General features: G+C 48.4%; 57 protein-coding genes and 4 tRNA genes (2 of these 61 running past the window's edge). 14 read left to right on the forward strand and 47 right to left on the reverse strand.

From position 1 onward, the window contains the following. On the reverse strand, positions 1–28 hold the start of the coding sequence (locus O9X78_RS03865; protein WP_269618298.1) for a trypsin-like serine protease. It extends 1,481 nt beyond the left edge of the window; only the first 28 of its 1,509 coding nucleotides appear in the window; the start codon lies at positions 26–28; its stop codon lies off the left edge, out of view. On the opposite strand from O9X78_RS03865, the gene alr reads away from it, so the two are divergent. Beyond that, positions 23–1,105, forward strand: coding sequence for an alanine racemase (gene alr, locus O9X78_RS03870; protein WP_269618299.1), 1,083 nt, complete (start codon positions 23–25; stop codon positions 1,103–1,105). The genes O9X78_RS03865 and alr overlap by 6 nt on opposite strands. 25 nt (positions 1,106–1,130) lie before the next feature. Here the strand turns inward: alr and O9X78_RS03875 are convergent, their stop codons facing one another. The 5 genes from O9X78_RS03875 to O9X78_RS03895 all read right to left on the reverse strand — a co-directional run bounded on the left by O9X78_RS03875 (position 1,131) and on the right by O9X78_RS03895 (position 5,883). Continuing rightward, positions 1,131–1,832 (reverse strand): alpha/beta hydrolase, encoded by a 702-nt coding sequence (locus tag O9X78_RS03875; RefSeq protein WP_269618300.1) that lies wholly within the window; start codon positions 1,830–1,832, stop codon positions 1,131–1,133. Between the two features lie 242 nt (positions 1,833–2,074). Beyond that, positions 2,075–3,424 carry an alanine/glycine:cation symporter family protein gene (locus O9X78_RS03880; RefSeq protein WP_269618301.1) on the reverse strand — a complete coding sequence of 450 codons (1,350 nt, stop codon included), beginning with the start codon at positions 3,422–3,424 and terminating at the stop codon, positions 2,075–2,077. A 169-nt stretch (positions 3,425–3,593) separates the two neighbouring features. Beyond that, positions 3,594–4,628 carry a D-cysteine desulfhydrase family protein gene (locus tag O9X78_RS03885; RefSeq protein ID WP_269618302.1) on the reverse strand — a complete coding sequence of 345 codons (1,035 nt, stop codon included), beginning with the start codon at positions 4,626–4,628 and terminating at the stop codon, positions 3,594–3,596. A 57-nt stretch (positions 4,629–4,685) separates the two neighbouring features. Next, positions 4,686–5,021, reverse strand: coding sequence for a preprotein translocase subunit YajC (yajC, locus tag O9X78_RS03890; protein ID WP_269618303.1), 336 nt, complete (start codon positions 5,019–5,021; stop codon positions 4,686–4,688). Positions 5,022–5,112: 91 nt separating this feature from the next. Next, complete coding sequence (locus tag O9X78_RS03895) at positions 5,113–5,883, reverse strand: exodeoxyribonuclease III (RefSeq protein WP_269618304.1); 771 nt, start codon at positions 5,881–5,883, stop codon at positions 5,113–5,115. A 294-nt stretch (positions 5,884–6,177) separates the two neighbouring features. Between O9X78_RS03895 and O9X78_RS03900 the strand changes: the two genes are divergently transcribed. From O9X78_RS03900 to O9X78_RS03910, 3 genes are all read left to right on the forward strand, one after another. Further along, positions 6,178–6,657, forward strand: a complete 480-nt coding sequence (locus O9X78_RS03900; protein WP_269618305.1) for a nuclear transport factor 2 family protein — start codon at positions 6,178–6,180, stop codon at positions 6,655–6,657. A gap of 16 nt (positions 6,658–6,673) precedes the next feature. Then, on the forward strand, positions 6,674–8,362 hold the full coding sequence (locus O9X78_RS03905; RefSeq protein ID WP_269618306.1) for a class I adenylate-forming enzyme family protein: 1,689 nt from the start codon (positions 6,674–6,676) through the stop codon (positions 8,360–8,362). A gap of 113 nt (positions 8,363–8,475) precedes the next feature. Beyond that, positions 8,476–8,892 carry a YkvA family protein gene (locus O9X78_RS03910; RefSeq protein WP_269618307.1) on the forward strand — a complete coding sequence of 139 codons (417 nt, stop codon included), beginning with the start codon at positions 8,476–8,478 and terminating at the stop codon, positions 8,890–8,892. Positions 8,893–8,915: 23 nt separating this feature from the next. Here the strand turns inward: O9X78_RS03910 and bcp are convergent, their stop codons facing one another. The 10 genes from bcp to O9X78_RS03960 form a co-directional block, all read right to left on the reverse strand. Then, positions 8,916–9,413, reverse strand: coding sequence for a thioredoxin-dependent thiol peroxidase (gene bcp / locus O9X78_RS03915; protein WP_269618308.1), 498 nt, complete (start codon positions 9,411–9,413; stop codon positions 8,916–8,918). Between the two features lie 28 nt (positions 9,414–9,441). Then, entirely contained in the window at positions 9,442–10,902 is a 1,461-nt protein-coding gene (locus O9X78_RS03920; protein ID WP_269618309.1) for a DNA recombination protein RmuC, read from the reverse strand. 183 nt (positions 10,903–11,085) lie between these two features. Further along, positions 11,086–12,018 (reverse strand): PhzF family phenazine biosynthesis protein, encoded by a 933-nt coding sequence (locus O9X78_RS03925; protein ID WP_269618310.1) that lies wholly within the window; start codon positions 12,016–12,018, stop codon positions 11,086–11,088. A 135-nt stretch (positions 12,019–12,153) separates the two neighbouring features. After that, complete coding sequence (locus O9X78_RS03930) at positions 12,154–12,729, reverse strand: NUDIX hydrolase (RefSeq protein WP_269618311.1); 576 nt, start codon at positions 12,727–12,729, stop codon at positions 12,154–12,156. A gap of 22 nt (positions 12,730–12,751) precedes the next feature. Continuing rightward, positions 12,752–13,228 carry a flavin reductase family protein gene (locus tag O9X78_RS03935; protein ID WP_269618312.1) on the reverse strand — a complete coding sequence of 159 codons (477 nt, stop codon included), beginning with the start codon at positions 13,226–13,228 and terminating at the stop codon, positions 12,752–12,754. Positions 13,229–13,388: 160 nt separating this feature from the next. Then, positions 13,389–13,841: a molybdopterin synthase catalytic subunit MoaE gene (gene moaE / locus O9X78_RS03940; protein ID WP_269618313.1), complete on the reverse strand. Its 453-nt coding sequence runs from the start codon at positions 13,839–13,841 to the stop codon at positions 13,389–13,391. A gap of 13 nt (positions 13,842–13,854) precedes the next feature. After that, positions 13,855–14,106: a molybdopterin converting factor subunit 1 gene (gene moaD / locus O9X78_RS03945; protein WP_269618314.1), complete on the reverse strand. Its 252-nt coding sequence runs from the start codon at positions 14,104–14,106 to the stop codon at positions 13,855–13,857. Next, complete coding sequence (gene moaC / locus O9X78_RS03950; RefSeq protein WP_269618315.1) at positions 14,103–14,600, reverse strand: cyclic pyranopterin monophosphate synthase MoaC; 498 nt, start codon at positions 14,598–14,600, stop codon at positions 14,103–14,105. Before moaC ends, moaD begins: the two co-directional genes overlap by 4 nt. Positions 14,601–14,629: 29 nt before the next feature. Continuing rightward, positions 14,630–15,280, reverse strand: a complete 651-nt coding sequence (locus tag O9X78_RS03955) for an MBL fold metallo-hydrolase (protein WP_269618316.1) — start codon at positions 15,278–15,280, stop codon at positions 14,630–14,632. Positions 15,281–15,491: 211 nt separating this feature from the next. Further along, positions 15,492–15,860: a hypothetical protein gene (locus O9X78_RS03960; protein WP_269618317.1), complete on the reverse strand. Its 369-nt coding sequence runs from the start codon at positions 15,858–15,860 to the stop codon at positions 15,492–15,494. A 580-nt stretch (positions 15,861–16,440) separates the two neighbouring features. Between O9X78_RS03960 and O9X78_RS03965 the strand changes: the two genes are divergently transcribed. Next, positions 16,441–16,530 (forward strand) — tRNA-Ser (locus O9X78_RS03965). Between the two features lie 307 nt (positions 16,531–16,837). Here O9X78_RS03965 and O9X78_RS03970 read toward each other — a convergent pair. Beyond that, a complete protein-coding gene (locus O9X78_RS03970) occupies positions 16,838–17,026 on the reverse strand; it encodes a CopG family transcriptional regulator (RefSeq protein ID WP_269618318.1) in 189 nt (62 codons plus the stop codon). 99 nt (positions 17,027–17,125) lie between these two features. Next, positions 17,126–18,748 carry a phosphoenolpyruvate carboxykinase (ATP) gene (pckA, locus tag O9X78_RS03975; protein WP_269618319.1) on the reverse strand — a complete coding sequence of 541 codons (1,623 nt, stop codon included), beginning with the start codon at positions 18,746–18,748 and terminating at the stop codon, positions 17,126–17,128. A gap of 357 nt (positions 18,749–19,105) precedes the next feature. Here pckA and O9X78_RS03980 point away from each other — a divergent pair, with 357 nt between their 5' ends. Both O9X78_RS03980 and O9X78_RS03985 read left to right on the forward strand, forming a co-directional pair. After that, positions 19,106–19,336: a hypothetical protein gene (locus O9X78_RS03980; RefSeq protein ID WP_269618320.1), complete on the forward strand. Its 231-nt coding sequence runs from the start codon at positions 19,106–19,108 to the stop codon at positions 19,334–19,336. Positions 19,337–19,358: 22 nt separating this feature from the next. Continuing rightward, a complete protein-coding gene (locus O9X78_RS03985; RefSeq protein WP_269618321.1) occupies positions 19,359–19,706 on the forward strand; it encodes a zinc ribbon domain-containing protein YjdM in 348 nt (115 codons plus the stop codon). A 134-nt stretch (positions 19,707–19,840) separates the two neighbouring features. Here the strand turns inward: O9X78_RS03985 and rdgC are convergent, their stop codons facing one another. Both rdgC and O9X78_RS03995 read right to left on the reverse strand, forming a co-directional pair. Next, complete coding sequence (rdgC, locus tag O9X78_RS03990) at positions 19,841–20,848, reverse strand: recombination-associated protein RdgC (protein WP_332108511.1); 1,008 nt, start codon at positions 20,846–20,848, stop codon at positions 19,841–19,843. A 51-nt stretch (positions 20,849–20,899) separates the two neighbouring features. After that, complete coding sequence (locus O9X78_RS03995; protein ID WP_269618322.1) at positions 20,900–22,525, reverse strand: hypothetical protein; 1,626 nt, start codon at positions 22,523–22,525, stop codon at positions 20,900–20,902. Positions 22,526–22,678: 153 nt separating this feature from the next. Between O9X78_RS03995 and O9X78_RS04000 the strand changes: the two genes are divergently transcribed. Together O9X78_RS04000 and O9X78_RS04005 are read left to right on the forward strand one after the other, a co-directional pair. Further along, positions 22,679–24,499, forward strand: a complete 1,821-nt coding sequence (locus O9X78_RS04000) for a cation:proton antiporter (RefSeq protein WP_269618323.1) — start codon at positions 22,679–22,681, stop codon at positions 24,497–24,499. A gap of 21 nt (positions 24,500–24,520) precedes the next feature. Then, the gene (locus tag O9X78_RS04005) at positions 24,521–25,432 is read left to right on the forward strand and encodes a haloalkane dehalogenase (protein WP_269618324.1); all 912 of its coding nucleotides are present in this window, start codon (positions 24,521–24,523) and stop codon (positions 25,430–25,432) included. Positions 25,433–25,493: 61 nt separating this feature from the next. Here the strand turns inward: O9X78_RS04005 and O9X78_RS04010 are convergent, their stop codons facing one another. From O9X78_RS04010 to O9X78_RS04040, 7 genes are all read right to left on the reverse strand, one after another. Beyond that, complete coding sequence (locus tag O9X78_RS04010) at positions 25,494–25,937, reverse strand: nuclear transport factor 2 family protein (protein ID WP_269618325.1); 444 nt, start codon at positions 25,935–25,937, stop codon at positions 25,494–25,496. Between the two features lie 83 nt (positions 25,938–26,020). Then, positions 26,021–26,890, reverse strand: coding sequence for an amidohydrolase family protein (locus O9X78_RS04015; protein ID WP_269618326.1), 870 nt, complete (start codon positions 26,888–26,890; stop codon positions 26,021–26,023). Positions 26,891–27,048: 158 nt separating this feature from the next. Further along, the gene (locus tag O9X78_RS04020; RefSeq protein WP_269618327.1) at positions 27,049–27,492 is read right to left on the reverse strand and encodes an HIT family protein; all 444 of its coding nucleotides are present in this window, start codon (positions 27,490–27,492) and stop codon (positions 27,049–27,051) included. 2 nt (positions 27,493–27,494) lie between these two features. Next, on the reverse strand, positions 27,495–28,595 hold the full coding sequence (locus tag O9X78_RS04025; protein ID WP_269618328.1) for an MBL fold metallo-hydrolase: 1,101 nt from the start codon (positions 28,593–28,595) through the stop codon (positions 27,495–27,497). Between the two features lie 110 nt (positions 28,596–28,705). Further along, positions 28,706–30,883, reverse strand: coding sequence for a xanthine dehydrogenase family protein molybdopterin-binding subunit (locus tag O9X78_RS04030; protein ID WP_269618329.1), 2,178 nt, complete (start codon positions 30,881–30,883; stop codon positions 28,706–28,708). Continuing rightward, positions 30,880–31,386 (reverse strand): (2Fe-2S)-binding protein, encoded by a 507-nt coding sequence (locus O9X78_RS04035; protein ID WP_269618330.1) that lies wholly within the window; start codon positions 31,384–31,386, stop codon positions 30,880–30,882. Before O9X78_RS04035 ends, O9X78_RS04030 begins: the two co-directional genes overlap by 4 nt. 237 nt (positions 31,387–31,623) lie before the next feature. Beyond that, positions 31,624–32,295, reverse strand: a complete 672-nt coding sequence (locus tag O9X78_RS04040) for an outer membrane beta-barrel protein (protein ID WP_269618331.1) — start codon at positions 32,293–32,295, stop codon at positions 31,624–31,626. Positions 32,296–32,741: 446 nt separating this feature from the next. On the opposite strand from O9X78_RS04040, the gene O9X78_RS04045 reads away from it, so the two are divergent. From O9X78_RS04045 to O9X78_RS04055, 3 genes are all read left to right on the forward strand, one after another. Further along, on the forward strand, positions 32,742–34,277 hold the full coding sequence (locus tag O9X78_RS04045) for a fatty acyl-CoA reductase (RefSeq protein WP_269618332.1): 1,536 nt from the start codon (positions 32,742–32,744) through the stop codon (positions 34,275–34,277). Positions 34,278–34,541: 264 nt separating this feature from the next. Further along, a complete protein-coding gene (locus O9X78_RS04050; protein ID WP_269618333.1) occupies positions 34,542–34,715 on the forward strand; it encodes a hypothetical protein in 174 nt (57 codons plus the stop codon). A gap of 374 nt (positions 34,716–35,089) precedes the next feature. Further along, positions 35,090–36,007 carry a TIR domain-containing protein gene (locus O9X78_RS04055; protein ID WP_269618334.1) on the forward strand — a complete coding sequence of 306 codons (918 nt, stop codon included), beginning with the start codon at positions 35,090–35,092 and terminating at the stop codon, positions 36,005–36,007. Positions 36,008–36,519: 512 nt separating this feature from the next. Here O9X78_RS04055 and O9X78_RS04060 read toward each other — a convergent pair. The 17 genes from O9X78_RS04060 to O9X78_RS04140 all read right to left on the reverse strand — a co-directional run bounded on the left by O9X78_RS04060 (position 36,520) and on the right by O9X78_RS04140 (position 52,705). Continuing rightward, a tRNA-Leu gene (locus O9X78_RS04060) sits at positions 36,520–36,606 on the reverse strand. A gap of 142 nt (positions 36,607–36,748) precedes the next feature. Continuing rightward, positions 36,749–39,097 (reverse strand): CFI-box-CTERM domain-containing protein, encoded by a 2,349-nt coding sequence (locus O9X78_RS04065; protein WP_269618335.1) that lies wholly within the window; start codon positions 39,095–39,097, stop codon positions 36,749–36,751. After that, positions 39,081–39,563 carry a hypothetical protein gene (locus O9X78_RS04070; protein WP_269618336.1) on the reverse strand — a complete coding sequence of 161 codons (483 nt, stop codon included), beginning with the start codon at positions 39,561–39,563 and terminating at the stop codon, positions 39,081–39,083. The genes O9X78_RS04065 and O9X78_RS04070 overlap by 17 nt, the downstream gene beginning before the upstream one ends. A 215-nt stretch (positions 39,564–39,778) precedes the next feature. Continuing rightward, positions 39,779–39,852 (reverse strand) — tRNA-Cys (locus O9X78_RS04075). A gap of 147 nt (positions 39,853–39,999) precedes the next feature. Next, a tRNA-Gly gene (locus O9X78_RS04080) sits at positions 40,000–40,075 on the reverse strand. A gap of 136 nt (positions 40,076–40,211) precedes the next feature. Then, on the reverse strand, positions 40,212–40,772 hold the full coding sequence (gene pgsA, locus O9X78_RS04085) for a CDP-diacylglycerol--glycerol-3-phosphate 3-phosphatidyltransferase (RefSeq protein ID WP_269618337.1): 561 nt from the start codon (positions 40,770–40,772) through the stop codon (positions 40,212–40,214). A gap of 41 nt (positions 40,773–40,813) precedes the next feature. After that, a complete protein-coding gene (uvrC, locus tag O9X78_RS04090; protein WP_269618338.1) occupies positions 40,814–42,688 on the reverse strand; it encodes an excinuclease ABC subunit UvrC in 1,875 nt (624 codons plus the stop codon). A 19-nt stretch (positions 42,689–42,707) separates the two neighbouring features. Next, positions 42,708–43,352, reverse strand: a complete 645-nt coding sequence (gene uvrY, locus O9X78_RS04095) for a UvrY/SirA/GacA family response regulator transcription factor (protein WP_269618339.1) — start codon at positions 43,350–43,352, stop codon at positions 42,708–42,710. Between the two features lie 66 nt (positions 43,353–43,418). Beyond that, positions 43,419–44,039: an alpha-ketoglutarate-dependent dioxygenase AlkB family protein gene (locus O9X78_RS04100; protein WP_269618340.1), complete on the reverse strand. Its 621-nt coding sequence runs from the start codon at positions 44,037–44,039 to the stop codon at positions 43,419–43,421. After that, positions 44,039–45,046, reverse strand: coding sequence for a UDP-N-acetylmuramate dehydrogenase (gene murB, locus O9X78_RS04105; RefSeq protein WP_269618341.1), 1,008 nt, complete (start codon positions 45,044–45,046; stop codon positions 44,039–44,041). Before murB ends, O9X78_RS04100 begins: the two co-directional genes overlap by 1 nt. After that, positions 45,043–45,528, reverse strand: a complete 486-nt coding sequence (locus tag O9X78_RS04110) for a low molecular weight protein-tyrosine-phosphatase (protein ID WP_269618342.1) — start codon at positions 45,526–45,528, stop codon at positions 45,043–45,045. The genes murB and O9X78_RS04110 overlap by 4 nt, the downstream gene beginning before the upstream one ends. Continuing rightward, positions 45,528–46,316, reverse strand: coding sequence for a 3-deoxy-manno-octulosonate cytidylyltransferase (gene kdsB / locus O9X78_RS04115; RefSeq protein ID WP_269618343.1), 789 nt, complete (start codon positions 46,314–46,316; stop codon positions 45,528–45,530). The genes O9X78_RS04110 and kdsB overlap by 1 nt, the downstream gene beginning before the upstream one ends. A gap of 73 nt (positions 46,317–46,389) precedes the next feature. Further along, positions 46,390–47,373, reverse strand: a complete 984-nt coding sequence (gene lpxK / locus O9X78_RS04120; RefSeq protein ID WP_269618344.1) for a tetraacyldisaccharide 4'-kinase — start codon at positions 47,371–47,373, stop codon at positions 46,390–46,392. Further along, positions 47,374–49,176, reverse strand: coding sequence for a lipid A export permease/ATP-binding protein MsbA (gene msbA / locus O9X78_RS04125; protein ID WP_269618345.1), 1,803 nt, complete (start codon positions 49,174–49,176; stop codon positions 47,374–47,376). A 28-nt stretch (positions 49,177–49,204) separates the two neighbouring features. After that, positions 49,205–49,636 (reverse strand): ExbD/TolR family protein, encoded by a 432-nt coding sequence (locus O9X78_RS04130; protein ID WP_269618346.1) that lies wholly within the window; start codon positions 49,634–49,636, stop codon positions 49,205–49,207. Beyond that, on the reverse strand, positions 49,633–50,271 hold the full coding sequence (locus O9X78_RS04135; RefSeq protein ID WP_269618347.1) for a MotA/TolQ/ExbB proton channel family protein: 639 nt from the start codon (positions 50,269–50,271) through the stop codon (positions 49,633–49,635). The genes O9X78_RS04130 and O9X78_RS04135 overlap by 4 nt, the downstream gene beginning before the upstream one ends. A gap of 64 nt (positions 50,272–50,335) precedes the next feature. Continuing rightward, complete coding sequence (locus tag O9X78_RS04140; protein WP_269618348.1) at positions 50,336–52,705, reverse strand: DNA internalization-related competence protein ComEC/Rec2; 2,370 nt, start codon at positions 52,703–52,705, stop codon at positions 50,336–50,338. A gap of 106 nt (positions 52,706–52,811) precedes the next feature. Between O9X78_RS04140 and O9X78_RS04145 the strand changes: the two genes are divergently transcribed. Beyond that, positions 52,812–53,339, forward strand: a complete 528-nt coding sequence (locus tag O9X78_RS04145; RefSeq protein WP_269618349.1) for a DUF2062 domain-containing protein — start codon at positions 52,812–52,814, stop codon at positions 53,337–53,339. 4 nt (positions 53,340–53,343) lie between these two features. Here the strand turns inward: O9X78_RS04145 and O9X78_RS04150 are convergent, their stop codons facing one another. The 3 genes from O9X78_RS04150 to O9X78_RS04160 are packed head-to-tail and all read right to left on the reverse strand — an operon-like array spanning position 53,344 to position 56,564. Beyond that, on the reverse strand, positions 53,344–54,570 hold the full coding sequence (locus O9X78_RS04150) for a lipoprotein-releasing ABC transporter permease subunit (RefSeq protein ID WP_269618350.1): 1,227 nt from the start codon (positions 54,568–54,570) through the stop codon (positions 53,344–53,346). After that, on the reverse strand, positions 54,570–55,286 hold the full coding sequence (gene lolD, locus O9X78_RS04155; RefSeq protein WP_269618351.1) for a lipoprotein-releasing ABC transporter ATP-binding protein LolD: 717 nt from the start codon (positions 55,284–55,286) through the stop codon (positions 54,570–54,572). The genes O9X78_RS04150 and lolD overlap by 1 nt, the downstream gene beginning before the upstream one ends. A gap of 30 nt (positions 55,287–55,316) precedes the next feature. Then, on the reverse strand, positions 55,317–56,564 hold the full coding sequence (locus O9X78_RS04160; protein WP_269618352.1) for a lipoprotein-releasing ABC transporter permease subunit: 1,248 nt from the start codon (positions 56,562–56,564) through the stop codon (positions 55,317–55,319). Between the two features lie 139 nt (positions 56,565–56,703). Between O9X78_RS04160 and O9X78_RS04165 the strand changes: the two genes are divergently transcribed. After that, positions 56,704–57,671, forward strand: the 5' portion of a protein-coding gene (locus tag O9X78_RS04165) for a 3-deoxy-7-phosphoheptulonate synthase (protein ID WP_269618353.1). 154 nt of this gene lie beyond the right edge of the window; only the first 968 of its 1,122 coding nucleotides appear in the window; it begins with the start codon at positions 56,704–56,706; its stop codon lies beyond the right edge, outside the window.

Below are 57,671 nucleotides of genomic sequence, written 5' to 3' on the forward strand. Positions count from 1 at the left end.
GCTTGGTTAAGAGTCGGTGATTATGCATAAAACAACTTGGGTTGAATTAAATAGTAAAGCGTTGCGCCACAATGCCGCCATTGTTCGTCGCCTCGCGCCAAATGCAGCCATCTTAGCGATGGTAAAGGCCAATGGCTATGGACACGGCGCAGAATGGGTTGCGGACCAACTACACGATTTAGTTAACGGCTTTGCTGTCGCGCGACTCAGCGAAGCGTTAAGTCTCCGGTTTGCCCAAGCCAATACACGTATTTTGCTACTGGGCACCGAGCTTAACGCCGATGTCATGATCGAGTGCGCAGTAAATAAATTAGACTTAGTCATCCACGACATTAACACCGCAAAGTTACTCGCAACGACCAAATTGCCGCAGCCAATAACCGTCTGGTTAAAAATGAATACCGGCATGAATCGCCTTGGCATGAGCGCGTCAGAATTTACCGAGGCCCATCGCTTATTGATTGCCCATCACAATATCAACGCCATCCATCACATGAGCCATTTTAGTGATGCCGAGACCGAGGACTACACAAATACAAATCGCCAACACCAACAACTTACCTCCTTAAGTAAGTCGCTGGGTAGCGTTCCTATTAGCATGGCAAACTCCGCTGCGATTATTGTTCATCCCAAAACCCACCTAGACTGGGTACGCCCCGGCATTATGCTCTACGGCGACGACCCGAGCAGTACCCTAGCCGCAACAAATGCTCTACAAGCGGTAATGACCTTCAAGGCAAAAGTCCTGGCAGTGAGAGAGGTAAATCTTGGCGATGGCGTCGGCTATAATCGCCGCTGGCAAGCGAATGGCAAGGCAATAATCGCGACTATTGCCGCAGGCTATGCAGACGGCTATCCTCGCCAAGCGCCCGATGGCACTCCCCTTCTTATCAACGGTGAGCGCGCCGTGATAGCAGGCAGAGTCTCTATGGATTTACTAACCGCAGATGTAAGCCATCTTCCTTCAGTAAAGCCGGGCGACATCGCCACGCTATGGGGCGAAAATCTCCCCGCTGTCGAAGTGGGCCAGCACTGCAATACAATTAGTTACGAGCTATTTACACGAATTACTGCGCGGGTCCATCGAGAGTATTTAAAAGAATAAATTGAGCGGCTGGCACGCCAAGCCATCAAACAATTTCAAGCAATAAATGCGCGAGCTCGTCTGGCTTATTACTCAAGATCATGTGATTCGTCTCGATCTCGTGGTATCCCCATGCCTCAGAATCACGAGCATGTGCAGCCGCATTGGTAAAATGGTTGTTGCCGATTTCAGAAGAATCACTCTCAGTAGCTCGAATATAGCTGCGACGAAACCCAAACGACTCCAGCGGCTGGGCAAGCCTCACTGGCTCCAAAGCAGTAGCGACGGGATGGGGAACCCGGCGCTGATTATGGAATTCTTCTTGAATAGGGTCGTCAAATTTTCTAGGCGTTGGCGGAAGATAGTTTTGAACCCCTATTTGGATAGGCGGCCTGGGTAAACCGATTAATTCCAGTACACTCTCACCATCCGATGGAACAAACGCGTCTAGGTAAACCAGGTGCGAGACACGATCAGCAATATGGTCCAAACATCCGGTGACTACAGCCCCGCCATAGGAATAACCCAAAAGAACGATATCGCTCAAATCTTCATAAAGAATTTGATTCACAACGTCCTGGATGTGAGTGCTAAGTGTAATTTGGGGACTCGCCAAATGCGCCCGCTCACCAAGACCTGTAAGGGACGGTGTAAAAACCTCATGCCCCACTCCCTGAAGAATTGTCCGCACACGCCTGAAGCAAAATGAACCGGTCCAAGCTCCATGCACTAATACAAAAGTCGCCATTCACCACCCTATTTGCTTAAAACGTGAATACTGTGTTTAAAACCTTAAAACCCTGAATAAATACTCACATTAGATAATACACGGCTTATTTCACCACGGAATTTTCAATTAGTAAGTGCCCATAACCCCACGTAAAGACGATGCTATTCCGCTAAAAATAATAAAATCGAATTTTTAGAAAGATAAATCGCTAGAAAAAAGTGCCGCCAAGCGATTATGCCGACGCCACATAAGAAAGCGCGTTAAGCGCTCGTCTTCGCCAAAGCCAGCTGGCTTTTGGTAAGTTTAAAAACAACGGGGCTCAACAGCAGCAATGCGATCAAATTTGGAATCGCCATCAGGGCGTTTAAGGTATCAGCCAGCAACCAGATAAAACCTAGATTCGCCATAGCGCCCACTGGAATCGCCAGCACCCAAGCAATGCGAAAAGGCATAACACCTCGCGGACCAAAAAAATACACCACGCAGCGCTCGCTGTAATACGACCAACCGAGCATGGTTGTAAAGGCGAAAATGGCTAAACCTAGAGCAACAATATAGTGGCCGCCTGCAATTTGAGACTCAAAGGCCATGGTCGATAAGGCCGCACCGCTCTCGCCACTTTGCCACGCACCGGATAACAGAATAACGAAGCCTGTGACTGAGCACACTAATATCGTGTCTATAAACGTACCCAACATGGCGATCATGCCCTGCCGAACGGGATTGTTTGTCTTTGCTGCGGCGTGTGCTATCGGCGCGCTACCGAGACCAGCTTCATTAGAAAATACACCTCGGGCCACCCCAAAACGGATTGCCGCCGCAATGCCTGCGCCCGCAAAACCGCCGACCGCCGCGGTACCGTTAAAGGCTGAATCGATAACCAAACTAAATACACCGGGCAAGGCACTGAGATTCATTAACAAAACAATAATGCCAACGAGAAGATAGCTAATCGCCATAAAGGGAACGAGAAATCCAGCAACACTGGCAACGCGCTTTACGCCACCTAGTATGACGGACGCAACACCAAGGAACATAACCAGCGCGCTTATCCAAACCGGAACGCCAAAAGCACCCTGCATAGCGTCGGCAACTGAGTTTGCCTGCACGGTATTCCCTATACCAAAACCGGCCATCGCACCAAATAAAGCAAAGCACGCACCCAACCAGCGCCACTTAGGGCCGAGTCCGTTCTTAATGTAGTACATGGGGCCACCACTAAAATTACCCTCCGCGTCTTGTTCGCGGTAATGCACTGCGCACACGGCTTCACTGTATTTTGTCGCCATTCCAACCAGTGCGGTACACCACATCCAAAACAATGCGCCGGGGCCACCCAGCGCAATAGCGGTAGCGACACCGGCGATATTACCTGTACCAATGGTAGCGCTTAAAGACGTCATTAAGGCTTGAAAGGGGCTAATTTCTCCATCATCACTGCCGGATTTACGCCCCTTCATCAGTAAACGAAAGGCGGTGCCGATATTACGCAGCGGCATGAGCTGAAGCCCAATCATAAGGTATGCGCCGGTGCCAAGAATAAGCACCAACATCAACGGTCCCCAAACTATGCCGTTGACGGTATTCACAAATGCAGACACAGATTCCATGTAGAGTCCCTTACCGTGTTTTTTAGTATGCCGTCACAGAATAGAGGCCAGCTCTGTTGCGACCATTAAACGCCATCGAATCTTTGATTGATAGAATCAGTGGTGCCGGTTTAATCGATACATCTCAAACACAAAAATAACAAACATCAGAACTCAAAAAGGCTCTAATTTAAAACGCGAACTGACTTCGCTGGGGAAACATGCCAAACACGCCACCAGTATGAATGAACACAATATCGCCCGAGTCGCCAAAAAGACCATTTTCAATTTGATCTAACATTCCGTAAAACGCCTTACCTGTGTAGACCGGATCTAAGACTAAACCTTCTCCTTTGGCGACATCTGCTATACAGGTAAATATCTGCTGTCCCGCTTGAGCGTAGCCTGCACCGACATACCCATCGATAACCTTCACCGACAATGATTCAAGGTTTATGCCAGTATGATAGCGTCGCTCCCAATCCACCAAATCGCTGTTAACTTTATTTAAGAACCACGCTTCATCATCGCAAACATTCACTCCCCACACCTGCGCGTCTATGCCGTAGCGATGAACACCTGCGGTTAAACCTGCTTGTGTGCCGCCTGAACCGGTAGCGCAGATAATGTGTTTTGGGGAAATATCGTGTTGAATAAAATCTTGTTTGAGTTCGGCGCAGGCCTCGACGTAGCCCCAAACCCCAATTGCATCAGACGCGCCAGTGGGAATAATAAACGCCTTTCGATTTTGCTTTTTGTAGTCTGCGTGAACACGCATCAAAATATTGTCTAATTCGCGCTGATATTGGGCAGTTGAATAAAAACTAACTTCTGCCCCAGCGAGGAAATCTAATAATAAATTACCATCGGGTACTTGGACTTCATTGCCGCGTAACACCAAATGACAGTGCAAGCCCAATTGCGCGCACAACAGCGCGGTCGCACGACAGTGATTCGATTGCACACCGCCACAGGTAATAATCGTGTCGCAGTCTTCGGCTAAGGCTTGCGCCAAACTAAACTCTAATTTGCGTACTTTGTTGCCCGACAACACACTCCCCGTTAAATCATCGCGCTTAACCCATATTTTAGGGCCACCGAGTCTTTCGCTCAGACGTTGTAAGGGCTGCAAAGGAGTTGGAAGTTGCGCTAATTTTAGTCGTGGAGGCATTTGACCACCCACACGTTGTGCGGAGATATATTGCTTTTTAACAGAATTAGGCATGTACCACCTATTTGCGGAATGCGCCCCGCAGTATTGCGAAGCGCGCAACTCCTGTTATTAGATTGCCTTCAAAGTGCCTTTTGGCAATACCGCGTGAATTGAAGCACGTTGAAACTTTAATTCCACGTTATCGGTAACGCTTACCACGACATAGTCATCATCGAGTTTTGTCACCTTGCCGAGAATACCGCTGGTCGTTACAACCTCGTCGCCCTTTCCTAAAGCAGCCACCATTGCCGCATGCTCTTTTTGGCGCTTGCGCTGGGGACGAATAGCAATAAAGTAAAACAAGGCAAACATAAGAACCAGAAAACCAATCTGGAACAATTCACCACCAGGAGGTGCCCCTGCACCGGCTGTCTGTGCATGCGCCTCAGAAATGAAAAAACTCATTACATGTCCTTACTCAAAGATCAAAAACAAACGCCGCGCATAGCCAGCCACAGCACTAAAATACGCTTGCAATAGTACACAAGCACTTAACTCAAAGCGAGTAATCGTAGTCCATAGTAAAGGGCGCGTGATCAGAAAAGCGCTCTTCCTTATAGACACTGGCACTACGTATTCCCTCAACCAAGCCAGGAGTGATGACGTGATAGTCTAATCGCCACCCCACATTGTTTGCATAGGCTTGGCCACGATTCGACCACCAGGTATAAACCTCGTCCTGGTTTATCTGCCGAAACGCGTCAACAAAGCCCGCCTCACCATACAATTTATCTAGCCACGCTCTTTCATGAGGAAGAAAACCGGAGTTTTTCATATTCCCTTTCCAGTTTTTTAGATCAATCTCTTTATGGCAGATATTCCAGTCAGCGCAAATTACCAGCTCACGTCCAGTGTCCTTTAGCTCAAGAAAATGGGGGTAAATCTTTTCTAGGAAGGCGTCTTTTTTAGCCTGTGCCTCGTCACCACTGGAGCCCGACGGAAGATACATGGAGATGATGCTAATGTTGTCGTAATCTGCGCGAATGTAGCGCCCTTCACTATCAACGGGATCCCAACCTAATGACGTGGTAATGCTATTGGGCGGTTTCTTGCAGTACATTGCCGTACCGCTATAACCCTTCTTTACCGCATCACAGTAGACCGTTGTGTAACCCTCTGGATGATATAGAGCCTCGTCTAACTGGTCGCGCTGAGCCTTAGTTTCCTGAATACACACTACGTCTGCATCCTGCTTTGCCAGCCATTCAAAAAACCCTTTACGACCCGCCGAGCGAATACCGTTGGTATTCGCAGTGATAATACGCATCCAATTACTCCTGATATATAAAACCGCCACACAGCTTAACAAAATTCACCAAATTTAGCTGACTTGAGAACGCCACGCCTTAGCCTTGCTTTCAACGGTGGACTAAAAATACAGACCTAGGTTTAACTATGTGTGCCACGGGTAAGCTTCCCCAGTCTTCATCTGTTCAGATCATGTCGCGGGTCCATCAGTCACTCTAAAATAGCTTAACGTTAATTAATGACGTCACGAGACGGCAAAGCTCCCTCAGTAACGAATTAACATGCCCAATAGAATAACAAAGGATTCAATATCATGAGCCAAGCAGCAATCGACACCCTTCTTGCAATAGAGGCTATCAAAAAGCTGAAGTATACCTACCTTCGCGCCGTCGACACCCATGACTGGGACCTATTAGAGAGTACACTTAGCGCAGATTGCAGCGCCCGATACGACGGCGGAAAATACAGCTTTGACAATCGCGAGCAGCTAATTAGCGGTTTGAAAGGCCATATGGACTCCCCTCAGGTGCTCACAATGCATAACTGCCACCATCCCGAAATAGATATTCACGACACCAAGAGTGCCACGGGTAAATGGTATTTACAGGATCTGGTCTTTAACAAAGAGCAAAACTGGATGCTCTTCGGCACGGCGATTTACACCGACCAATATCGTTTTAGCGATGGCGAATGGCGAATCTGCCACACAGAATATGAGCGCATCATGGAAACTATCAACGCGCCGATACCCGCGAGTCTAAGCTTCACCCATAATATGTTTGAAAAAAACTAAGGTCGCCAAAGTTACTATGAGCAATATTTCAACTCGGCTAAAAGATTGTACCGCACAGCTATGCCAGCCCGGCGCGCCATTCGAAATTATTGACGACAGCGCCAGCGGCTTTCGCCGCTATAAAAACGCACCGACTACGATGCGAGAGTTGGTCGATGCTGGCCGAGCACACGGCGATCAGGAATTTTTGGTATATCAGCAAGAGCGCCTCAGCTTTCGCGAATTCTTTGAAAAAGTAGACGCGCTGGGCAGCCATCTAATTGAGCAAGACGCCCTCGTAAAAGGCGACCGCATCGCCATTGCCATGCGAAATTACCCAGAATGGATGATCGCCTATATCGCTGCTGTTTCTGTCGGCGCCGTGGTCGTACCCTTAAACTCTTGGGGCACTGCCGATGAACTTAGCTATGGCTTAGAGGATTCTGGCGCAAAATATGTGATCTGTGATTCGCAGCGTCTATCATTATTAAATCCACTTTTGCAGAAACAGAATTGCAAAGCGATTGTTGCTCGGGCCGATAGCGTCGACGACATGACCGTTCAGTATCTTGAGCAGATTATTGAAAACAACCTCGGTAAAACACTCCCGGTTGTACCATGTGATACCAATGATATTGCGCAAATTATGTATACCTCTGGCACCACTGGACGTCCAAAAGGCGCAGTATCCACACATAGAAACATTTGCCAAGCTATTTACAGCTTTGAGTTTCACGCTATTTGTTCTGCAATGGCAAACCCCAGCGCCATTGAGAAAATGTTTGCCGGTGGTTTCCCCCCCTGCACATTGCTTAGTGTGCCACTGTTTCACGTATCAGGTTGTTACGCCGCGTTCCTGCTTAATCTACGCGGCGGGCGCAAAACAGTAATGATGTATAAATGGTCTCCGGAAGAGGCGCTAAAATTAATTAGCACCGAAAAAGTCACCATATTCAGCGCCGTCCCCTCGATGGTGATGGACTTACTCCGCCACCCCGATTTTTCGTCTACCGATACTCGCAGCTTGTTTTCCCTGGGCGGCGGTGGCGCAGCCTGCCCGCCCGCGTTTAAAGAGACTATCGAAAACACCTTTGATGATGCCTATATAGGCACCGGCTACGGCATGACAGAAAGCAATGCTATCTGCGCAAGCTGCACAGGCGAAGCCTATTCCTATAAGCCAAAAAGTGCGGGAACCCTATCTCCACTTGTGGAATGGCAGACCCGAGATGAGAACGGCAGCGTGCTGGCCAGCGGTGCGACCGGTGAAGTCTGGTTAAAATCCGTTTGTAATATAGCGCAGTATTGGAACAAGCCAGAGGCGAATAAAAGCAATTTCGATGGCGAATGGATGGCAACAGGGGATATCGGCTATCTTGATGAAGAGAATTTCGTATTTTTGGTAGATCGCGCCAAAGACATGATTATTCGCGGCGGCGAGAACATCTACCCAGCGGAGCTAGAGGCCTGTCTTAGCCTGCATCCTGCCATCGCCGAAGCGGCTATCATCGCCGTGCCAGATGAACGCTTGGGAGAAACCCCAGGGGCTGTGATTCGAATGCGACGGAATGCGCAAATTACTGCTGATGAGGTGAATGACTATCTGCGTGACAAGCTGGCTGCCTTTAAGCTACCTAGCCACGTTTGGATTAGCGAACAAGAAATGCCCCGCAACGCGGCGGGTAAAATTCTTAAATCTGAGCTATTGCGCAAGTTCCTAGGCTAGAACTAACCAATTCCTAGCGCATTTCCGGCTCTATCACCCTGATGAGCCGGCATTTACCCTGTGTGGCTGAGCACGTAGAATCAATCTACCTTTGGTGATTCAGGCTCATATCCATGCAAATTTTTTCTAAAAAACGCGCCCAAAAAGTACTCGACAATGGCGCCTCGGATGTTACTGAATCAGATATTGATGTCGCCCTCAGCAATCGCCAACGGATCATTAACAAAGTTTTGCAGAATGCTTCACTCGCGCCATATATTGGCCAAGTAAAAACCCTCTTCAGTTTGCTTCAAGATTATGTGAAGGGAGACTATCGGGAAATACCCTGGTGGTCATTAGGGTCAGTGGTCACGGCGTTATTGTATATTTTACTTCCACTCGATGCGGTGCCAGACATCATCCCCATTGCGGGTTTTTTAGATGACGCCGTAGTGCTTAAGCTTTGCTTAGACTTGGTCTCTAAAGACCTAGAGAATTACAAACTTAATAAAGTGGCATCGACTCATGATGAGTCAGACGCCACCTCATAAACGCGATGATCTGCGGACGAAACTTATTCCACCAAACCTAATTCGTGAATCAGTTTTAACACGTCATCATGGTGCGTTTTCGTGTTGACCTTCGCCATGATGTGTTTGAGACGGCCGTCTTTACCAATGATAAACGTACTGCGCAAAATGCCGTCAAATTCCTTACCCATAAATTTCTTCGGGCCCCATGCACCGTATTTATCGGCAGTGCTGTGATCCTCATCAGACAGCAGTGTGAAGTTTAAGGGTTCTTCTTCTTTCTTGGGGTTTTCTTCAAATTTCTTCAACTTAGCCACGGTATCTGGGCTGACACCAAGAACGACGGTATCTAATTTATCTAATTCTTTTTTGGTATCTCGAATACCACAGGCTTGTACCGTACAGCCCGGTGTTTTTGCTCTGGGGTAAAAATACAACACGACATTTTTCTTGTCTTTATAGTCTTTCAGGCTAACTTTTTTTCCGTCTTGGTCCAGCAGCGCGAACGCTGGCGCAAGATTTCCAACTTTGGGTAAGGCCATGTAAATTTCTCCTAATCTATTTGTTTACTTATTCACTGTCAGTTACGTCGTAATCCGTCTTGTCGATATCCGCCCTATCGGTGAGCCCCACCGGCAACGTCTTTTTCACTTTGGCACCCAAGGCTTCTAAGCGGCTTACCCTCGACACCAAATTACCTTTACCTAGCGTCATTCTATTGAGGGTTTTCTCGTAGGCGTCGCGGCCTCGATCAAGGTGTTTACCGACGTCTTCTAAAGACTGCAAAACCAGGGCAAATTGATCGTGCAATGCACCAGCCTGCTTCGCTATCTCATCTGCGTTTTGATTCTGCCGCTCATAACGCCAAATACTTTGCACTGTTCTTAGCGTAGCTAGTAGCGTCGTTGGCCCGACTACGATGATATTTTTCTCATACGCATTACGAAACAATTCTGGATCATGTTCAAACGCCGCCATAAAAGCCGCTTCAACGGGAATAAAAATAAAGACAAAATCGAGGGTTCGCAAACCTTCAATATGCTCATAACCCTTGGTACTTAAACCATTGATATGCGCTTTTACAGACTGCGCATGTTCGCGCAGAAATGCCTGGCGTTCAGTTTCATCTTCGCTGCTGCAATAGCGTTCATAGGCAATTAACGACACTTTGGCATCGATCACGATATCTTTATCATCGGGCAGATGGACGATAACGTCTGGCTGACGTCTTCGCCCGCTGTCGTCGGTAAAGCTAACTTGGGTTTCGTATTCGTGACCTTTGCGTAAACCGGACTCTTCCAGTACACGCTCCAAAATAACCTCGCCCCAATTGCCCTGTGCTTTGTTGTCGCCCTTTAAGGCGCGGGTTAAGTTTTGCGCCTCTTTGCTGATACTGCGATTCATTTCCTGAAGATTTTTAAGCTGTTCTTTAAGCTCACCGCGCTCTCGATTCTCGTTGTCATAGATATGATCTACACGACCACGAAATTCTTTTAGCTGTTCACGGAAAGGTTTTAACTGAACGTCAAGAGCATCTCTGCTATGCACCTGAAAGCGTTGACTTTTCTCATCAAAAATACGATTGGCCAGCTGTTCAAATTGCTCAGTGAGTTGCTTCTTGGCGTCACTAAGCAGCGCAATTTGCTCTGCAGTTGCAGTTTGCAAATGGGTGAACGCGCTCTCTTTACGAGCTAAGGCATCGGCAAGTTCATGACTTTTTAGCTCTGCGCTGGCCAAATTTTGCTGCGCCGCCGCTAAGGATTCACCCTGAATGGTTAAACGCTCACGAACAACGGCAAGCTCTCGTTCGCTGGCGACCGCTAGGCTTCGTGCCTCCTCCAGTTGGACAGCTAATTTAGCACCGACTTCAAGCTGATTGTCTAAAGCAGATTGCAAAGCCAGCGCTTTCTCTTCTTGTACACTCTGGTGTGCTCGGTTACTTCGCCCCATTAACAACGCAGATAAAACAGCGCCAAGGCACAATCCGACAAAGGCAATTCCGGAGATCATTAATAAAAGCGGAGTATCCATCAAAAAGTTAAAACCTTAGGTAGAGATAGTGAGTCAGCTGGCGCAAAGCGCAGCACCTAGCTTTTGCTGGTAGCGAACGCGACACAGTATACAGAATACTGCCATGAAAAAGAGCGAGCAATCAGGTGCTTGCTCAGCCATTAAAACGAGCTGGCTGCTGAGCAAGTTTAGATGGGAATTAGCTTAGGCAGCCTGTAAGGACTTGGTGTCGGGCGCCAGAATCGTTCCCTGCGCTACAAGAACCGCGTCACCGCCGATTCTTATTTTAAGAGCCGCAGTCACCTTTTTAACGAACTCAACTTGCAAAATACTTTGGCGACTAGCCTTGTGTCCGCGTTCGAGCCAAAAGGTGTGGGTTCCATCTGCTAATCCGCGGGTATCACACAAACTTGCGGCAAAGGCAGGGATCGCGGCACCCACTGGGGGGCTATCTTCATGGGCGATATATTGGCCAAGGATGCGCAGGTGAAAATCGGTTTGTAAAGATTCAGTTTCACTGCAGTACACCAGTATTTCGTTCACAGCAACAGATGACGCACTACTACGCGACCATGCTTCTAAGTTAAAACGTGCTCGGTAGACTGCATCCATCGAGCGCAACGGAACAATCAAATACGGCGAGTCACAACTGACAAAGAGCGTTTTTGCTTTTAGAGTTTCTATATCATTTGCGCCCAATCCTAGAACCTGCTGCAACTCTTTATTATCGGGAACGTAGCGGTCTATTTGCGGAGTCACAGACATGGATAGCTGGGTTAGTAAACGACCATTCTTTTGTGACAGAACCACGTCAAAAATTTTACGCCCCTGAGCAAAGTGAATGACACAATCGTCATCTGCGACTAACAAGGCTTTACTATGAACCAGAGTTCGCGCCGCGGCCACAACACTATGACTTCCCACCGCGCGTTCACCTGCGGGTGAAAATACTCGTAGTTCTGCTGCCACATCACTGCTGCCAGGAAAAACAAACACCGTTTCAGGGTGATTCATCTCCTTGGCAATTAATGCCATTTGGGTATCGTCTAAACCGTCCGCCTGCGGAAATACTGATATTTGCGCGCCGCTATAGGCAGATTGAGTAAATACGTCAACAGTGTGATAAGCATATTCCATTTATTCTTCCTTATTTCGCAGGTTTTACTTGCCGAAGAATAAAAAGCGTAGGGTGCGGGAGATTTTCTTCAGCGTGCTTAGTATTACCATAGCTCGATTTACAAAAATCACAAAAGATTCTTTTACCTGGTAAAACTAAGCCTCACTATCTGACTTGGGATCCCAACCGACGTGTCGCGCCCAAGTCTTGCTTGGAATACTTACTCTTATGGGATATTCACCGCTTTTACGATCCTGAAAATATTCAATAAGAACATCGGTCACAATCGGGAAAGCCAACTCAGACCAAGGAATTTCATCTTCAGAAAATAATTTACTTTCCAAACTTTCGGGGCCGACGCCAAAGCCACCGTCTAGCTCACCTCGGTAAAATACATAGACCTGATTAATATGGGGAATATCAAATAGGCGATAAAGAGTTTCACCTTTGACTTTCGCGGCGGCCTCTTCACGGGTTTCTCGCAAGGCGCCTTCTAACATGGTCTCGCCGTTTTCCATAAAACCGGCAGGAATAGTCCAATAACCCAACCTAGGCTCAATAGCGCGGCGACACAGTAAGACTTGCTCTCCAGCAATAGGCAAACAGCCCACCACCACGTTGGGGTTTTGGTAGTGGATAATATTGCACTGCGGACATACAAAGCGGAGGCGATCATCTCCTGCAGGAATCTGTTTTACGATCTCAGTGCCACAATTACTACAGTATTTCATCGCCCTCCCTACTCCAGATAACTTATCTTAACTCGCGATATTGGCCCGCGTGAAACACCAATGGTTTAGCACCTGGGCGGTTATCCATCTCGATGACTTTGCCAACCACGATGATATGGTCACCGCCATCATAATGCGCCCAGGTCTCGCATTCAAAACTAGTTAACGCACCGCGTAATACTGGCGCGCCACTTTTACCTAATCGAAAATGATCATCACGCAAATCATGATCACTTTTCTTTGAATAAAGATTAGACATCGCCATCTGATCGCTAGCCAACACATTAACCGTAAACGTCTTGGATTTATTAAATGCGTCTAGACATTCCGAATCATTACGCAAACTCCACAGAACCAGGGCGGGATCTAAGGACACCGAGGCAAATGAATTCACGGTCATGCCAAAGGGCTTGTACCCTGCAGGGTTTGCGGTAATTACACAGACGCCGGTGGAAAATTGGCCAAGGGCATTGCGAAACTCACGGGGATCTAAGCTCATAAAATTTCCTAATTACACTGTTATTATGGCAGTTCAATACGTCGGCCACTTTTTGAATCGCATTGCTGCGTCACAAATAGCGGTGTGAATTGTTTGTGGCGTGGATTATACACACCGTGCGCCCGCAATTTCAGCTCGTAAGCCTACTCCGATCAGACTATTAATCGTCAGAACTCCACCGATCAAGCGCCTGTGTATCTGACGCCCTCGCGTCTACCCATCTCTCTGCGCCATCCGCCCTGCGCTCTTTCTTCCAGAACGGCGCCTCCGACTTCAAAAAATCCATGATGAATTCACAAGCTGCAAAGGCGGCTTGCCGATGCATTGCGCCCACGCCGACAAATACGATTTGCGCTCCTGGTAGTAAAGCACCTACTCGATGTATCACCGTTACCGATAAAAGTGACCAACGCTGTGCTGCTCTATCGATAATACTTTCAATACTGCGCTCAGTCATGCCTGGATAATGCTCTAACTCCATGGCCACAATGTCATCGCCCTCGTTATAGTCACGCATAACCCCAACAAACTGGGTCACCGCCCCGCAACGACTGCTTTTCGCTAGCCCTCGGCACTCTTTACCGACATCAAAGTCTGCTTCCTGAATACTCACTCGCCGCTGCACCTTAACCTCCCGTTACTGGAGGATAAAAAGCAACTTCATCGCCATCAGTAACCAGATCGTCAGCCTTTGCTAATGTTTGGTTAACCGCACATAAGGTATTTTCAGCAAGTAAAACAGTAGCCCAATCAGCACCACCGTCAGAGATTAGCTGTTGTTTTAAATCGCTTACTGTCAGTGCCGATGTTATTTGCACATCCATACATGACACGCCTAACTGCTCCCGATATTTTGCAAAAAACAGTACGGTAATCACGACTTCGTCTCGCTTTCCTCAGCAAACCACTCACCAGAACGACCACCTGACTTTGCCAGTAGTTTTATGTCAGACACAATCATGCCCTTATCTACCGCCTTACACATGTCATAAATGGTAAGTGCAGCCACAGACACTGCCGTTAAAGCTTCCATTTCAACGCCTGTTTGTCCCGCCAACTTGCACCGCGCCTTAATATGTACGGCATTTTTTTCATAATCTAGGGCAAACTCTAGTTTCACGGAAGACAACATCAATGGATGGCACAAGGGAATTAGGTCAGAGCACTTTTTAGCGCCTTGAATACCTGCAATTCTCGCCACTGCGAGCACATCGCCCTTTTTATGACCACCGGACGCGATTAACGCTAGAGTTTCTGGCAACATTGTGACGGTGCCACTCGCCTGCGCTTCGCGCTGAGTAACCGCTTTATCGGTCACGTCCACCATCTGCGCATTACCCTGCTTATCGAAATGGCTTAACTCATTGTTCATACATTATTTCCAGATCTGTTGGTGTTATATCAACCAAAGCGAGTATCAGCAACAAAGGGGTTGGTTTCTCGTTCGTGACCAAAAGTCGACGTGGGTCCATGACCAGGAATAAATGTAACGTCGTCACCGAGGGGCCACAACTTCGTTTGAATAGAGTTTACCAAGGTATCAAAATCGCCCCTGGGAAAGTCTGTGCGCCCAATAGAGCCTTGAAATAACACGTCTCCGACAATCGCTAGTCGAGCGGGCTCATGAAAAAACACCACGTGTCCGGGGGTATGACCTGGGCAAAACTTTACCGCGAGTGTTTGATTGCCAAAACTCACGCTGTCTTCATCTTCCAACCACTGATCTGGCGTGAAGGCGTCAGCGTGTGGAAAGCCCGTCATTTTGCACCAATCGGGTAATTTATCGATCCAGAAAGCATCTTCTTTCTGTGGCCCGATAATTTTTACACCGTATTTTTTGCGCATCACATCGGCAGCAGCACAGTGATCCATGTGACCATGGGTTAGATAAATAACCTCAAGCGTACCGCCTAATTCAGCAATAGCCGCTTCAATATTTTCAATATCTCCACCCGGATCAAAAATCGCCGCTTTACCGGTTTCTTCACAGACCATCACCGAGCAATTCTGCTGATAAGCCGTGACCGGCACTATGGAACATTTAATTGTCATACGTCGTCGCTGTTCTTACCCGAAAACCTCAATGATAAGCAGTCACAGGCGAACTTAACAGCGCGAAGACGGATAACATCAGAGAAAGACGATCAAACATTAAAAAGAAATAAGTAAAAGAAAGGATTACAGCGAGGGAATCGCAGCGACGTTATCGTAAATCTTGTAAATAAAGCGTGACTCGGCGACTAAGGACGCCGAGTGTCTTTTACTATTTGTAGACAACTTGGCCGCGATACATCTGACGCGACTGCTGACGTTCTGAGGAAACCTGCGAATGAGAAGGCAATTCCTTTTCACGAAAAACCTTAGTTCCTCTATAAGTCACTTCCGTGGTGTGACGTTCGGTAATATCTTCCTGTGATGACGTTGTCTTTGCCTCCAACTGAAAGGGGATTCCGCCCAACGCCATAATCTCAACCACTGTTTTTCGAGTAAACGGGTCGCGGCTCCGCTTACCCAAATCACCCAAACTCGTGAGCAAATTGGGATCCGCCAAACGAATTTTGGTCCCAAACTCAGCGAAAATACGAGCACGCAATTGCTGCAGTAGCGCTACCATTTCCGGAGAATACACCATAGGACTCCTTTTCTAACCTGACATATCGATACAGAGCTGCATCGAACACACACGTAATCGCTACGCGGCTAATTTAAAGCAATAAGTGTTCCAAATAACTTTCCCCAACAAGATGAATAACATAGCGCATCGCAACGAAGTTTATCGCACCAACACAGAACAGAAAATTAAGACCGCACCAACATGACGCGCGCGGGTGAAATCTATTTATTTCTCAATTGCCATTATCACGGATATTGGTTAGAGTAGCCGCCCTCAAAACGCGGTAAAAGTTGTGTTGCGATAGATTTGATGAGGTGTCCGAGTGGCTGATTCGGAGGCTTTGCCCGGGAAAGCGCCCAACGGGCGATAACGAGCACGCAGGTGTGCGGACCTGACGCTCGTAAAACCATCTAAAACTGTGCAGATTTAGAATTTGGTGAGGTGTCCGACAAGATTGTGCAACAATCTTGGACGTTGGCGCTTTGCGACGACGGGGCGCAGCCCCGAGCTCCGATAGGAGCGAGTCAATGGCTGAAGGAACGAGCGCTTAACGCTCGCTATTTGGGGAAACCCACTTCTAGCCTAAGACGAAGAATTTGGTGAGGTGTCCGAGTGGCTGAAGGAGCACGCCTGGAAAGTGTGTAATGGGTCAAACTATTCGAGGGTTCGAATCCCTCCCTCACCGCCATTAAGTAAATAACCCGGCCTTTGTGCCGGGTTTTTTATTTAAGCTGTTAGGGTCGGTGAGAACCCTCGCTGGGTTCGATAAATTGCGATCAGCAATTTAAACAAGCCGCGCTTCTCAGCGGCGCAGCCCGCAGGGGCAAATCAGCCCCTAGGATGATTTGATTTATCCCTCCCTCACCGCCATTAAATAAATAACCCGGCCTTTGTGCCGGGTTTTTTATTTGTACTGTTAAGGTCAGCCGAAAACCCTCACAGGGTTCTACAAATGAAGGCTATCGGTTTAATTCAGCCGCGCCAATTATTCCAAGCTAATCGCTCTCCTCACTACTGAAAACTTGAGTTTTCCAATCGGCACCCAATGATTGTTCAATGTAATCACGCATGAACTGGCGAATTTTTTGTGACGGGGTTACGTCTTCCCTATCGCACAGCTGTTCAAACGCTGCTTTCTTTTGAGGGTCAACCAGTACTGTTAACCTGGCAGTACGCTTTTCCATATGATGTCGCTCTTTGTTGGCGAGGTGTTCATGCTAATTTGATTAACACCCAAATGTATTCTGCCGAGCCCTAGACCCAAGGGCTCGACCGGGTTTAGGTTAACCTTTGCTCACAATCGCGGGGCCTGCACTAACTAATGATGCGCCAGCGGCGGTATCGGTAAATCGTCCAAAATTAGTGATGAATTTTCCAGCCAGCGATGTCGCTTTTTGCGTCCACTCGTCAGGATCTGCGTAGGTCTTACGTGGATCAAGCAAGTTAGCGTCCACACCGGCTAGGGTGACGGGGGTGTCCAAATTAAAGAGTGGCAATTGATTAAAGTCTGCAGTTTCGATGGAGCCGTCTAAAATTGCATCGATGATACTGCGAGTCGCCTTGATGGAAATACGATTGCCAGTTCCGTTCCATCCGGTGTTGACTAGATACGCCTGCGCACCCGAATCTTCCATCCGTTTTTTCAGCACTCCTGCATATTGGGTTGGGTGTAAGCTCAAAAACGCTGCACCGAAACAGGCGGAAAACGTGGGTGTTGGTTCAGTGATGCCACGCTCAGTGCCTGCCAGCTTTGAGGTGTACCCCGAAAGAAAATAATATTCAGCCTGCGCTTTAGTGAGCCGCGCCACAGGCGGCAGCACACCGAAGGCGTCAGCGGTAAGGAAGATCACTTTGGTCGCATGACCACCCACTGACGTTGGCTTAACGATATTCTCGATGTGGTAAAGCGGATAAGAAACACGTGTATTTTCAGTTTTTGAGTTGTCAGCGTAATCGATATTACCCGCTGCATCTACAGCCACATTTTCCAGCAAGGCGTCTCGCCTGATGGCCGCATATATCTCAGGCTCATCCTGTTGACTGAGATTGATGGTCTTGGCGTAACACCCTCCCTCAAAATTGAACACGCCGTTATCGTCCCAGCCGTGCTCATCGTCTCCGATCAACGCCCGTTTTGGATCGGTGGACAAGGTAGTTTTTCCGGTGCCAGATAAGCCGAAAAAGATTGCGGTATCGCCCTCTTCACCTATATTGGCTGAACAGTGCATTGAAGCAATGCCTTTTTGCGGCAGCAGATAGTTCATAACAGAGAACATCCCTTTCTTCATTTCTCCGCCGTACCAGGTGCCGCCAATAAGCTGCATGCCTTCGGTCATATTAAAGGCCACAAAATTCTCGGAATTTAAGCCCTGCTCTTTCCAATTAGGATTACTGGTCTTAGCTCCGTTCAACACCACAAAGTCCGGTTCAAAATCTTCAAGTTCTGCTTCTGTGGGACGAATAAACATATTTTTTACAAAGTGGGACTGCCACGCAACTTCGGTGACAAAACGCACCTTCAATCGACTCGCGGGATTGGCACCACAATACAGGTCGTTCACAAATAGACGCTTACCGCTTAGTTGCTCTCCCACAAGAGACTTTAGCGATTGCCAAATCTCCGTTGTAATCGGTCTATTGTCGTTAACACCTTGATCTGACCACCACAAAGTATCACGGGTAGTATCGTCTTTAACAAAGTACTTATCCTTGGGCGATCGTCCCGTAAAAATACCAGTATCAACGGCTACCGCCCCACTGTTAGTTACGCGACCAGCCTCGTAGCCACTCAGTTCGGGCCGAGTTTCTTCGCGAAATAGAGCCTCATAGCTTGGGTTGTAAAGAATTTCTAATGGATTCTGTATGCCGTATTCAGACAGTAATTCGCGTAGTTGAGACTCAATCATTGGGCATCCTTTGGCGTTTCGTGTGTATGTAAGCGGGTGGATAATTAGATGGTAATTATATTATCATACAATGATCATAAGCCAAGACCTTGGGCTAGCGTCTAGGTCAAACTCATATTCTTCAGGAAAGGGAATATGCTCTATCGGCAGCACCTATTCTCTTTGCAGATGGCCTTTCTATCCTCAACAAAGAAGTGGCGCATTGTGAAGAAACGTATTCCTCTGTATCGCCTGCTTGGCAGTTTTAGCCAATGAGGACATTGACCAGATCAAGCGGCAATAGCGTAAATCCGTTAAATGTCTCCTCCGCAACGCTGGATGATGCAGTGAACAATGTTTTAAAGAGAGACAAACAAGATGAAACTAAATGAGGCCATTGAATTGGGAAAAGAGGGGCACTGGCAAGATGCTCAGATCCGGATCAGCCCAGGCAGCCTTAACCACTGGTTTGTGATGCTGCGCGATACTCAATACAAATTTTTTGTGCTCGCAGACAATGAGGATCTATCAATCACCACTGATCATATCAATGAGTTAGCTCAACTCATTCGATCCGTTGGCTTAAAAGAATTTACTGTGTATTTATAATTTCAATTAGAGGATGTTATTGATGTCAAGCTTACCACCGTGTCCCAAATGCGAATCTCAGTACACCTATGAAGATCGCGACCTGATGATTTGCCCTGAATGCGCTCACGAATGGAAGCCTATGAATGGCAATCAAACTGATGATGACACAGCCAAAGTCAAAGACGCCAATGGGAACGATCTATACGAAGGCGATGGTGCCACCCTGATTAAAGATCTAAAGGTAAAGGGCAGCTCAACCGTGATAAAAATTGGCACCAAGCTCAAAATCAACCGCATCGTCGATGGCGATCACAACATCGATTGTCGAGTGGACAAGATAGGAGAAATGATGCTGAAGTCGGAGTTCGTTAAAAAATCGAACGCCTAATAAATTAACCATATCCTCTTAATTATTTCGGCGCTAACACCAATTCTTCGCTCACAAAAAAGCCCCAGTCCTTCGACTGAGGCTCTTTATTGCGCTGTAAAATGTAAGGGCGAAAATCGCCACTTACAACGGCATTACGCCGCGCTTGAGATTACGTCGCCCTGTTCGCTGGTGTCTTCGCCGCCAAAGGCGTCGAGCACTGCAGGTATAAACTTGGCGAATTCAGCAGTCATAATGGCGAAATCAACGTCGAACTGCTCGGCGGCGCTTTCCGTATTCACGTCACCAATTTTATCTTGGATTAAGTCGCCAAAATTTAAGCGTTTTATCGATAACTGATCGTCAATAATAAATTCGATATCACCGACCCAGCGCAGTGCTATTTTGTTTACGAACATGCCGGTTTGGATGTGATTATTGATTTCCGCAGAACACAGGTTCTGGTTCTTGCAACGGATCACCGCACTTTCATCTGCTTTATCACGCAGCTCACACTCGCCACCTAGTTCAAAACCTGCCGGCGCGCTACCCTGAGTTAACCACTCGGTCATTTGATGCTGGGCCACATTTTTCGCTTTGACAGGAATGACCGGCAAGCTGCCTAAGGACTCACGTAAAAAATTAAGCAGTTCTTCAGCGCGATTATGGGAACCGCTGTTTACAATAAGTAAGCCCTGCTCTGGCGCTATATAGGCAAACACGCGGCTAGACCGCGTAAAGGCGCGAGGAATAAGCGAAAAGATAATTTCATCTTTAAGCTCAGCGCGCTCTTTACGGCCAGGCACGCGATCTTCCGATAATTTAATTTCTTCTAACTTGTCGGCGAGAACTTCGTTTACCACCGACGCTGGCAATATTTTGTCCTGTTTTTGGGCGCAAACCATAATGCAATTATTCGCGACATGAATATATTCACTACCCTGAGAACCAAGGGGCATTGTCCAGCCATAGCTAGCCACATCTTGACTATTGCAGGGAGTAAAACTTTTTTCGGTAAGCCTTTCGTTGACCTCTTCAGCCGTTAAGGTGAAAGGCTTGGTAAAACGATAGATCAGAAGATTCTTAAACCACATGTAAATTGCTGCCTGTACTGCTGTAAATGAAGTGACGGTTTGGCTAGGTATTGTATTACCTAAATGCATGCCGGTGCTGCCACTATCTCTGTTTAAATCCAATTTAACCGAATGTAAACACTACTGACTACCCGCCTTGTTAGCAAACCTAGCGCTCATCGCGTCACATTGGGGTTTATCTAGATAACGCTCGCAGAGAGTAACAAGTGATTGCTCAGGCTTGTTTTCGCAGCGCCAGTCAGCATAATTTAAACTCTGTCCAAGGCGGGCACAGCGCTGCGTTGCTTCATCATTGAGCAAAACACGACTTTGTTCATACCACTTCTCTAAATCGTCCAATAACTGGGATTTCATTACTGCGGCAGTTTTACCGTTGCCAGAACCCCATGTGCTGAGACGCGCCGTACTTTGACGCTGCCAACTGGCCCACAAACCAGACAAACCGGCAACCTGTCCATCTTTTGCTATAGCTTTATTTTCGTCGATATCTTGTAGCAAATTAGCTCTAAGTTCGGACAGCTGCTTAGAGGATAAAATAGTGTCAGCTAGCACCGAGGAAAACCTTAAGTTCAAACGCTGTTTATACCATTCATAGCGACTGTCAAGCTTATCAACTAAGCCGTCATCAGGCAGATCTGAAAACAGGCTTGCATCACCAAAACTAACGTATTCCGCACCGCCCTCAGTTGCCCTAATTCCAATACCAATTGGCTTACCCAACTCATACTGCGTGTAGCTCTGTAAATTGCCGTAATACATAACCTTGACGGGCCCGTGGTAAAGCCATTTGCCGTCATAAATAGCATCAACGTTTACCGATGCACGCGTTACTTCGCCATGGTGATAAATCCACAATCGACGAAATACACCCCCGTTATCAATATCCTTCGCGGAGATCTGTAACACCGACGCCGGATAATCATCACTCAAGGCGTAAAAGCGATTTGTATCGCAATCGTAAACGTAGGCTTGGAGTAGCTGCTGCGGCACAGTTAAGTTAGGTGTTAGCCCGCAATCACACACTACTTCAAGCTTAGAAAAGCTTCCCGGCTCGTAATAAAAATACTGTACCGGCTGCGACTCGATCTGATAGTTAAAGTATTGGCGCTCGATAACTTGGAAATCCTGATTGGACATTTGCGCGCTAATTTTGACTACACCGCGAGGGAGACCCTCTTTAAATCCGACGTCCACGCGAAATGGTCCAGGCAATCCACGATGAATGATGGGATAAGATTGTGGACGATCCTTTGGGCTGATATTGCGACGATACTGCAGATACTCATTATCACCCTCCATTGTCATTAAGGGCGGCGCTCTAAAGGGGTGAAGATCAGTATAATGAGCAAACCATTGACTCTGCTCACCATGGGCCAAAATCTGTTCATCTGAATCAGCTATCGTAAAGGAACCCTCAAACGATAAGACACGCTGTTTCGCGTTTAATATAAAATCGCCGCTAAGCTTCAGCGAAACCATTTCGCTATTTGCATCGTGATAATACTGAGTAAGCTCGCCTCGGCGCGGATACCCCTTACTATCAAATTTACCGTCAAACTGAGTATTTGCAGCGTCTTCGTATTCCACACTGCCTTCAAGAAAAACGTCGCGTTTGTATGAGCCGGTAAAGACCGGTGCCGTTTTACCGTCAAACTCAAAACGTTTGTTTTCAACTTGACCGGCGCACGCACTCAGCAGCAATACACACAAGCTCAAACATGCGATGTCGCTTTGTCGCCTAGTCATTCCCACCCATCTCCCTATTTGGTCGTATTTATCGCGCTAATCATACCTTAGTCGCATTAATATGAATTGATCTGCATCCCAGCTTTGACTTAAATACACTAGACATGACATTGTTTAACAGATTGATATTAAAAACATAATTGAGCATCACACATGACACTTGCTTTAGTTGGTATTTTAGTTGCCGGTATTTTTTGCCAATGGCTGGCATGGCGCTTTCGGCTCCCCGCCATTGTGTTATTAGCGGCCTGCGGCCTCTTACTAGGCCCGATCACTGGCTGGATTCAACCCGGTGTCGACTTTGGGGACGGCCTCACGGCAGTCACCTCGCTATTTGTCGCAATAATCCTGTTCGAGGGCGGACTTAACCTTCAGTTCCATGAATTACGAGAAACGGCGCAAGTCACCCGCAGACTGACATCTATTGGGGTACTTCTCGCATGGGGTATCGGTTTAACCGTTGCCCACTATATTGGTGGCTTAAGCTGGGGTGTCGCCGCCCTACTCGGCGCCATACTCGTCGTCACCGGCCCCACGGTTATTATGCCCCTGCTGAAACATGCCAAGCTGAACCGTCGAACAGCGTCGTATTTAAAGTGGGAGGGAATCATCAATGATCCTATAGGGGTCTTGCTTGCCGTATTGGTATATCAATACCTACTTTATTCTGGCGAAGGCCCAGCAATACAATCTATAGTCACCAGCCTTGGTCTTGCCTTAGGCACCTCTGCGGTCCTAGGCGGGGGCATCGCATTTGGTTTGGGCCATTGCTTTCGCAGAGGTTGGATTCCCGAATACCTTAAAGCGCCGTCTATTATCGCCTGCGTATTGGCGGTTTATGCCCTATCTGACCTTGTTCAACATGAATCTGGCCTGCTAGCAACCACGCTAATGGGTGTGGTTATGGGCAATATGCGTCTGCGCAGTTTGGACGAAATGCGGCGTTTCAAGGAATATATCACGATCATTTTAGTGTCGTTTTTATTCGTGGTTCTCACCGCATCGTTGACCAAAGCCTCGCTGCAATCCATACACTGGCAACTAGTCGCGATGGTATTCACCTTTGTATTTGTAGTGCGACCTCTGGCAGTGTTTTTGGCGACCATCCGCACAGATTGTAGCTGGCAAGACCGCGTGTTAATTGCATGGATCGCGCCACGCGGGGTTGTCGCGGCTGCATCCGCTGGCGCCTTTGCACCGGCGCTCATCGATGCCGGATTTGAAGACGCAAAATACCTTGTGCCGGCGGTATTTATGCTGATTTTTGCGACGATTTTAGCCCATGGATTTTCACTGGGGCCGCTAACAAAGCTACTCAAACTTGGCTCGCCGGGTAAAGGCCGTATACTCATTGTCGGCGCCTCACCGTGGACAGTCGAGTTGGCGATCGCACTTAAGAAAATTAATCAAGAGGTTGTTATCGCCGACACCGAGTGGGGCCGACTTCAATCGGCTCGCCAACAAGGCATAGACACGTGGTTCGGTGAAGTTCTATCTGACATGGCCGACGAAGCCATGGCTCTAGACAATATTTATACCGTCTTAGCCGCCACGGGCAACAACCACTACAATTCTATGGTGTGTAACCATTTCGCCCCACACCTTGGCCGCCACCGCGTATTCCAGCCCTATGACAGCGGCTACGAACGCAATAACCGAGTCGTCTCTGAAACCCGCCGCGGTATTACTGCGTTTTCAGGCAACATCACCTTCGCTGAATTATGGACCCGCATGATCAAGGGCTGGATGATTCGTAAAACCATCATTACCGAAACCTATAGCGAAAAGGATTTTCTCGCCAAATTACCCGATGAGGCAGTAAGGCTGGCGATTATTCCAGAAAATGGCAAGTTAGAATGGCTTAGTCAAAAACCACGCAAGCTTCAAACCGGCGATACCGTGATCAGCTTTGTACCGCCAGAGGCCAGCGAGCCTGAGATCGAAATAGAGATTAAACCCAATCTTCCCGCTTAAAATAACAATAGGAAACCGCCCATGACGCCGCTTCGCACCCCTGACTCCCGCTTTGAACATTTGCGGGACTATCCCTTCTTACCAAACTACCTAAACGTTGACGACACCGAGGGCGGCACGTTGCGCCTGCACTTCGTTGACGAAGGGTCAAAAGATGCCCCCGTGATCTTACTGATGCATGGCGAACCTACGTGGAGCTATTTGTATCGTCATATGATTACGCCATTGGCGTCGGCTGGCTATCGCGTTATTGCACCAGATCTAATCGGCTTTGGCCGCTCAGATAAGCCTAGCGAGCGCAGCGATTACACCTATCAGCGTCATGTAGACTGGATCAAATCACTACTGACCCAGCTCGATTTAAACGACATCACCTTATTTTGCCAAGACTGGGGTGGATTAATCGGCCTACGCTTGCTGGCAGAGGAACAACAACGCTTCACCAGAACCATTGCGGCTAATACGATGCTTCCCACGGGCGACCATCATCCCGGCGATGCGTTTATACAATGGCAGCAACTATCTCAAAATATTCCTGTGTTTTCTGTGGGCAAAATCATTGCCGGTGCCTGCGTAAAGCCGGTGTCTGCCGACACCATTAACGCCTATGACGCACCCTTCCCTGAGGAACGTTTTAAAGCCGGTGCAAGACAATTCCCTATGCTGGTGCCAATCTCACCTAATGATCCGGCGGCCGAGGCCAATCGCGCGGCGTGGGATATTTTAAGTAACATGGAAAAACCATTTTTAACCGCATTTAGTGACAAGGACCCAATAACTGCTTCAGGCGAAGCGGTATTCCGCAAACTGATTCCCGGCACAAAGGGACAAAACCACACAACAATTATCGATGGAGGGCATTTTTTACAAGAAGACCAAAGCAGCAAGCTGGTCGAGGTGATTTTAAAATTTATAGCGGATACCACCGAGTAGTAACCCGGAGGGCGTGGCGCGAGAATTAACTAAGCGCCACGCTTTATAATTTATGAGCGAGCTATAAATTCATAAAATCAGGCACATTAAACACCCAGCTTTTTTGTTCTTTGCGACTGCTAATTCGCCACCCCTCTGGCGTTCGTCGATAAGTATCCACATACCAAAGACCGAGCATAAACACCTGTTTGTCTTTGCCTATTGGCATTTCCATGGGATTAAAGCACATCACCCGTCCGCTAGCCGTATCTCCATCTACAGTAATTTGAACATTCGCATTTAAGTGTTGGGAGGCGCTAAAGGCAGGCAAGGCCTCTTTTAAAAACGCCAACGTCGAAGACCGGTCACCCACCGTACCGCCGAAGGCACTGTAATCAATATGTGCGTCAGCGGTAAAAATATCGTTAAGCTCATCAACCGCCTTGCGATCAATAATGTCTGCATACAGGTACAACATATCCTGAATTTCAAAGCGATCAGACATTTCTTGCAGACTTAAAGGCATTATCTATCTCCATTATTATTGTATTTACTATGCCAAAATGACGCGCAGCCCTGCTCTAGCAACAGCTTGGCGCGCATTCATTTTTAATCTAGCTTGAAGACCTTGCGCGCGTTTTCGCGAAGGAATTTTGGCCAGACTTCATCTTTAAACGGCACATTTGGCATGTCTTTGAAAATGCGATCCAGTGATAAGCCCATGGGGAAATACCCCGCGTACATTACCTTATCGGCACCACGGCTGTTCGCAAATTTCACAATCTCTTCAGGGTAATGCTTGGGCGCAAATGCACTGGTCATGTAATAAAGATTGGGGTATTTAAGCATGAGTTTCCACGCCAATTTCTCCCAGGGCTCTGCACCGTGACGCATAACCACTTTTAACTCAGGGAAGAACCAGCAAACTTCATCCAATAGCTCAACTTTCTGCGGGGCCATTGGCAAACGTGGGCCGGGAACGCCAACGCAGGGACAAAACGGAATATCTAATTCAACGCACTTGGCATAAATCGGATACCATTTTTTATCGTTGTAAGGCACCTGCGGACACAGACCAGAGGCAAAGCCAGTAATCGCTTTGATACCGTAATCTTTGTGCAATCGCACAATTTTGCGGACTTCGTCCATGCCGTTGTTCGGATTCACTTCTAAGCTAGCAAAAAAACGGTCGGGGTGGCGCGCCAGCGCTTCCTTCGCTATTTCATTGTGATCATCAATACCCAGCATCGCGCGCTCGATATTGTGTTTATCCATCTGCTCAATGGTATAGGCAATATAATCTTCTTTCTTGCCGCTTTCCGGTATGTCTTTAAACATGTACTGCGCCGGCATTTTGAACATATTGCGACTTTCTTCGTCCATCAGCAGCGGCTTCATAAATTCGTACCACTGGCTATTGTCTTCACCCGGCACGCTGAGCATCAAATCAATGACCTTAATGTCGTTTGGCATAGTCATGCAGTCGGCTCCTAAAAATTATTATGTAATCACAATGCCACACGGCATTTACTAAGCGTCATTTTTGACGATATAAGACCCCGCCACAATAACAATAGGCGTCATCACAATAAGCAAAATCGGTCAGTGCAATCTACTGAAATCTGCGTGTATGCAGCTTATTTAAGTGCAGCGCGTAAGCGCTCAGCCATTTCAGCTAACGCGGTTTGTGGTGCGGGACGACGTCCGTGAATTTGCATGGGTTTGCCATGGAAACAAGGGATAAGGTGGGTATGGTAATGAAAAACCGTTTGGCCAGCGGCGCGACCATTCAACTGATGAACACCTAAACCGTCGGCACCAGTTACACGTTTAACAATGGGGGCTAAACGCCGAGACTGGATAGCCAAGGTGGTCACTTCGTCTTCGTTTAAAGTGAAAATATTATCGTGATGCTTTATCGGAATAATCAGGGTATGTCCCATTGACACAGGCGCGATGTCTAAAAAGCACAACACCTGTTCGTCGCGATAAAGAATATGCCCCGGCGCTTTACCTGCAATAATCTTGCAGAAAATACAATTTTCCGTTGCCGTTTCATCGCCAAATAATCCGCTCTGCACTATTAGACCTCCATCGGCCCAGTGTCTAATTCATGAACGCCTTGATAGGGGCAATTCTCAACATCGATAGTTTTATAGCGATACACCCCTGCGTCATCTAATTCGCGTCTCATTCGGCCCTCAGCGCATAGGTAATGTAAATGGGCGATAGCTTCACCCAAGGCCAAACCTAGTTGAGACATTTCAATTTTGCGGGCGAATAGTACGCTGAACAAGTCGACAGCAACCTGCGGTTCAACACACGCTTTCTCAATAGCGGCGAGATGCCCTTCGTGATGGGCAATCAGATAATCTAGCCTTTCGTGTACCCCGTAAAATGGCGCATTGTGGGCAGGCATAACTAAGGTATCAGCATCTAGATCCTGCCTAAACCGCCGCAATGCATCAAACCATTCCTGCAGGGGATTCGCCTCAGGCTCAGAAGCCATTACACTGACGTTGGACGTGATACGCGGAATAATCTGATCGCCGGAGAGCATTAATTTATCCGCCGCGCAATATAGCGACACGTGCTCTGGAGAGTGACCTGCCCCTGTCATCACACGCCAATCGCGGCCGCCTATCGTTAATATCTGGCCATCTATTAAACGGTTAAATGCAAACGGCAACGGCTCGACCACCGAACCAAACCCGCGCATTTTGGCATCCTCGCTTTCCAAGTACTCCTCAACCACACCCGCTCGCCGGTAATATTGCTCGGCGGTCCAGCTCATCTCACCCTTTGGAATTGTAGTGAAGGTCCGTGCAGACATATATTCAAGAGCGCTCATATACAAAGGCACCCTCAAGCTATTGCACAGCCAACCAGCTTGGCCGCAATGATCGGGATGCATATGCGTGCAAATGACGCCCAGCACGGGTTTAGACGCCATTTGATTCGCCAGCAGTAATTCCCAGCGCTCGCGGGAATCACCAATCTTCATTCCGGTGTCTACAATCCACCAACCTTTATCATCTTCCAACACATAAAGATTAATGTGATCTAATGCCATAGGCAGTGCCATTTGGAGCCAAAATACACCCTTGGCGACCTCTATCCATTCTCCTTTTTGCGGTACATCGGCAAAGGGATAACGAATTTCGTTCTCAGAAATAGCACTCATAAAAGCTCAGTATGGAATATTAAAATACATGTAAAACAATAAATTACATAACTTATGGAACAAGCCACATTAAGGTAAATTAAGCGACACGAAACTGTGTCGCAAAATAATTACGCCAATCTTAGCGGCAATTGTCGCAGACGCTGGCCTGTCGCGGCAAATACCGCATTCGCCAATGCCGGAGCCAGTGGCGGTACGCCCGGCTCACCCACCCCCGTCGGTGGTTCAGCACTTTCAATAATGTGCACTTCAATTTCTGGCGTTTCGTTCAAGCGCAGCATTTCATAATTATGAAAATTACTTTGCTGAACAGCGCCATCAACTACGGTAATCTCACCTTTAAGGGCGGCGGTGAGCGCAAAGATGACGCCCCCTTCCATTTGCGCAACCACAATATCAGGATTGACCGCTAATCCACACTCGACCACACAGACGACCTTGTGCACCTTGATCTTTGTCCCTTCTACCGATATCGACACAACTTGAGCAACCATCGATTTGAAGGATTCGTGCACCGCTATTCCCTGAAACTGACCAGGCTCGGGGCTGCCCCACGACGCACGTTTGGCCACTTCTTCAAGTACTCGGCGCTGCTTCGAATCTGCTGGTAAATGACTTAAACGGAATTGCAGCGGATCTTGTTCTGTACGCCGCGCCAGTTCATCAACAAAACTTTCCAAGAAAAACGCATTTTGGGAATGCCCTACTGAGCGCCAATAACCAATTGGAATAGTCGTTTCCTGCATCACATAATCGGTTCGCTTGTACGGAAACTGATACTCGCTGGAGATTAGACCCTCGGTGGCCGCAGGGTCAGAACTCGCTGCCAAACCGGCAAGCGTATTATGAAGGCCATTGGGAACCCACTCTGGCATCAGGGTATTACTCACTGCGCCCACGAATTGCCCCATGATGCTAGGCGCAACCACCTTAGACTGCAGGCTAGTGACATTATTGCCATCGATAGTGGCAGACATTCTTACCGTCGAATTTGGTCGATAAAAATCGTTTTGCATGTCGTCCTCACGACTCCACACAAGCTTAATGGGATAGCCACTAAGTTGCGCAACCCGTGCCGCCTCGACTAAATAATCCGATAATATTCGACGTCCAAATCCGCCGCCCAACATTTGATTGTGAATACGGACCTGCTCGCGCTTATATCCCGTCGCATCGGCAATAGCTGACAAAGCAATATCAGGCGATTGATTCCCGGTCCAAACTTCAATGGATTCTGGCCCAACCACTGCCACCGCGTTCATTGGCTCCATCGTGGCATGGGCTAGATACGGCACATCGTAAATTTCTTCTATTGTATCGCCCGTGGCGGCACCGACTTCGCCTACTTCTTCAACGTTCTTACCTGACTCACTATCAAGTAAGTCATAGCGCTCGGTGCGCAGCGACTCGCTACTTACATTCGCTAGCGGGCCTTTGTCCCATTCAACCGTTACCGCCGACGCGGCCTGACGGGCCTGCCAGTAGGTATCTGCGACCACGGCAATAGCGCCATCGACATCTAATACCGAGCGCACCCCTGATTTTGCCAGCGCCGCGATAGCATCAAAACTTTTTGCCTTGCCCCCTAAGTGAGGAGAACGTATTAGCACCGCAGTCATTGCTTTGGGATATTGCACATCAATACCAAACTGCGAACTGCCCGTCACCTTGGCGAGCGCATCTAGGCGCCCATTAAAGTGGCCGATATATTGAAAATCTTGGGGCGAGGTCAAAGTGACCAACTCAGGCACAGGCACCGAGCGCGCAGTGGCTATTACATCTGCGAAGGCAATTTCACCACCGGCATGAACAAGTTTGCCATCGCGCAGGCTAATTGATGATTCAGCAACATTTAACTGCTGTGCAGCGGCTGATTTTAAAATTGCGGCAAGTGTCGCTGCCGCCTCGCGCACTGTGTCATAACTCAATCTGATCGATGAACTACCACCAGTAATCATCACATAAAATTCGGGATCACGAAAATCTGGGTGGAACTCTGCATGCTGAACCGTAATCAGCGCGGGGCTCATTTTTAATTCTTCCGCCGCCAGCGTTGTCAAGCCGGTATAGACCCCCTGCCCCATCTCGGACTTATGGAGTTGCAGAATCACCTCTCCCTCAGCGGTCACCTGCAAGAACGCATTGGTCTGGAGTGACGTTGGATTCATGTTCGGATACGGTGGCGTCTTGGAACAGCCGCTAAGATTAAAGCCAATAGCTAGACCACCACCAAGTAATGCGGTGCTTTTAATAAAATTACGGCGAGACAAATTAGAGGTCAAACTCATGATTCGGCCTCCGCGTTAGTTACCGGCTGATAATATTGCACCGACAATTCAGCGGCGCGATGAATAGCCTTACGAATTCGCGGATAAGTACCACAGCGGCAGATATTGCCAGACATGGCAGCATCGATGTCTGCATCGTTTGGCGATTGATTCGTCGCTAACAACGCCACCGCAGACATAATTTGCCCAGACTGGCAGTAGCCACACTGGGGCACGTTCATTTCCAGCCACGCCTGCTGTACAGGATGCAACGTGTCATCCTTAGCCGCCAAGCCTTCTATTGTCGTTATATGTCGACCACTTACGAATTCAGCGGGATAACTGCAACTTCTAATGGGGTTACCATCCAGATGAACAGTACACGCACCGCACAAGCCCATACCGCAACCAAACTTAGTGCCGGTCATGGCCAAATGCTCACGTAAAACCCAAAGTAAAGGGGTTCCTGAATCAACGGTTAACGACTGCGCTTGACCGTTTAATGTAAAACTTAATTCCGCCATGTTTACTCCGACAACACTCGCAATGGGCATACTATACCGACACCGAAAAACAATGTCCTGCCGCACAACCTACAAAGGGAGTGATTATGACGAAGGAGCGACCGCAATCTTATTAAATCTTGTCCATAAACAGATTTAGATCAGGGCTGATCAAACTGGTCTGTATAAGAAAAAACCCTAGCGGCAGAACACCGATAAGGTTTTTAGCTTGCGGTCTAACGGTAATGAATAGCGTTTTTAAAAGCGGAATACCAAATCTACCGACAAAGTGTCTGCCGACATTTTTATCGACTCATCATCGTCAAGCATGTAGTGATCATAAGCTAGAGTCACACTGGCATTTTCAGCCAAGGCCAAGCGCAAGCCCGCTCCGACGTAGGGATCTGTGCCCTCCACGGTAAACTCACCGCTACGGCTGCTGTCTTCAACCGTGCCGTCTAGCTCCCAACTGTAAACACCGAAGCGAGCAAATAGCCCCACCTGTTCCCGATTCGGTGTATGAACATTAATACCTAAGAAAACGCCGTCGGCGTCGGCATCCATATCGACACGGCCAGCACTGTAACCGTTATTGAGCACCTGAGATCCACTTGATATCGCGCTTCCGCTCAGCGACCCAAGCGAGGCATAACCAAACTCAAGCCCTAGCTCAGGGCTAAAATCAAAGCCAACACCAAAACGGCCACCGCCAGATTCAGTATCGGTCTTGATATTAGACAGCGAACCATCGCCAAAACTGTAGCGAAAATCAGAGCGATCAAAATCATAGGACGAGGTGCTTAAGCCGCCAAATATATACATCGCAGGCTCGCTGCGATAACTCCCGCTGCTGCGGCGAAGATGGTCAGCCTCTGCCAACATTGGAAACAAAGAAACCGCGACAAGGGTAATTACAGAAAGCTTCTTCATGGCCGAACTCCATATCAAGTAAGGCTGCAGTATGTGCGTCCTTAACTTAATCAAGGCTGAACGGAGAAAGCCAATGCATAACATCATGACATTGAACGCCTAATTCACCGCCAACATCGCACAAAGTTAACGCCACGCGATCAAGATTGGTGCGCCCATCTAATCAACAAGTACTGCAACTAGAGAAACAACAAGCTAGACGAATACTTACTGGATCGATTGACTGAAAAAAAACACAGACCAAGGTAGCGAAGCGGCACCCTAAAGGTCTGATTCTCACACTACACTCGCATCAAGATATTGGCGTAGTTGATGCATTAATTATATTTGCAACGAAGTGACCATATCCGCTGTCACACTAGGGTCAAAGAATTCCGCTAGGCTAGCAAATCAAGTCTGCACATCTATTCGGGCCTTACCGAATAGCCTTTAAGAGGTGTACGTTCATGGATACAAACAAGGAAGTCTCACAAACTCTAACACTCCTCAAAGGTAAACATATCCTTATCACCGGCACCACGGGGTTTGTCGGTAAGGTAATGCTAGAAAAAATCATGCGTACCGTTCCAGAGGTTGGTGGCGTTTACCTTCTGATTCGAGGCACACGAAAACACGCCAACGCCGGAAGTCGCTTCGCCAACGAAATTGCGTCTTCCTCGGTATTCGAATTTTTAAAGCTAAATGCACCCGACTACTTCAACGATTTTTGCCACACCAAAATTCATTGCGTCAGTGGAGAAATCACCGAACATCAATTTGGCCTACCCCGCGAGGAGTTTCGCAAACTGGCGGGAAACATAGACGCCATCGTCAATTGCGCCGCCAGCGTTAACTTCCGCGAAGAACTAGACCGCGCGCTTTCCATCAACACCCATAGCTTGCGCAATATTGTTGAGCTATCTGAGCTGGGCGGAAACATCCCCGTCATTCAAGTATCAACCTGCTATGTAAATGGCTTTAATCAAGGGCATATACACGAATCTACCTCAGTGCCAGCGGGCGGCGAAATCCCCCGCCACAGAGACGGATATTTCGAAGTCGGCAACGTAATTGAAGAACTCGAACACAAAATTGCCCAAACGCAGCAACAGTTCGAGGGCAGAGAATTAAAAAATCAGCTCGTAGAACTCGGCATTCGCGAGGCGAACGCCTACGGCTGGAATGACACCTACACGTTCACCAAGTGGCTAGGCGAGCAGCTACTACTAAAATCACTGCGCGGCTATTCACTTACACTACTCAGGCCCTCCATTGTAGAAAGTACCCTGCGTGAACCCTCACCAGGCTGGATAGAAGGAGTCAAAGTCGCTGATGCAATTTTACTGGCCTATGCAAAGGAAAAAGTGACGTTTTTTCCCGGTAAGCGCAGCGGCGTTATCGACGTTATTCCAGCAGACTTAGTGGCCAATAGTATTTTGCTGTCACTGGCAGAACAGTTTAAAAAACCCGGCGGTCATCATGTTTACCAATGCTGCAGCGGATCGGCAAATCCTCTCACTTTGGGGACGTTCATTGATCACCTAATGACCGAAGCGAAGGAAAATCACGGCAGCTACGACAAATTGTTTGCCCGGCGGCCGCGCAAACCCTTTATTGCAGTAAACCGGCAATTGTTCACTGCGGTTGCGCTCTGCCTAAACGCGGTGCTGTCAGTAGTCAACACCACGCTTCTCAAACTAGGCTTCAAGCGCGGGCTCAAAGCGAAACGAAATCTCGATGCGGCGATGGCACTGTCGACCATCTTCTCGTTTTATACCGAGCCAGAGTACATCTTCCACAACGACAAACTACTCAACCTTGCAAAACGCATGGGTAAAGCTGATCAAGTCTTATTTCCGGTTGATGCCAGCGCCATAGACTGGGAAACCTATCTGCGCAAAATCCACATGGCAGGCTTAAATTGCTATGCGCTTAAGGGACGTAAGCAGCCACTCAACAAAGCACCACAGAATATTAGTGCTGCGCAAAAGCAAGTGGCTTAATTTTTGGATCACTTCATCACTGTGCTAGAGGATTTACACCGCAATTCAAGCACAGTGATCTTGCACTTTCGGCAAGGCCTTTAATTCCGCCGCAGCGTTCCAACTGTCCGCAAATCCACAACCTCGTGCTGTTTACGGGTCTCATCACTCAAGTGTCGCGCGCTTTTGGCATAACGCGTACCGTGCCCTCGGGAGCAATCTCGAAGATTCCACCGACAGACAAATTTCATTTTGCTTTGTTTAACCGCGTTGCAAGACAGCATTTTGCGACAGCTACGCGGTCAAGAAACTGTTATAGCTAGCTGCCATCCAATACGATATCGCGATGTAGAAACTATTGGCCAGTATGCAAGCTCACTTATTGCGGAAGTACTGGGTACTTACGAATCTGACGAAGACGAGGAAAAACCTTTTTGGTTTGATGCGGAAGCAATTTGAAGTCAATTAACTATGCCGGCAATTCCGGCCGGTATAGTCACTAAGCTAATATTCCCATCTCGACCTTGAGTCACTTATGTCTTGCTACCTCATATGGGCGGGAGGCTCTAGTCAAAATCGCGCTGTTCAATTCTATGAGGCTGTGGCCAAGTGATTGAAATACTTTGAGATGGGGCTATTATCCCTAACTATCGATATTTAGAATTTTGATCTCGGGTATGCCTGACAGGTAATCTCAAGACGCACCACTTACAGCAAATTGAAATATAGAATCTTAGAGCCGCCGCTAAACCTTCGAGTAAAAAGCGGTTTAAGTACTATGCGGCATGAATACTTATAGTGCCGTTAAATCAATTACATACAGGATTAGACTATTGGACGTATTTATAAGCTGGTCGGGTAAGAGAAGTAAAGAAATTGCTGAGGTAATTAGAGAGTGGATTCCATGTGTAATACAGGCCGTAAAACCGTATTTTACACCAGAGGACATTAACAAAGGCCAAAGGTGGGGTTCTGAAATTTCCAGTAAACTGGAATCTTCAAAAATAGGGATCATCATTTTAACACCATCTAATCTAGCGGCCCCTTGGCTTATGTTTGAAGCAGGCGCCATATCAAAAAGTGTCGATGCATCAAGAGTATGTCCGCTATTATTTGGTGTAACGCCAACCGAAGTAAAGGGACCACTCGTTCAATTTCAATGCTCAGTTTTCGGCAAATCTGAGATATTCAAATTACTTCGCTCCATTAACAACGAACTTGAAGATACAAAACTCGAAGAGAAGACTTTAACCTCTGTTTTTGAAGTTTTCTGGCCAAAATTGAATCAACAGATTGAGGCAATACTAAATCTGCCTGAGTCACCAGAGGAACCTGAAACTAAACGTACGGACAGAGATATCTTAGAAGAAGTCTTACGCCTATCTAGGAAATTTGCTTTCGACCATGTAAGGACACCCTCACGCAGTAGCATTTTTGAAAAATTCGATGGCAAAAAACCGGTCACATTTGACCCGGAATCTGAGAGCATTTCTTTTTGGAGTAACAATTCAAAAGTCTACGACTTCAGAATAGATAGATTAACCTCTGGCTCTGAGGTTCTAGACTGGTTCTTTCAAATAGCGAATAAGGGCTGGTGTACTGGTGAGCATTTGACGGCTTTTCTCAAATGTCTCGAACAAATATCTCAGCTGTACTTCGATAATAATGCTCAGGGCGTTTTTTGCCCAGGTGGAATGAATTTAGAGATCGAATGGCCGAAAACTCTGCCACCCAAAACCGATGACCTTTAATTGCGCCCAATGTTAAAAGTGTTGGGGCAATTCCCTACTCAGTAGGCTGAGCCCTTAATTAGACTAAAGCGCTAATCGAAATGCCAGAGAACCCCATACCGGGGTTCTTTTCAAAAGCCAACCTATCTCTCCTACCTACCCAATGCGCTTACTGACCATTGGTAAGATTATGTTTTGTATGAGCCCCAGCTGTTGCTTTGTCGACAATTTGGAATACGCATCCATTAGATGAACTCTTGAACACGGAGTCTGACCGTCTACTATACGTCTACTATGAGTTTTTTAGATCTTAGGCTCGAGCGACTTAATTGATGTAAGTCATTGATTTTTATTGGTGCCCGGGGCCGGAGTAAATAAAAACAGCCATAGGGCTGTTTTCACCCCTTCGGGGCTTCGTCGCTTCGCTCCTCGTCCAAATTGCATGCGCAATTTGTGAACCTTTCCGATTCAAGCCCCCGGAGGATTAAGATTTCTATTGGAGTTGGGTAGCGGTACTACTTTCTGTGCGTAGGTGGTGCCCGGGGCCGGACTTGAACCGGCACGACATTGCTGTCGGGAGATTTTAAGTCTCCTGTGTCTACCGATTTCACCACCCGGGCTAAGGGGTTTGGCGCGAGCCAATTGTGATATGCAGGACGCGAAGTGATACATCGGAACTGCTTATGCGGTAGTGCTAAAAAGCGTTCGCAGTCTACTTATACCACCCAAAAAAATCAACGGCTTAGAGCAGTTAATTACTGATTAAGTTACTACTTTACACTGCAAAGCTTGGCGCGAATAACGGCGACGTATTGAAATAAGCAGTGCAGAGCCTAATAACAGCATTGCAGCTAAGGGATATTTTAATCCATACACCAAGGGACTTAGCCCGATCCGAGTAACTAGGCGCAGTGACTCGGAGCTTGCAATACGGTCTGCGATAGGTGGTGAGTAATGATAATACGCGGCCACAAACTTCTGCCCCCACTTATACGGCAGCAATACTTTGTCGCGAAAATCCCGCAGAATTTTAACGTCCGGTGCCAAGTAGCTCCCGTAAGCAGCGGTAGCAATAAAGCATGCGCCTCCTCCACCGCCACCCCCGCCACCTGAGGACGGTTGCGGTGTCACTGGCACGGGATCGGCTCCAACGGCTGTCGCCAGCGCACCCGCCGCTGCCTCAGCGTTGATCAAGCCACTGCCGGTGACATCATCCATTCCTATATTTGCTCGCTGCCCCTTTATATCGATAGCCGTGTTTTGCACCGCAGCAATTAATTGCGCGGGTGTCGCGGTAGGATAGGCTTCTTTCAAAAGTGCAAAGACGGCGGCCGCATTTGGCGCGGCTGCAGAGGTCCCGTAAAAATTAAAGATTCCGTCCAGCTCTCCGTCCTCCGGCGCGGCAACATCATTACCCAGAACAGTGTTGTTATTACCGTCTATCGCCGCAAATTGGGGCGTCGACCGGGTTTGCGTCATGTACTGGCCATTGCTATCGAATTGCAGAGTTTGGTTTCCACCCCGGGAGCTAAAGGCTTCTGGATCAATCTCTATGCTGTCGTAGCCTTCTGGCCGATACTCTGGTGACTCCCACCACGCTACAGCAGCAACCCCTGCTACTCCCTGTGCCATCGAGTGCCCCCAAACGGCTACGCCGTTGTAGGGGTATTCAACGCTCGTCACTTGATCGCCGGTAAATAAAATTCTGAATTCTAATGGCACGCCTGCTTGCTGAGGTATATCACCCTGACTGCCATCGAAATGCTCAACGGCTAGATAAAATGTCTTGCTCGATGAACCAGACTCCAGTGTCACTATCTCCGAGGCATCACCCTTTGGGGCACCGGTTACACCCTGCTCATTGCTACCCCGCGCATAAAAGTTCGCTGACGCAGGATTGAGTGCCGCCAAACTTTCCACGGTCGTTGCATACAAATCTAGATCTATTTGCGAACCAGCGCCCGGACTAATGGAGTTATACGGTTGATTCCAATTTAGCACCACAAACACTGTGGCGTTAGCGGGAATGGTAATTGCTAAAAATGGATCGCTTCCGTTTGCGCTCCAATTATGTAAATCATTACCTGTCGGGAAGGGACTTAAGCCTGCTTCGTCAACCGCTGTTATCGAGTCTTTATAAACATAGCGATAGGCCTGATTGCCGTCGTTGCCCGCCGCCGATAAATAGGGTTTACCTGAATTGACGCATGCCGTGGCCGCCAAGGCCGGCACGTCATCCTGATAAACACTTTCATTAAGGAATAGAATATCGTCTACGACAATATCAGCGCGCCCAGGCTCACATAGCTTACTGATGGCGTCCGCCATTTCAGCACGGCTTTGGCCTGCAGCATGAAAAATCAGCGGTGAACCCGGCGCAACGTCGTGAATTAACTCGGCCATCGCTGCCCCTTCGTCAGTTCCGTCAGCCACATCGTCTCGCAATATACTTACCGAATCTGGCAGATCGCCGTTGTCCTGCTGCCGACTTCCCTGCAACTGGCCAGCAACAAACTTGGCTGGCGTGGTATTCCCATCGCGCACGGCAGCGGTCTGCGCAAAACTGTCGGATACAATACCAATGGTCTGACCACTACCTGTCACGCTGAGTGTGCTTGCCGCCGCATCAGCGCGCATTGCCTTACCGGCCCTGCTTGTAACTGACCCCACCCTTACCAACGGCGGTGGCAAATACCGTACTTCACTAATATTGACGTTATCTGATAGGGCCACCAAATCCTGAGTGCCACGCACTAACACCGTTGCTCTAGTCTCTTCTTTTGACAAAAATCGCAGGAGAATGCCCTGCTCATTTAAAAACTGACGCAATCCCTTCGCGGTCACTAAAAACAACTCAACTGGCACACCCTTTGAACTCATGTCTTTAGCAAGACGCGTTTGCAGCGGGCCCTCACTACTTGTAGACACACGATTTAACTCGCTACTCTCTGCCACCGACAACAAACCTTGCAAATGACTATCGAATTTAGCGACAGCTGGTCTACTTATTGCTGCCGCCTGCTTAATATTTTGCTCTGCAAGACTTAATTCAGTGTGCGTGATGAGTAGAGAAGCATAGGAAAGCACTGCCAGTTTATTTTTGAAGCTCATCGAAAACCCTTATCGCTGTATGCATCTTCGGCGCAAAACGGCTAATAGATACCGCACTCACTCCATTGATTTTAGCTAAGCCTGCCAATTGTGCAGGATTTTTTACCCAGACAAAAATTCGCTGATTTGTAGGATTAATATAGTCTACGTGCGCACCTAACTGTAGGATCTTTTTAACGACAACATCGGTTGCTTCTTCCCAGTATCGAACGTCAAGCAGCAGCCCGTCGTCACCATCCGTAAAGTAATCAGGGTTTTTTAGGGCTTTCTGCCACAAAGCAGGATCAAAGCCGATGAATGCATCTAAGGGCTTCTGATAGACAACGCGCTGTATGATTGCCGATTCCTGCATGGCAGACTGACGGCCGGATTCTTGATTACTACACGCAAAAAGCAGCCCACCGAATGCAACTGCAATCAGCGCGACATCTACAATCGCTATCAAGTATCTTTTAAATTTAGTCATACCACCCCGCGAAAATCCAGCACATTAATGCCAACAACTAGCTTATCGGTTAACGCTCAGTAACAGAGTAAGGGATTTACCTAGTGGGATTACGTAACAGCGCACATGGACAAGGCACTTGTTATTAGCGGAGACCTTGGAAATAACAAACGAAGTAACTATATTGGGATTTTGTTTGGGTGGGGGTTAAAAGATCGCTTAACATCGCTTTAAAATGGAGGCGCGGGTCGGAATCGAACCGGCGTACACGGAGTTGCAGTCCGCTGCATGACCACTCTGCCACCGCGCCTAAAATCACTTTTTGTACACTGCTCACGTGTACACCGGTTGATTACCGGCCTTGTTCTATTCCGCCGTAGAAGCTACGGGCTTGAATTCTGCTATCGCTGTCAATGCGAAAGCTGCAATGCAGAAGATCTACTTTGCAATGATATATTGGAGCGGGAAAGGAGGCTCGAACTCCCGACCTCAACCTTGGCAAGGTTGCGCTCTACCAACTGAGCTATTCCCGCGTCGCACTATATCTAGACTTTTTACTTGATCTATCAAGCCTGAATAACAACATTGAGCTGTGCTTCAAGAAGGCGCCTATTCTAGTGAGAGATAATTTCCTGTCAAGGAAAGTCGCTGATTTAACGCAATTTTTTTCTAATCACCGGACGTCTCACGCAAATCTGGCCATGCAGCATGTAGATATATCACCATTGACCATAAAGTGAGCAATGCCGCTGTGTAAAGCAACACAATATTGGCGTTGTACAACATTCCGTTGCTTTCTGGCGACACTAGTAGCCAACCAAAAATGGCCACCATTTGCGCGGTCGTTTTGACTTTTCCTAAATACGAAACGGCCACGCTTGTGCGTTTACCCAATTCCGCCATCCACTCACGTAATGCTGAAATCACAATTTCGCGACCAATAATGATCACGGCGGGAATAGTAAACCACGCTGCGTCATAGCGCTCGATTAGCAACGCCAGAGCTACCGCGACCATGAGCTTGTCAGCCACTGGATCAAGAAACGCGCCGAGCGGCGTACTTTGCCCTAACTTACGAGCTAAATAGCCGTCGAGCCAATCAGTCACTGCAGCTACCGCAAACACCACTGCAGTTAAAAAATAGGTGTGAGCTTCGGGCCAATAAAATAACGCGACGAGCACCGGAATAAGAACAATCCGGAACAAAGTTAGCGAATTTGGAATATTCATAAAGATCTCATTGCGTTAGTCGTACCTATTCTATTCGTTTTCTAGGCACTGCGCAGGCCTTCATGGATTTGAAGTGCAATTTTCTCACTAATACCCGGCACCCGTCGCAAATCTTCCACACTTGCCTGACGTACGCCCTGCAAACCACCAAAATGCCGCAGTAGCTCTCGACGTCGCTTGGCACCAACACCGGGGATTTCTTCAAGGGTAGACTGTTTTCGCGCTTTGTCTCGGCGGGCTTTATGGCCGGTAATGGCGAAACGGTGGGACTCATCTCGGATATGCTGAATAAGATGCAGCGCCGGGCTATTGTCTGGCAGGTTAATCTCGCGGCCATTATCACCACGAATCAACACTTCAAGGCCTGCTCGCCGATCTGAACCCTTGGCGACACCCACCATAAACAAGCCTTCAATACCCAGCTCGGCCATCACCTGCTTAGCCTGAGTAAGCTGCCCTTTGCCGCCATCAATAAATAAAATATCCGGCATAACGATTTCGCCCGCTTTTATGCGTTTGTAGCGGCGGCTGAGGGCCTGATGCATCGCGGCGTAGTCATCCCCCCCAGCAATGCCATCGATATTCATTTTTCGGTAATCGGATTTCAGTGGGCCATTGCCATCAAATACCACACAGGACGCCACCGTTGCCTCACCACTGCTATGACTGATGTCGAAGCACTCCATGCGCTCAGGCTTAGCTTCTAACTCTAATACCGCCTGCAGCGCTTTAAACCGCTTTAAAGTACTCGCCGACGACGCGATGCGGTTTGCCAGATTTTGTTCTGCCGCCGTCATCGCCAAACTCAGCCATTTCGCGCGATGGCTGCGCACATTGTGACTGATACTCACCAGCCGCCCAGCTTGCTCGCTCAAGCCACCGGCGAGCAATGCTGCATCATCAAGGGCAATATTGGTAACTATCTCCCGAGGCATGTCGACACCACCGGTGCCAATTAAATAGTGCTGAGCAACGAAGGCTTCGAGTTGAGATACCAAGGGCTCTTCAAGCTGACTTTTGGGGAAGTAACTCCGACTGCCCAACACCCGCCCACCGCGAACGCAAAGCAGCTGCACGCAGACCAAACCGCCATCCATCACCCCAGCAACAATATCGATATCGCCGGTCTCGCCCTCTATACATTGGCTGGCCTGAACCTGCTGCAAATGACCAATCCGGTCTCTGAGTTCGGCGGCTTTTTCAAATTCTAACTGGCCAGCACAGCGCTCCATTTCGTCGGCCAACTCCCGGCTAATCTCCCCACTCTTTCCCTGTAAAAACAATTGAGTATGATGTACATCTAAAGCATATTCTTCATCAGTAATAGCACTAACACAGGGTGCGGAACAGCGGCCAATTTGGTATTGCAGGCATGGTCGACTCCTACCCCGATAATAGCTATCTTCACACTGACGAACCCGAAACACTTTCTGCAGCCAACTCAAGCTTTCCCGCACCGCCGAGGCACTTGGGTAAGGTCCAAAATAAGTGCCCTTACCTTTTTTAGTGCCACGATGAATACTAAGACGGGGATGCTTGTGATCGGTGCTCAAGTATATATAGGGGTAAGATTTGTCGTCACGCAGCAGGATGTTATAGGGCGGCTTGTACTGCTTAATGAGATTTTGCTCGAGCAGTAACGCTTCCCGCTCACTGGCGGTCACTGTCACTTCAATCTGCTGAATTCGTGAAACCAAAGCAACCGTTTTACTGGTAAGTCCACTGGCGCGAAAATAGCTGCTTAATCGATTACGGAGATTCTTGGCCTTCCCCACATAAAGCACTTCCGCCTTGGTATTCAGCATGACGTAAACGCCGGCTTTCGCGGTGACATTTTTTAGGAAAGTCTTGGAATCAAACACCGCTAGGGCAGAGTCGACGGCGGCGCTGCTAGCTTTTGTATGTTTACTGCTCATAACTATCGTAGGCTGCCGACTAGGCTTCTGGGGCGTCTATTAGACCATGCCGCATCGCCAACAACGTCAGCTCAACATCGCCGCTAATATCTAATTTTTCAAAAACGCGGTAGCGGTAGCTATTTACAGTCTTAGCTGAAATATGCAGATTATCAGCGATGTCTTGCACCTTTTGGCAGTTGGCTATCATCAGGCTAATTTGCATCTCTCGCTCTGAGAGTGAGCCAAAGGGCGATCCCTCACCACCATTCAACTGCTTTAACGCCATAGCTTGAGCAACACAAGGACTTATATAGCGCTGCCCTTTGGCTACTTGACGAACCGCGAGCACCATCTCCTGCTCCGACGCGCCTTTGGTAACATAGGCTGAGGCGCCGGCTTTGAGTAATAAACTCGGCATAGGCTCTTGATCATAAGCGCTGAGTGCGATAACGCGGGTGTCAGGTGAGATTTGTTTTAATTTACGCGTCGCTTCAAGCCCACCAATGCCTGGCATACGCACATCCATTAACACCACATGGGGACGGAGAGTACGGCAGCAGCTAATCGCCTCCTCGCCGCTAGCGGCTTGGGCAATAACCGAAATACCATCCGCATCGTCTAACATACGGACTATTCCGGCACGCACCATAGCGTGATCATCGGCCACTAACACTGTGATCATGTACAACCCCACAAAGAATGACCAAACGATACCATTGTGAACATAAGCTAACCAGCCTACTGAGGCTTATTTTATCTCGCTAGACGCTAATTCATTGCCAGTAGTCACTAAGTTTCTAAAAGTGATATTAATGCGCCCTTGGACCACACCACGACGTACCGGCAAGGCATGCTGCCAGTGCTGCTGTGTTGGGGGCAACATCACAAGCAGTGACCCCGAACCAAGACAAAGCTTCTGCATTTTACCCCCGCCGACTTTTGGCTTAAAACAAAAGTCGCGCTCCGCCCCCAAACTGACAGAGGCGATACAGGGTGACACTCCCAACTCAGGTTCATCATCGCTGTGATAACCCATACAGTCATTGCCGTCGCGGTAATAATTTAATAGCGCGCAATTAAAATCGTAAGCGGTATCGCGCTGTACCTGATCCCTTAGGCATTGTAGCGAGTCAGGCCAAGGCTCGGTGGCATGACTTAGTCCACTATATTGATAACGTAAACCGGGATTACCGACAAAACTCACCAAGCGAGGCGTGACATGTTGGCGGCCATAAACCGTAACTAATGGTTGCTGCCAGTTGATGCCGTCACGAAGCGCGGCAAAAAGTACCTCTGGGTGTGGCACGTATTCAGAATAATAATCTAGACCACCGCCTTCCAATGGGATATGTTGAACACCCGCAAACATCAGTAAACCCGGGGTTCTATTTCTAAATTCACACCGTAATTGGCAAACACATCGGCTTGAATCTGCGCGGCAAAATGCAAAATATCTGCGCCACTGCGGCCATCGTAATTCACGAGCACAATCGCCTGATTCGGATGAATACCCACACCATCGGCGCGCCGCCCTTTCCAACCAGATTGATCAACCAACCACGCTGCGGCAAGCTTCACCTGACCATTTGGCATTTGCCAATGCGCCAAAGCGGGATACTGCCTGAGTAAATCGCTCGCTTTTTCTGCAGAGATCAGGGGGTTTTTAAAGAAACTACCGGCGTTCGGATCACGGCGATAATCAGGTAACTTTTGAGCACGAATCGCAGCGACGGTCTCTGCTATCTGCTCTGGTGTTGCGCGCTCTGCATCCGTCAACTCAGCCCGAAGGGCCGGATAACTCAATTCAGGTTTGGGAATAACACTTAAACGCAGAGACACGGAGGTAATAATAAAACGGTCTTTGAGGGCATGCTTAAACACGCTATCGCGGTAGCCTAGCTCGCAATCTTCCGCGCTTAATCTTCGAATGACACCATGCTGACAATCCCAGCCGGACACCGACTCAAGTACGTTAGAAAGCTCGACGCCATAGGCGCCTATATTCTGAATGGGCGCAGCGCCGACCGAACCGGGAATAGAAATCAAATTTTCCAAACCGTACCACCCCTGAGCAAGGCAATAGCACACCAGTTCATTCCAATTTTCGCCAGCCGCAGCTTCGACAATTCTGTCATTGCCATCCACTGAACACGCGATTCCACGCATTGCCAAACGGATGAGCAGACTATCTATATCACCAGTAAAGACCGTGTTACTGCCGCCCCCAAGAATAATCGGCGCTTGGCCTCGTGCCCGAGCGAACTCTAAGGCATTCTGCAATTCCTCAATATTGGTAACATCAGCGAAATACTTGGCAGTAGCGGGAATACCCAAGGTATTAAAACTACGTAAGTCTACATCCTGCAATAACTTCACTGCTCCGAGACTCCGGCACCTTTGATGGTCTCTAACAGGCCACGGGCACCATCTTCAACTAACTCCAACACCGTTTCAAAGCCGTCTTCGCCACCGTAATATGGATCGGGCACTTCTCGCTTCCACGACGATTCCGCAAAATCCAAAAACAGTGAAACATGACAGTTGGACTTGTCACCTGCCATAGAACGCAAATCTTTGAGATTGCTCTTGTCCATGGCTAATACGTAATCAAAATCGTGAAAGTCCGCACCGGTTACCTGACGCGCGCGCAAATGGGATAAGTCGTAACCCCGCTGCTTGGCCGCTCGCTGGGTGCGCTCATCCGGTGGACGACCAATATGCCAGTCGCCGGTGCCCGCAGAATCGATTTCTATTTTGTCTTGCAGACCTGCATCCGCAACCAGCTTTTCAAAGACGCCGTGGGCGGTCGGTGACCGACAAATATTACCTAGACACACAAATAGAACCTTGGTTGTCATCAGGCTTTGCCTGCCAAATAGGCTCGCACGGCATTTAAGTCTGCCTCGGTGTCTACACCACCGGGAATATCAACACAGGCCGTTTGTATGTGGATACGCACGCCATTTTCCATCGCGCGCAGTTGCTCAAGTTTTTCAACACGCTCTAACATGCCCATAGGCCACGTGACGAACTGATGCAGAAAACCAACTCGATAGGCGTAGATACCAATGTGCCGCATAAATGGGGCATGCGACGGCAGCAGATCTTCGCTATTTGTATCGCCATTACCTTGGTCATCCGCCCATTCATCTCGGCACCACGGCATGGGCGCGCGACTAAAATAGAGCGCATAGCCTGCGAGGTCCGATACAGCTTTTACGGCATTGGGATTAAATACTGTTGTCTTGTCGGTAATGGCTTCGCCAAGGGTAGCAATGCCCGCCTGTGAGTTCAGCGCGAGATTGTTCGCTACTTGGCCGATGGCTTCTTTGGGGATTAATGGCTCATCGCCCTGCACATTTACAACAATAGCATCATCTGCCAAACCAAGCTTTGTCACTACCTCCTGCAAGCGGTCTGTGCCAGATTCATGGGTCGCCAAAGTCATCACGACTTCTGCACCAAAACCGAGGCAAGCATCGAAAACCCGCTGGTCTTCAGTCGCGATCACCACCCGTGACGCGTCGCTTTCTTTAGCCCGCTCCCAGACATGCTGAATCATCGGCTTACCGGCAATATCCATAAGGGGTTTGCCAGGTAAACGACTAGATGCGTAGCGGGCGGGAATGATAACGGTGTACGACATACAAACTCCGAGCGAATCGTCGTGCTTAGCGTGAATTAAATTACGTCAGCAGAATTAATAGTGTTGGATTAGATCAAGGCGCGGGCAGACGCTCAAGTAGTTTTGCAAATTCAGCGAAGAATGCCGTATCAATATCGGCATCGACAGGCAGCGACCACGTATTTTCTAATGCAAATGGCGCGCATTTTACCGCATCTTTCTCTGTCATTATTACTGGATGAGTATCGTCAAAACTCACGTCTACAGATCTAAAGGCATGGTGGTCAGCAAAGGGATGCTCAATAACATCAAATCCCTTGTTACGCAGCGCGGTAAAAAACCGTGATGGGTTACCAATACCTGCCACAGCGTGAATACGTCGCTGACTCTCCGGCCAATCGCATAAATCGCATTTTTCGCCGCTGACCAAGTTCAGCGCGGTGTCACCCGTCAGCGTCATGGTGTAACCCACGAGTGTATCGCTGCCACCATTGATAATGGTGAGATCAACCGTGCTCGCTCGCTCAATTGGCTCGCGCAATGGGCCGACGGGCAAACAATAGCCATTGCCAAAGCCGCGCTGACCATCAACTAATAAAACTTCGATGTCCCGCGCCAAACGATAATGCTGCAAGCCGTCATCGCTAATAATGATGTCGCATTGCTGCTGTTCAACAAGTAACGTTGCCGCCGCAAGACGGTCTGGGGCAATTGCCACCGGCAGGCCACTGCGACGTGATATCAGACAAGGTTCATCGCCTGCCATACTTGGAGTGGAATTTTCATCGAGTAGATAGGGATAATATGGCGCTTTACCGCCGTAGCCACGACTTACAATGCCGACGCGGAAACCACGATTCCGGCAAAACTCAGCCAATGCCAGCACTGCGGGGGTTTTACCGCTGCCGCCAACACTGATATTACCCACCACAATGACTGGAGCACCGCAGGACCGAGACGTAATGACGTAACGCCGTAAACTAGCAACGACGCGAAACAAGACCATGAGTGGCAATAACAGTAGCAGCCACGCTGGACGGCCGTACCAAGCAGCATTAATCCGCTGCTCTACTGACATTTACTGCTCCTCAAAATTCTTGTTATAAAGTTGAGCATAACGCTTATTCAGGGCGAGCAACTCCTGATGATTCCCCTGCTCCATCACCCGTCCCGATTCCATTACAACAATATGATCGGCATTCTCAATAGTAGAGAGACGATGCGCAATAACAATGGTCGTTCTGCCTTTCATTACCTGCTCCATCGCTTGCTGAATATGATTTTCAGCTCGATTATCTAAGGCAGAAGTTGCTTCGTCGAAGATAAGTATCGGGGCGTCTTTCAAAAACGCTCTCGCAATCGCTAAGCGCTGGCGCTGGCCACCCGACAACATAACGCCGTCTTCACCAATCATGGTATCTAAACCATTCGGTAATTGGTCTATAAATTCAATCGCATGGGCTGCTTCCGCCGCCGCCCTCACCTGCTCACGACTTGAACCGGCCATTTTCCCGTAGGCAATATTATTAAACACCGTATCGTTAAAGAGTGTGACCTGCTGGGTAACCAAGGCCATTTTCCCGCGAAGGTTTTCAAGTGTGTAATCCCTAACGTCAACGCCGTCTAAAAGAATATCGCCCTCGGTATGATCATAAAATCGAGAAATCAAACTCACCAATGTCGATTTACCCGAACCCGACAAGCCGACAAGTGCCAGAGATTTACCCGCCCCCACACTCAAACTCACGTCGCGCAACACTTTTTCGCCGCCTTCTGCGTAGGCGAAACTCAAGCCCTTTATCTCGATATCGCCCTTGGTCGTTTCACTGACATAGGTGCCGGTATCTTTTTCTTGATCTGTATCGATGAAGTCGAAAATATCCTCAGCGGCAGCCAAGCCTTTTTGTATAGTGCTACTCACATCGGCAAGTTGACGCATTGGCTTGGGCAAAAACAGGGCGGCAGACAAATACGCAACAAAGGCGCCCGGTGACATTTCGCCACCTAATCCAAGGGCAATCCAAACGAGTACGCCAGTAGCCAGTACAACCGGAAATTGTATAACGGACGGGCTAATCGCGTTATAAAACGCCATTTTAATGTTCTGTGAGCGGTTCCGACTGCTAGCCTCATTAAAGCGTTTATTCTCGTAACTGATACCATCGTATAAGCGAATTTCACGATAAGCACTTATGGATTCATTGGTAACCTGATTCACGTCACCCATGGCATTTTGGATCTTTTTACTTATTTTGCGGAATCGTTTGCCTACCCAGTACACAATCAACGCAATGATTGGCAAGGCGAGGAAAAACACCATGGTGAGTTTCCAGTTGCTATAAAGTAAAAACATAATTAAACCAATGGCGAAAGTTCCTTCACGCAAAACCACTTTCGTCGCATTCACGGCTGCGCCGGTCACCTGCTCAACGTTAAAGGTGATTTTAGAAATCATTACGCCACTGGAGTTTTGATCATAGTACGTGCTGGGCATATACAGCATTTTTTGAAAAAGCTCGCACCGCAAGTTGTGCACTAAACTATGCGAGACGATGGCAATGAAATAGTTACCAGCGAAATACCCGAGACCTCGAACAACACCGAGGATGACCATCATAACGACAATCCAAAGACGCGCATCACTCAGTACAAAGTCATCGCCGCCCAACGCCCACATAAACTTGGCGGACAGACCACCATCGCCTTTCGCCATATTGCCGCCAATATAGTCGACAATTAGCTGCATCATATCGGCAAGTAAAACCTGCACACCTGAAAAAACAGAGAAGCCTAATACGCTAAACAAAAACATCGCCCACATCGGCAATACATACTTTAGTAGCCGTCCGTATATCGCGAGATCCGACTTATCATTACTCATAATGCTAGGGGTGTCCTGATACTAATAATTACTGATCAACAGAATTTGTTTCTGGATCTTGGGTGCTGAGACTAAGTTTTGCAAAGCCAAGTCTTCCGGCTGCATCCATTGCAGTAATCACAGATTGATGAGGGCTTTTTGCATCTGCTGTAATAATGACGGGTAAGTCACTATTTTCCGTCGCCACATCACGCATTGCGGCCATCAACGCTTCAATGGTATGCACAGCCAGAGGACGTTCATTAACACGATAATGCCCAGATGCATCGACCACGACCTCTAACACATCTCCTTCTTGCACCGCAGGTTCACCCTGAGCGTTTGGGAGTTCAAGGTTCAGACGGCTTTCTTTGGTGAAGGTTGTCGACACCATAAAAAATATTAGAAGTAAGAAAACCACATCGATCAGCGGCGTTAAATTTATTCCGCCATCGTCTACCCTCTGCCGTTTGAATTTCACGACCCTTTCCCTGCCGACGTATCTTTTATTTGGACTTCGCCGTGCATCGCATTAATCAGTTTGATCGCGTCTTGCTCCATCGTGACCACGATTTCGTCAATTCGACGTAGGAAATAGCGATGCATTACCAGCGCGGGAATAGCAACGCAAAGACCTGACGCCGTGGTAATAAGCGCCTCGGATATACCGCCCGCGAGTACACCAGCATTTCCTGTGCCCTGCACCATGATTTCAGTAAAGACCCGAATCATACCTAAAACCGTACCCAGCAAGCCCAACAAGGGCGCAACGGCGGCAATAGTGCCCAGAGCGTTTAAGTAGCGTTCCAAATCATGAATTATGTGAGAGGCCGTATCTTCAATACTCTCTTTCATTATTTCGCGGCCGTGTTTCGCATTCGCTAAGCCGGCGGCTAAAATCCGTGCCAGTGGTGAGCCTCTGCGCAATTCCCGCAGTTTCTCCGCATCTAGCTGTTTATTTTGCAACCAACCCCAGACTTGATTAAGTAAGCTTCTGGGCGCGACTTTATCGGGATTCAGTTTAAGAAAGCGATCAACGCAGATAGCCATCGCGATAATCGACGACACAATAATGGGCAACATTAGCCAGCCGCCAGCCTTCACCAATTCCAGCACATTCAATCCCTTCAATTTTTATGTGGGAGCATTATACGTAGTGAATGCCAGCGTAAGAAGTGAATCAACGCCTTGAATTCAAATTGCTGCAATTTTCCTTGCTAGAATCCGGCGAACTTGACCCATCATTCCAGTAATAACGCCTACCGCCCCATATTCGATCGAGTTCAACACCCTCTTCACCCAAGCGAAATCGAATAGACCCATGCTGGGCCGTAGACCAGCATCTTGCTCCCGCCTGCTGATAGCGTTGGGTTATAGCGCCAGTGGGATGACCATAGTGATTATTCATGCCCGCAGAAAAGACAACATGCTCTGGCGCTACCGCTTTTATAAATTCCATGTTCGAAGATGTATTACTTCCATGATGGGGCGCGATGAGCAACGCTGCTCTTATGGGCTGACCGCTGGCAACAAGATAGCGCTCAACATCATCTTCAATATCTCCTGTCAACAAAACGGATGTACCACCGGCTGATACCTGCAAAACACATGAGGCGTTGTTTCCGCGTAATTGATTTAATTCAGAGCCATCAGCCTGATTGTGTAAAAACTCAAAGCGCACGCCGTCCCATTCCCAAGCGCTAAAGGTATTGCATGGTAAGGCATACGGGAAATCGACAATCGCCTCTCCTAACCGCAATTCATCCGCTTCAATTTCTTTTAGCAGAGCATCAGCGGCGCCAGCGTGGTCGCGGTCGGCATGACTTAGCACCAGCATATCTAATGTTGCTAATCCGAATCGACGCAACGCAGGTACGACCACTGCATCTGCGGTATTAAAACCACTATCAAAATCGGGACCGACGTCGTACAAAAGTGTTCTTGTTTTGGTCTCAATCAAAACCGACAAGCCCTGTCCAACGTCTAATGTAGTTACCCAAACACTCCCCTCACGGGGTCTCGGTATAGGGGCCATCATAATTGCGATCAACAGGGGTAAAGCAAGCCATTTGGCTGGCATACCACGCGGCAACATCATCACTAATATCGCGACACTTCCTAGCACTAGGCCAATGGGCGACATAGCAATAAATAGCTGTGGAAAAATATCAGCTGCGAATGACAGCCCCTTCAGCAACACTTCCAGAACCACGTCAGCTGCATGCCAGCAAAGATCTGAGAGAGCTGCTGAAACGCCATTTAGCAGTAGTCCGCAAAACAATAGCGGCAAAACGAGCATAGTGACGAGTGGAATTGCAATTAAGTTCACAGGGAAGCTAATAGGATTTAAGCCATAACCCCACACCATCAGTAAAGGCATTAAGCCGAGTAAAACTAAGCACTGAGAATGAAATATGCCCGAGTAAAAATGACGATAGCGGCGCCCCTGCAGGGCAAACAGCAATACACCAACCGCAGCAAAGGACAAACTAAATCCCGCGCGATGAGGTGCCAGTGGGTCGATGATTAATACCAACAACATCGCCATCGCGTAAATCAACCAGACGGACACCGTTCGGCGCATACAAAAAGCCAATGACGCCACTATCGCCATCACCAACGCGCGCTGAGTCGGGACGGAAAACCCAGCCAAGGCGGCGTACCCCGTAGCGAAAATCACACCCAAACCCGCGCCGATAAAAAGACTGTTACGGCCTGGTAAAAACACGCCAATGAAGCGTCCGAACAAGAAGCCCCACGCCAGTACAATACCAATATGCATACCAGAGATTGCCATTAAATGGCTCGTTCCGGTGCGTGAAAAAATCTGCCATTGCTGACGATCAATACCACTTCGATCGGCAAACAGCAGCGCTTTCATTATATTGTTGTGCCGATATACTTTTAATTCCTCGGCCAAACGCGCAAGCAGATGTTGACGTAGTCCGAAGGTAGGCAACGCAGACTGGCGCTGCAAATAGTCAAGCTGACCCACATTACGAACATAACCGGCGGCGGAATAGCCGCTGGCAAACATCCACCTACCGTAATCAAACGCCCCGGGAGACTGATAACCATGAGGCCGACGAAGACGCAGTGTGCCGAGAAACACATCACCGAGCTGAGGCGGTGATTCGTCGTACCAATTCAACTGAATTAGACCGCGCCGAAGATATGAATCTGGAATAATGCAGGCATTTTCCGACTGATCATTGCTGCAACGCAAATCTGACATGACTGCGTCGAAACGATAGTATGTTGAAAAGCCCTGCCTTTGTTCTGGAATAGTTTTTACCGTCACCACAGCGATGAAATCACCACCACTCATCGTGATTGGCAGTTGTTGCGCCACCCGCCAATGTCCGTAAAAACTCGCATAGCAAAGTGCAATAACAAACGCCAAAATTGTACTACTGCTGCGCGAGCGCAGAGCAAAATGAAGCGATAAAGCAAAACCAATTAGAGTGGCAATCGTAAAAAAGCTTGGTAGTACAGGTGAAAACGCGAGCGCAATAAACCCGACTATCGCTGCCGTCATCCGTGACAACATGCTGGAGTACCCCGGTAGAACCGTGCATAATGGCCGCCGCCCGTACCTTACCGGACCACGGAACGCTAATTTTTATCTGTCACAATCGTAAATTAGAATTGAACGGATGGCTCGTAAACTCTTAAAACGCTGGCTTCCAACGCCCGAAAAAATGCGCGAGCACCCCTCAGTTCGTGTTTTTGGCAGTCTGCTGCACGAGCCAAACCTCTGGCACCTCAATAGACGCTCGGTTACCTTGGCGTTCTTCCTTGGGCTGTTCATAGCATTTGTGCCAATTCCCACCCAAATGCTACTCGCCGCACTGGCAGCCATTGTATTTCGCGCGAACCTTCCCATCGCGGTCATGCTAGTTTGGATTACCAACCCAGTCACTATGCCTGCAATATTTTACTTCACCTATAAACTCGGCGCGCTGGCGATGGGGATCCCTCCGAATTCCTTCCATTTTGAATTATCTTGGACGTGGCTAGCGGAAGAATTCACCTATCTATGGCGGCCATTAGTCCTCGGCTGTTTCCTTACCGGCCTGCTTTCTGGCCTCGTTGGCGCGGCCAGCATACATGTGCTGTGGCGAGTAAACGTTATTCGTCGCTGGAGAAAACGCCAGCAATCTCGTCTCGCCAGAAAACACTGATACCTCAACTACTTCGTAAGGCCTCGGCCGGCGCCATTCGAGATGCTCGCCACGCAGGATATATTGTCGCCAACAAACTCATGAAATAGGCCGTGGCGCAGACCGTCAACACATCCGGCACTCGCACGTCGGACGGTAAATAATTAATAGGATAGACGTCACTTTGCAATAATTTCAAATTAAATACGCTTTCGATACCGGCAACCAAATCACTCACCCCAAGAGCCAACAGTACGCCGACGACACCCCCAGCAGTCGCACCGACGGCACCGATCACCGCACCGTAGGTCAAAAAAATGCGTAAAATATCTCCTTGGCTCGCGCCCTGACTGCGCAAAATACCAATGTCAGCACGCTTATCGTTAACCACCATAACTAAGGTCGACACCACGTTGAATACTGCGACAGCGACCACAGCTAGCAACATAATCACCACTAATTTGCGCGACATCTGAATAGCGTGATACATATTACCGAATTGCTGACTCCAGTCCTTCAGCAGGTACTCTCTGCCGTGCACAGACGCTAATTCCCACGCAATTTGCGGCGCTTCAAAAACATCGTCAACCGATACTCTAAGCGACACGGGGGGCGCGTTCGCAAACAAGGATCGCGCCTCGTCGATATGCATTAGCATAAGCTGTTGATCTAATTCTGTACCTGTCGCAACGATAGCGGCAACATTCATTTGTACGAAACGAACATTTTGCCGCCCATCTGTCTGCGGGATGCCTAAGGTTAGGCGGCCACCAACATCGACATTCAACCTATCTGCTAAGGCTTTACCCAAAATAAGACCCGAACTGTCTTCATTTAAGATGTCTAAATTCACGTATTCTTGAATGCGAGAAACTCGTTTTTCAGCATCTGGATCGATACCAAAAAACACACTAGGCTCAACCGCCGCGCCTTTTATTAGCATGGCGTTACCCTGCACAAACGGTGCGGTGGCAAGCACACGTGGATGGCGTTCAACATCGGCCTGTAATTGCTGCCAATCACTTGACGATTGTTGGTTATACCAAGGCTGCAACGTGATATGCGGAACCAACGCCAATATGCGATTACGCATTTCACGGTCAAAGCCATTCATCACCGACAGCACGACAACGAGCAGTGCCACACCGAGAATCAAACCAACCATAGATAAACGCGATAAAAACGATACGAGCTGATTGCCAGAGCGGTCTGCGCTGTAACGAAAACCGATGTATGTGGCTAGCGAGCGCATTAGGCCGTCGCCTCACAAAGGTGACCGTTTTGTAAATTAAGCACCCTATCCATTCGTCCGGCCAAGGTTAAGTCATGGGTGACGATGACTAGGCTAATAGCCAGCTCTTTATTCAGTTCTAGCAACAGAGCTTGCACGGCTTCGGCATTGTCACCATCAAGGTTGCCTGTTGGCTCATCAAGTAATACACAGGCGGGCTCATTGACTAAGGCTCTCGCGATCGCAACACGCTGACGCTCACCACCCGATAGCTGTGCTGGCCGATGTTTTAGGCGGTGTCCTAAGCCGACACGATCTAAAAGTGTGGCAGCGCGCTCAAAGGCTATCACCCGCTTCTCTCCGCCAATAAGCAGCGGCATGGCAGCGTTTTCCAAGGCCGAGAACTCATTCAAAAGATGATGAAATTGATACACAAAACCAAGTTCACGGTTACGCAAACGACTGCGGTCACGGTCATTCATTGCTGCAATGTCACAACCGCGAACAAGGACGCGCCCCTGCGAAGGCACATCTAAACCACCAAGCATGTGCAGCAAGGTTGTCTTACCCGCGCCGGACGGGCCGACTATAGATATTCGCTCACCGCTGCCGATATCCAAATCAATATCATTTAAAATGGTGAGTTGCTCAGAACCCTGAATATAGAACTTACGTAATTTTCGGCAAGCCAGCACGGAGTCAGCTGGTATCGTATCCACAGAAACGGAATCTGGCATTACAGCTCCACTAGACATAAAAAATACTCACTATTCATAGCGCAGCGCCTCGGCAGGTTGCACCCGCGACGCTTGCCATGCTGGATACAGGGTTGCCAAAAGACTTAACAGCAAAGCAAAACCGCTCACAACTGCCACGTCAGACCATTGTAAAAAAGAAGGTAAATGGGTAATGAAATACACATCTGGATTAAATATTTTCAACCCACTTAACTGTTCTAGCCATGCCACCACATCACCCACTCTCATCGCCAGTGGCACGCCAATAATCAAACCGAGGCAAATACCAATAATACCCGTAGCCATACCGTAAACCATAAACGTGGCCATAATGGTTGCTGGCGTTGCGCCCATCGTGCGAAGTACTGCGATGGAACCACGCTTACCTGACACGGCCATACTGAGGATGGAAACAATATTAAAGGCCGCAATGAGCACAATAAAAAGCAAAAGCAGCCTTACCATTTGCTTCTCCATTTTGACAGCATGAAAAAGACTTCCCTGGCTCTCGCCCCAGGTAACCGCCACACTCCCCGCCGGCATCAATGCGGCAAGCTGGGGAAGTAAATCCGGGGCCGCAAACATGTCATCGAGCTGAATTCGCAGCCCCTCAACGTCATCGCCAAGCTGGTAAAGCCGCTGAGCATCGGCAATATGAATAAAAGCACTGCTGGCATCGAGTTGAGCGCCCGCACTAAACACGCCGACTACGCGAAACTGTTTTTCACGGGGGAATAAGCCGAAGGGAGTGACGGTCACCTTTGGGAGAATAACGGTTAGATCGTCGCCGACATTCACCCCGAGCTGACGAGCCAGAATATCGCCGAGAATAATCTCATACTCGCCGGCCGTGTCGCCGAGATAGTCACCGGCAACCATATGCTCTGCGACTGCCGACACAGAACGCTCTTGGGTAGGTTCAATACCGTATAAAGCCACACCCCGAAGACGCTTAAACGCCGACAACATAGCTTTACCACCCACATACGGCGCAACGCCTTTTACGCCATCGTTCTGGCTTAGCGCAGAAACGTATTCCTGCCACGCGGTTAAGCGCCGTTGCGGGCCTTCAATGTAGCCATGGGGAACTACCGATAATACACGCTGCTGTAGCTCTCTCTCAAAGCCATTCATCACCGACATCACAACAATCAGCGACACTGTGCCAATCAGCATACCGAGCAAGGAAAACCACGATACCAGCGACAGAAATCGATCATTGCCGGAAGCGCGATAAAAATAGCGAATACCAATACGTAAAAAAAGCGGAACTGCCATAGTGCTGATTACAAACGCCCAAGTTGTAAAACTGCGCCTATACTATCACTCAGGGCTTAAATTTTGCGCTGTGATCTTTACAATTATTCTACTGGAGCCGCGCACCCCAAATTACATCATTATTAGAGAGGACCAAGTAATGCTTTTGATACTCCATCCCGATATTCAGGAAAACGATCCAGCTTACGTTAAAACCCTCGCACATCTTAAGCAAATTTCTGGCGTTAGTTTAAAACACCATCAAGTTAACGGCCAAGAGCAGTTGCTCCACGAAATCTACCTGCTCGGAAATACCCACGCCATCAATATAGAAGATATCGAGGCGCTACCCGCCGTTGAAAAAGTCATCAGAATTTCTGAAGAATACCGTATTTTAGGGCGCCACAAAGATTTACAGCGCAAAACAGGATTTCATTACAAAGGACTCAATTTTGACCAAGACTCACTCCATATTTTTGCCGGCCTCTGCGCGGTAGACAACCCCAAACACGTAGAAGAAATGATGGTTGCACTGAAGGCCAACGGCCTTAACTGCACCCGAATGGGCGCCTATAAACCGCGCACCAATCCCTACGCCTTCCAAGGCCACGGCAAAGACTGCTTACCTTGGGTATTTGATTTAGCCGGTAAATACGGCATAAAAGTTATTGCCATGGAAGTGACCCACGAGAGCCACATGGCGGAAATAGACCAAGCCCTTCGCGACGCGGGTAATCCCTGCGGCGTCATTATGCAGATAGGGACACGAAATACCCAAAATTTCGAACTCCTTAAAGCCATTGGCAAGCAGAGTGAATACCCCGCGCTACTGAAACGCGGCTTCGGTATTACCCTCAGCGAATCTCTAAATGCCGCCGAATATCTGGCCAGCGAAGGCAATAGCCAGGTGATATTTTGTCTGCGCGGAATGAAGAGTGAATTCGGCGCACCGCACCGCAATATGGTGGATTTTGCTCAGGTGCCAACGGTGAAACGGCTAACTAGAATGCCAGTGTGCATTGACCCTTCACATTCGGTGGGCAGCCGAGACGTCGCGCCAGACGGCGTTCTTGAACTTTGCCACGCCACAGCACAAGGGGTTTTAGCCGGCGCAAATATGGTTTTGGT

This window comes from Zhongshania aquatica (assembly GCF_027257955.1).
GTDB classification, from domain to species: domain Bacteria; phylum Pseudomonadota; class Gammaproteobacteria; order Pseudomonadales; family Spongiibacteraceae; genus Spongiibacter; species Spongiibacter aquatica.

Excerpts from the sequence above, each read along its gene's own strand:
- O9X78_RS04145 (WP_269618349.1), top strand. The coding sequence starts at position 52,812 with ATGGCTCGTAAACTCTTAAAACGCTGGCTTCCAACGCCCGAAAAAATG.
- yajC (WP_269618303.1), bottom strand. The coding sequence starts at position 5,021 with ATGAGTTTTTTCATTTCTGAGGCGCATGCACAGACAGCCGGTGCAGGG.
- pckA (WP_269618319.1), bottom strand. The coding sequence starts at position 18,748 with ATGATTGAGTCTCAACTACGCGAATTACTGTCTGAATACGGCATACAG.
- O9X78_RS04140 (WP_269618348.1), bottom strand. The coding sequence starts at position 52,705 with ATGTTGTCACGGATGACGGCAGCGATAGTCGGGTTTATTGCGCTCGCG.
- uvrY (WP_269618339.1), bottom strand. The coding sequence starts at position 43,352 with ATGATCACAGTGTTAGTGGCCGATGATCACGCTATGGTGCGTGCCGGA.
- O9X78_RS03935 (WP_269618312.1), bottom strand. The coding sequence starts at position 13,228 with ATGAGCTTAGATCCCCGTGAGTTTCGCAATGCCCTTGGCCAATTTTCC.
- uvrC (WP_269618338.1), bottom strand. The coding sequence starts at position 42,688 with ATGAGCAGTAAACATACAAAAGCTAGCAGCGCCGCCGTCGACTCTGCC.
- O9X78_RS04000 (WP_269618323.1), top strand. The coding sequence starts at position 22,679 with ATGACACTTGCTTTAGTTGGTATTTTAGTTGCCGGTATTTTTTGCCAA.
- O9X78_RS03930 (WP_269618311.1), bottom strand. The coding sequence starts at position 12,729 with ATGAAATACTGTAGTAATTGTGGCACTGAGATCGTAAAACAGATTCCT.
- O9X78_RS04065 (WP_269618335.1), bottom strand. The coding sequence starts at position 39,097 with ATGAGCTTCAAAAATAAACTGGCAGTGCTTTCCTATGCTTCTCTACTC.
- O9X78_RS03980 (WP_269618320.1), top strand. The coding sequence starts at position 19,106 with ATGAAACTAAATGAGGCCATTGAATTGGGAAAAGAGGGGCACTGGCAA.
- pgsA (WP_269618337.1), bottom strand. The coding sequence starts at position 40,772 with ATGAATATTCCAAATTCGCTAACTTTGTTCCGGATTGTTCTTATTCCG.
- O9X78_RS03920 (WP_269618309.1), bottom strand. The coding sequence starts at position 10,902 with ATGGATACTCCGCTTTTATTAATGATCTCCGGAATTGCCTTTGTCGGA.
- O9X78_RS03875 (WP_269618300.1), bottom strand. The coding sequence starts at position 1,832 with ATGGCGACTTTTGTATTAGTGCATGGAGCTTGGACCGGTTCATTTTGC.
- lpxK (WP_269618344.1), bottom strand. The coding sequence starts at position 47,373 with ATGTCAGTAGAGCAGCGGATTAATGCTGCTTGGTACGGCCGTCCAGCG.
- O9X78_RS03895 (WP_269618304.1), bottom strand. The coding sequence starts at position 5,883 with ATGCGTATTATCACTGCGAATACCAACGGTATTCGCTCGGCGGGTCGT.
- O9X78_RS04150 (WP_269618350.1), bottom strand. The coding sequence starts at position 54,570 with ATGCGCTCGCTAGCCACATACATCGGTTTTCGTTACAGCGCAGACCGC.
- O9X78_RS04045 (WP_269618332.1), top strand. The coding sequence starts at position 32,742 with ATGGATACAAACAAGGAAGTCTCACAAACTCTAACACTCCTCAAAGGT.
- O9X78_RS04010 (WP_269618325.1), bottom strand. The coding sequence starts at position 25,937 with ATGCCTTTAAGTCTGCAAGAAATGTCTGATCGCTTTGAAATTCAGGAT.
- kdsB (WP_269618343.1), bottom strand. The coding sequence starts at position 46,316 with ATGTCGTACACCGTTATCATTCCCGCCCGCTACGCATCTAGTCGTTTA.
- O9X78_RS04100 (WP_269618340.1), bottom strand. The coding sequence starts at position 44,039 with ATGTTTGCGGGTGTTCAACATATCCCATTGGAAGGCGGTGGTCTAGAT.
- O9X78_RS03995 (WP_269618322.1), bottom strand. The coding sequence starts at position 22,525 with ATGACTAGGCGACAAAGCGACATCGCATGTTTGAGCTTGTGTGTATTG.
- bcp (WP_269618308.1), bottom strand. The coding sequence starts at position 9,413 with ATGGCCTTACCCAAAGTTGGAAATCTTGCGCCAGCGTTCGCGCTGCTG.
- O9X78_RS03925 (WP_269618310.1), bottom strand. The coding sequence starts at position 12,018 with ATGGAATATGCTTATCACACTGTTGACGTATTTACTCAATCTGCCTAT.
- O9X78_RS04030 (WP_269618329.1), bottom strand. The coding sequence starts at position 30,883 with ATGAGTTTGACCTCTAATTTGTCTCGCCGTAATTTTATTAAAAGCACC.
- O9X78_RS04015 (WP_269618326.1), bottom strand. The coding sequence starts at position 26,890 with ATGACTATGCCAAACGACATTAAGGTCATTGATTTGATGCTCAGCGTG.
- O9X78_RS04035 (WP_269618330.1), bottom strand. The coding sequence starts at position 31,386 with ATGGCGGAATTAAGTTTTACATTAAACGGTCAAGCGCAGTCGTTAACC.
- O9X78_RS04040 (WP_269618331.1), bottom strand. The coding sequence starts at position 32,295 with ATGAAGAAGCTTTCTGTAATTACCCTTGTCGCGGTTTCTTTGTTTCCA.
- O9X78_RS03960 (WP_269618317.1), bottom strand. The coding sequence starts at position 15,860 with ATGGTGTATTCTCCGGAAATGGTAGCGCTACTGCAGCAATTGCGTGCT.
- O9X78_RS03885 (WP_269618302.1), bottom strand. The coding sequence starts at position 4,628 with ATGCCTAATTCTGTTAAAAAGCAATATATCTCCGCACAACGTGTGGGT.
- O9X78_RS04160 (WP_269618352.1), bottom strand. The coding sequence starts at position 56,564 with ATGGCAGTTCCGCTTTTTTTACGTATTGGTATTCGCTATTTTTATCGC.
- O9X78_RS03905 (WP_269618306.1), top strand. The coding sequence starts at position 6,674 with ATGAGCAATATTTCAACTCGGCTAAAAGATTGTACCGCACAGCTATGC.
- O9X78_RS04110 (WP_269618342.1), bottom strand. The coding sequence starts at position 45,528 with ATGACAACCAAGGTTCTATTTGTGTGTCTAGGTAATATTTGTCGGTCA.
- O9X78_RS04070 (WP_269618336.1), bottom strand. The coding sequence starts at position 39,563 with ATGACTAAATTTAAAAGATACTTGATAGCGATTGTAGATGTCGCGCTG.
- O9X78_RS03955 (WP_269618316.1), bottom strand. The coding sequence starts at position 15,280 with ATGACAATTAAATGTTCCATAGTGCCGGTCACGGCTTATCAGCAGAAT.
- lolD (WP_269618351.1), bottom strand. The coding sequence starts at position 55,286 with ATGCCAGATTCCGTTTCTGTGGATACGATACCAGCTGACTCCGTGCTG.
- O9X78_RS03900 (WP_269618305.1), top strand. The coding sequence starts at position 6,178 with ATGAGCCAAGCAGCAATCGACACCCTTCTTGCAATAGAGGCTATCAAA.
- moaC (WP_269618315.1), bottom strand. The coding sequence starts at position 14,600 with ATGAACAATGAGTTAAGCCATTTCGATAAGCAGGGTAATGCGCAGATG.
- O9X78_RS04025 (WP_269618328.1), bottom strand. The coding sequence starts at position 28,595 with ATGAGTGCTATTTCTGAGAACGAAATTCGTTATCCCTTTGCCGATGTA.
- O9X78_RS03910 (WP_269618307.1), top strand. The coding sequence starts at position 8,476 with ATGCAAATTTTTTCTAAAAAACGCGCCCAAAAAGTACTCGACAATGGC.
- O9X78_RS03985 (WP_269618321.1), top strand. The coding sequence starts at position 19,359 with ATGTCAAGCTTACCACCGTGTCCCAAATGCGAATCTCAGTACACCTAT.
- O9X78_RS03970 (WP_269618318.1), bottom strand. The coding sequence starts at position 17,026 with ATGGAAAAGCGTACTGCCAGGTTAACAGTACTGGTTGACCCTCAAAAG.
- alr (WP_269618299.1), top strand. The coding sequence starts at position 23 with ATGCATAAAACAACTTGGGTTGAATTAAATAGTAAAGCGTTGCGCCAC.
- O9X78_RS03880 (WP_269618301.1), bottom strand. The coding sequence starts at position 3,424 with ATGGAATCTGTGTCTGCATTTGTGAATACCGTCAACGGCATAGTTTGG.
- O9X78_RS04005 (WP_269618324.1), top strand. The coding sequence starts at position 24,521 with ATGACGCCGCTTCGCACCCCTGACTCCCGCTTTGAACATTTGCGGGAC.
- msbA (WP_269618345.1), bottom strand. The coding sequence starts at position 49,176 with ATGAGTAATGATAAGTCGGATCTCGCGATATACGGACGGCTACTAAAG.
- rdgC (WP_332108511.1), bottom strand. The coding sequence starts at position 20,848 with ATGCATTTAGGTAATACAATACCTAGCCAAACCGTCACTTCATTTACA.